General features: G+C 36.4%; 44 protein-coding genes, 3 pseudogenes and 2 other annotated features (1 of these 49 only partly in view). Of the genes and pseudogenes, 44 read left to right on the forward strand and 3 right to left on the reverse strand.

Translation table 11 applies throughout. The annotated features are described in order from the left end of the window. The 8 genes and pseudogenes from AT575_RS02510 to AT575_RS02545 all read left to right on the forward strand — a co-directional run. Positions 1-1,091: the 3' portion of an oligosaccharide flippase family protein gene (locus AT575_RS02510; protein ID WP_102777014.1), read on the forward strand. Its footprint begins 328 nt before the window's first position; the window shows 1,091 of its 1,419 coding nt (coding positions 329-1,419); its start codon lies beyond the left edge, outside the window; the stop codon is at positions 1,089-1,091. A gap of 1 nt (position 1,092) precedes the next feature. Then, positions 1,093-1,878 (forward strand): glycosyltransferase, encoded by a 786-nt coding sequence (locus AT575_RS02515; protein WP_245871425.1) that lies wholly within the window; start codon positions 1,093-1,095, stop codon positions 1,876-1,878. 38 nt (positions 1,879-1,916) lie between these two features. Then, positions 1,917-3,061, forward strand: a pseudogene (locus AT575_RS02520) (glycosyltransferase family 4 protein). Between the two features lie 12 nt (positions 3,062-3,073). Next, positions 3,074-3,958, forward strand: coding sequence for a hypothetical protein (locus AT575_RS02525; RefSeq protein WP_102777015.1), 885 nt, complete (start codon positions 3,074-3,076; stop codon positions 3,956-3,958). Further along, on the forward strand, positions 3,937-3,996 hold the full coding sequence (locus AT575_RS02530) for a hypothetical protein (RefSeq protein ID WP_245871428.1): 60 nt from the start codon (positions 3,937-3,939) through the stop codon (positions 3,994-3,996). Before AT575_RS02525 ends, AT575_RS02530 begins: the two co-directional genes overlap by 22 nt. A 92-nt stretch (positions 3,997-4,088) precedes the next feature. Further along, entirely contained in the window at positions 4,089-4,940 is an 852-nt protein-coding gene (locus AT575_RS02535) for an N-acetylmuramoyl-L-alanine amidase (protein ID WP_174683086.1), read from the forward strand. 86 nt (positions 4,941-5,026) lie between these two features. Then, entirely contained in the window at positions 5,027-6,250 is a 1,224-nt protein-coding gene (pepT, locus tag AT575_RS02540; RefSeq protein ID WP_102777017.1) for a peptidase T, read from the forward strand. Between the two features lie 32 nt (positions 6,251-6,282). Beyond that, positions 6,283-6,771: an EbsA family protein gene (locus AT575_RS02545; RefSeq protein WP_102777018.1), complete on the forward strand. Its 489-nt coding sequence runs from the start codon at positions 6,283-6,285 to the stop codon at positions 6,769-6,771. On the opposite strand, the gene AT575_RS02550 is transcribed toward AT575_RS02545, so the two are convergent. Beyond that, positions 6,758-6,955 carry a ferredoxin gene (locus AT575_RS02550; RefSeq protein ID WP_102777019.1) on the reverse strand — a complete coding sequence of 66 codons (198 nt, stop codon included), beginning with the start codon at positions 6,953-6,955 and terminating at the stop codon, positions 6,758-6,760. The genes AT575_RS02545 and AT575_RS02550 overlap by 14 nt on opposite strands. Positions 6,956-7,001: 46 nt before the next feature. Here AT575_RS02550 and AT575_RS02555 point away from each other — a divergent pair, with 46 nt between their 5' ends. The 5 genes from AT575_RS02555 to rplT all read left to right on the forward strand — a co-directional run bounded on the left by AT575_RS02555 (position 7,002) and on the right by rplT (position 9,556). Then, positions 7,002-7,505, forward strand: a complete 504-nt coding sequence (locus AT575_RS02555) for an SAG1386/EF1546 family surface-associated protein (RefSeq protein WP_102777020.1) — start codon at positions 7,002-7,004, stop codon at positions 7,503-7,505. Positions 7,506-7,525: 20 nt separating this feature from the next. Then, entirely contained in the window at positions 7,526-8,206 is a 681-nt protein-coding gene (gene cmk / locus AT575_RS02560; protein ID WP_102777021.1) for a (d)CMP kinase, read from the forward strand. 23 nt (positions 8,207-8,229) lie between these two features. Continuing rightward, positions 8,230-8,352 (forward strand) — a sequence feature (ribosomal protein L20 leader region). Between the two features lie 14 nt (positions 8,353-8,366). Then, positions 8,367-8,897 (forward strand): translation initiation factor IF-3, encoded by a 531-nt coding sequence (gene infC / locus AT575_RS02565; RefSeq protein ID WP_102777022.1) that lies wholly within the window; start codon positions 8,367-8,369, stop codon positions 8,895-8,897. A 41-nt stretch (positions 8,898-8,938) separates the two neighbouring features. Beyond that, on the forward strand, positions 8,939-9,139 hold the full coding sequence (gene rpmI / locus AT575_RS02570; RefSeq protein WP_003099936.1) for a 50S ribosomal protein L35: 201 nt from the start codon (positions 8,939-8,941) through the stop codon (positions 9,137-9,139). A 57-nt stretch (positions 9,140-9,196) separates the two neighbouring features. Beyond that, positions 9,197-9,556 carry a 50S ribosomal protein L20 gene (gene rplT / locus AT575_RS02575; RefSeq protein WP_071793320.1) on the forward strand — a complete coding sequence of 120 codons (360 nt, stop codon included), beginning with the start codon at positions 9,197-9,199 and terminating at the stop codon, positions 9,554-9,556. Positions 9,557-9,662: 106 nt separating this feature from the next. Here the strand turns inward: rplT and AT575_RS02580 are convergent, their stop codons facing one another. Continuing rightward, positions 9,663-11,870 (reverse strand): LTA synthase family protein, encoded by a 2,208-nt coding sequence (locus AT575_RS02580; protein WP_102777023.1) that lies wholly within the window; start codon positions 11,868-11,870, stop codon positions 9,663-9,665. Positions 11,871-11,984: 114 nt separating this feature from the next. On the opposite strand from AT575_RS02580, the gene AT575_RS02585 reads away from it, so the two are divergent. The 6 genes from AT575_RS02585 to gorA all read left to right on the forward strand — a co-directional run bounded on the left by AT575_RS02585 (position 11,985) and on the right by gorA (position 17,850). Then, positions 11,985-13,145, forward strand: coding sequence for a class I SAM-dependent rRNA methyltransferase (locus AT575_RS02585; RefSeq protein WP_102777024.1), 1,161 nt, complete (start codon positions 11,985-11,987; stop codon positions 13,143-13,145). After that, positions 13,142-13,819 (forward strand): type I 3-dehydroquinate dehydratase, encoded by a 678-nt coding sequence (gene aroD / locus AT575_RS02590; protein ID WP_102777025.1) that lies wholly within the window; start codon positions 13,142-13,144, stop codon positions 13,817-13,819. The genes AT575_RS02585 and aroD overlap by 4 nt, the downstream gene beginning before the upstream one ends. A gap of 72 nt (positions 13,820-13,891) precedes the next feature. Then, entirely contained in the window at positions 13,892-15,058 is a 1,167-nt protein-coding gene (gene aroC, locus AT575_RS02595) for a chorismate synthase (protein WP_102777026.1), read from the forward strand. A 60-nt stretch (positions 15,059-15,118) separates the two neighbouring features. After that, positions 15,119-15,457 (forward strand): YlbF/YmcA family competence regulator, encoded by a 339-nt coding sequence (locus AT575_RS02600; protein WP_102777027.1) that lies wholly within the window; start codon positions 15,119-15,121, stop codon positions 15,455-15,457. 30 nt (positions 15,458-15,487) lie between these two features. Continuing rightward, the gene (locus tag AT575_RS02605) at positions 15,488-16,402 is read left to right on the forward strand and encodes an L-lactate dehydrogenase (protein WP_102777028.1); all 915 of its coding nucleotides are present in this window, start codon (positions 15,488-15,490) and stop codon (positions 16,400-16,402) included. A gap of 98 nt (positions 16,403-16,500) precedes the next feature. Continuing rightward, positions 16,501-17,850, forward strand: coding sequence for a glutathione-disulfide reductase (gene gorA, locus AT575_RS02610; RefSeq protein WP_102777050.1), 1,350 nt, complete (start codon positions 16,501-16,503; stop codon positions 17,848-17,850). Positions 17,851-17,880: 30 nt separating this feature from the next. On the opposite strand, the gene AT575_RS02615 is transcribed toward gorA, so the two are convergent. Continuing rightward, on the reverse strand, positions 17,881-18,303 hold the full coding sequence (locus tag AT575_RS02615) for a DUF6556 family protein (RefSeq protein WP_102777029.1): 423 nt from the start codon (positions 18,301-18,303) through the stop codon (positions 17,881-17,883). Between the two features lie 236 nt (positions 18,304-18,539). On the opposite strand from AT575_RS02615, the gene AT575_RS02620 reads away from it, so the two are divergent. The 25 genes and pseudogenes from AT575_RS02620 to AT575_RS02735 all read left to right on the forward strand — a co-directional run bounded on the left by AT575_RS02620 (position 18,540) and on the right by AT575_RS02735 (position 40,755). After that, a complete protein-coding gene (locus AT575_RS02620) occupies positions 18,540-19,682 on the forward strand; it encodes a cysteine desulfurase family protein (protein WP_102777030.1) in 1,143 nt (380 codons plus the stop codon). 1 nt (position 19,683) lies between these two features. After that, positions 19,684-20,898, forward strand: coding sequence for a tRNA uracil 4-sulfurtransferase ThiI (thiI, locus tag AT575_RS02625; RefSeq protein ID WP_102777031.1), 1,215 nt, complete (start codon positions 19,684-19,686; stop codon positions 20,896-20,898). 80 nt (positions 20,899-20,978) lie between these two features. Then, positions 20,979-22,166: pseudogene (locus AT575_RS02630) on the forward strand (CapA family protein). 63 nt (positions 22,167-22,229) lie between these two features. Continuing rightward, positions 22,230-22,301 (forward strand) — a sequence feature (ribosomal protein L21 leader region). A 33-nt stretch (positions 22,302-22,334) separates the two neighbouring features. Beyond that, positions 22,335-22,649, forward strand: coding sequence for a 50S ribosomal protein L21 (rplU, locus tag AT575_RS02635; protein ID WP_071793309.1), 315 nt, complete (start codon positions 22,335-22,337; stop codon positions 22,647-22,649). 9 nt (positions 22,650-22,658) lie between these two features. Further along, complete coding sequence (locus AT575_RS02640; RefSeq protein ID WP_102777032.1) at positions 22,659-22,982, forward strand: ribosomal-processing cysteine protease Prp; 324 nt, start codon at positions 22,659-22,661, stop codon at positions 22,980-22,982. A gap of 27 nt (positions 22,983-23,009) precedes the next feature. Then, positions 23,010-23,303 (forward strand): 50S ribosomal protein L27, encoded by a 294-nt coding sequence (gene rpmA, locus AT575_RS02645; protein WP_003082817.1) that lies wholly within the window; start codon positions 23,010-23,012, stop codon positions 23,301-23,303. Between the two features lie 180 nt (positions 23,304-23,483). Beyond that, positions 23,484-24,401 (forward strand): LysR family transcriptional regulator, encoded by a 918-nt coding sequence (locus AT575_RS02650; RefSeq protein ID WP_102777033.1) that lies wholly within the window; start codon positions 23,484-23,486, stop codon positions 24,399-24,401. After that, complete coding sequence (gene lspA, locus AT575_RS02655; protein WP_102777034.1) at positions 24,398-24,844, forward strand: signal peptidase II; 447 nt, start codon at positions 24,398-24,400, stop codon at positions 24,842-24,844. Before AT575_RS02650 ends, lspA begins: the two co-directional genes overlap by 4 nt. A 2-nt stretch (positions 24,845-24,846) precedes the next feature. Beyond that, positions 24,847-25,746, forward strand: a complete 900-nt coding sequence (locus AT575_RS02660; RefSeq protein ID WP_102777035.1) for an RluA family pseudouridine synthase — start codon at positions 24,847-24,849, stop codon at positions 25,744-25,746. A 215-nt stretch (positions 25,747-25,961) separates the two neighbouring features. Next, on the forward strand, positions 25,962-26,483 hold the full coding sequence (pyrR, locus tag AT575_RS02665; RefSeq protein ID WP_102777036.1) for a bifunctional pyr operon transcriptional regulator/uracil phosphoribosyltransferase PyrR: 522 nt from the start codon (positions 25,962-25,964) through the stop codon (positions 26,481-26,483). A 14-nt stretch (positions 26,484-26,497) separates the two neighbouring features. Next, positions 26,498-27,759: pseudogene (locus AT575_RS02670) on the forward strand (uracil-xanthine permease family protein). A gap of 46 nt (positions 27,760-27,805) precedes the next feature. Continuing rightward, on the forward strand, positions 27,806-28,738 hold the full coding sequence (locus AT575_RS02675; protein WP_102777037.1) for an aspartate carbamoyltransferase catalytic subunit: 933 nt from the start codon (positions 27,806-27,808) through the stop codon (positions 28,736-28,738). Between the two features lie 26 nt (positions 28,739-28,764). Continuing rightward, a complete protein-coding gene (locus tag AT575_RS02680; protein WP_102777038.1) occupies positions 28,765-29,853 on the forward strand; it encodes a carbamoyl phosphate synthase small subunit in 1,089 nt (362 codons plus the stop codon). Between the two features lie 58 nt (positions 29,854-29,911). After that, positions 29,912-33,088: a carbamoyl-phosphate synthase large subunit gene (gene carB, locus AT575_RS02685; protein WP_102777051.1), complete on the forward strand. Its 3,177-nt coding sequence runs from the start codon at positions 29,912-29,914 to the stop codon at positions 33,086-33,088. Positions 33,089-33,367: 279 nt separating this feature from the next. Then, complete coding sequence (locus AT575_RS02690; protein WP_102777039.1) at positions 33,368-34,600, forward strand: efflux RND transporter periplasmic adaptor subunit; 1,233 nt, start codon at positions 33,368-33,370, stop codon at positions 34,598-34,600. A 23-nt stretch (positions 34,601-34,623) separates the two neighbouring features. Further along, positions 34,624-35,334, forward strand: coding sequence for an ABC transporter ATP-binding protein (locus AT575_RS02695; protein WP_102777040.1), 711 nt, complete (start codon positions 34,624-34,626; stop codon positions 35,332-35,334). A 10-nt stretch (positions 35,335-35,344) separates the two neighbouring features. After that, entirely contained in the window at positions 35,345-36,571 is a 1,227-nt protein-coding gene (locus AT575_RS02700) for an ABC transporter permease (RefSeq protein ID WP_102777041.1), read from the forward strand. Continuing rightward, positions 36,564-37,169: a TVP38/TMEM64 family protein gene (locus AT575_RS02705; protein ID WP_102777042.1), complete on the forward strand. Its 606-nt coding sequence runs from the start codon at positions 36,564-36,566 to the stop codon at positions 37,167-37,169. The genes AT575_RS02700 and AT575_RS02705 overlap by 8 nt, the downstream gene beginning before the upstream one ends. A gap of 138 nt (positions 37,170-37,307) precedes the next feature. Next, entirely contained in the window at positions 37,308-37,580 is a 273-nt protein-coding gene (gene rpsP, locus AT575_RS02710) for a 30S ribosomal protein S16 (protein ID WP_102777043.1), read from the forward strand. Between the two features lie 9 nt (positions 37,581-37,589). Next, positions 37,590-37,829, forward strand: coding sequence for a KH domain-containing protein (locus AT575_RS02715; RefSeq protein WP_003082623.1), 240 nt, complete (start codon positions 37,590-37,592; stop codon positions 37,827-37,829). A 117-nt stretch (positions 37,830-37,946) separates the two neighbouring features. After that, the gene (locus AT575_RS10590) at positions 37,947-38,105 is read left to right on the forward strand and encodes a hypothetical protein (protein WP_165778635.1); all 159 of its coding nucleotides are present in this window, start codon (positions 37,947-37,949) and stop codon (positions 38,103-38,105) included. Continuing rightward, a complete protein-coding gene (locus tag AT575_RS02720) occupies positions 38,096-38,872 on the forward strand; it encodes a hypothetical protein (RefSeq protein WP_102777044.1) in 777 nt (258 codons plus the stop codon). Before AT575_RS10590 ends, AT575_RS02720 begins: the two co-directional genes overlap by 10 nt. Next, the gene (locus AT575_RS02725) at positions 38,818-39,240 is read left to right on the forward strand and encodes a hypothetical protein (RefSeq protein WP_129587060.1); all 423 of its coding nucleotides are present in this window, start codon (positions 38,818-38,820) and stop codon (positions 39,238-39,240) included. Before AT575_RS02720 ends, AT575_RS02725 begins: the two co-directional genes overlap by 55 nt. Next, complete coding sequence (locus tag AT575_RS02730; protein ID WP_102777046.1) at positions 39,227-40,333, forward strand: glycosyltransferase family protein; 1,107 nt, start codon at positions 39,227-39,229, stop codon at positions 40,331-40,333. Before AT575_RS02725 ends, AT575_RS02730 begins: the two co-directional genes overlap by 14 nt. 8 nt (positions 40,334-40,341) lie before the next feature. Beyond that, entirely contained in the window at positions 40,342-40,755 is a 414-nt protein-coding gene (locus AT575_RS02735) for a glycosyltransferase (protein WP_165778636.1), read from the forward strand. The last annotated feature ends 38 nt before the right edge of the window (positions 40,756-40,793 follow it).

Genomic DNA, 40,793 nt, shown 5'->3' on the forward strand with positions numbered 1-40,793 from the left:
GTTTTTACCTTTTACAAGGGATTAATTTGCTAGCTACTGCAACTGATATTTCTTGGTATTATCTTGGAATAGAAGATTTTAAAAGAATAGTTGTACGAAATACAATTGTTAAACTAACAACAGTTACCTTAACCTTTATTTTAGTAAGAACTAAAAATGATTTGGGTCTGTATATCTTTTTAATCGCTTTTGCAGCCTTACTTGGGAATTTAACAGTATGGCAGCATCTAAAAGAAGAAGTTATCAGGATTCCTTTCAAAAGACTTTCAATTTTCAAGCACTTGAAACCAACTTTGATGCTCTTTTTACCACAAATTACGATGCAAATTTACCTCTCCTTAAATAAAAGTATGTTAGGAGCTATGGATAGCGTTGTTAGTGCAGGATATTTCGATCAATCAGATAAAATTATTCGTATTTTATTTACGATTGTATCAGCAATTGGTGGCGTTTTTCTACCCCGTCTATCTAGTCTCTTCTCTAATGGAAAAAAAGAAGAAGCTAAATCATTACTTATTAAATTAATTGATTTGAGTAATGCCATTTCAATGTTAATGATAGCTGGGATTGTAGGTGTTTCCTCTACATTTGCAACATTCTTTTTTGGAAAAGACTACGCTCAAGTAGGTGCCTTAATGGCAGTTCAATCCTTTATGATTATTTTTATTTCTTATGGTAATGCTTTAGGCACCCAATATTTGTTAGCTTCAAAACGTACCAAGGCTTATACCTATTCAGCAATCGTAGGCTTGATTATAAATGTTATCGGAAATATCATTTTGATTCCAATTCTTGGTGCAATGGGAGCCATAATCTCAACAGTTTTAACCGAATTTGCAGTATCTTTATATCAAATCATTTCATTGCGAGATGTCTTTAGTCTTAAAGAATTAACTCGTGGCTTATTGCGGTATTCTGTTGCAGCTCTCGTTACGGCGGCACTCATATTTTATATGGACAGTCATATGTCCATCTCATTTATCAACTATGGTCTCCAAACCATTGTAGGTGTGTCGACCTATGTTATTATTATTTATGTATTGAAAACACCAGTTATTGACTTATTTAAAAACTTTAAGAAGGGAATATAAAATGCCAATATTAGCAGGGATTGTGACATTCAATCCAGAAATGCAACGTTTAAAAGAAAATATTGAAGCCATTAAGCCTCAAGTAGATAAAGTGATAATTGTCGATAATGGATCACAAAATTGTGATAAGATTTGTCAGTGTTTTCCTGATTTGACCATCATTAAATTGAATGAAAACATAGGAATTGCAGCAGCACTTAATAGGATTGGAAATTATGCTATTGAGCATGCTTTTGATTGGTTCCTTACATTAGATCAAGATACAGTCGTTTTTAAAGATCTTATTGCCAATTATAAACCTTACATAAATTTGCCTAATGTTGGTATCTTAACTTGTTTGTTTAAGGATATTAATAAGACCAGTGATGAAAGTTACACATCTGAATATGAAGAGGTTACAAAGTGTATAACTTCGGCAGCTTTTATGAAAACAAGTGTTTTTGCCAAATCTGATAAATTCGATGAAAAAATGTTTATTGACCTAGTAGACTATGATTTAAACTATCATTATGAAAAATTAGGATACAAAACTTATCGCATCAATAAAATTGGATTTCTTCATGAAATAGGTAATGCAAGTCCAATCAAATTTTTAGGAAAAGATGCTTATACATCCAATCACAGTGCATTTAGAAAATATTACTTTGCTCGTAACACCATTTACCTCAGTAAAAAGTACGGATTTAATAAGGAAACTAAAAATAACTATATTGTTCTAAGAGATGAATTTATTAAAATTGTCTGCTTTGAAAAGAAAAAAATTGTCAAAAGTAACGGCAATCGGTAAAGGTATTATTGAAGGCATATTTATGAAAGTTGATAACAATGACAGATAAAAAAACTATTTTATTTTTCTCTGGATATTTTCTCCCTTTCTTAGGTGGCATTGAGCGTTATACGGATAAATTAACAAATGAACTCCTTAAATTGGGTTACGATATTATTATTGTAACGACTAATCATGATCAATTGCCAAATTTTGAGATTGATAACGGTCGCAAAATTTATCGTTTTCCGTCTAAAAATCAATTTAAACAGCGCTACCCAATCTTAGATAAAAATTCAGAATATCATGAATTATATCAAAAGCTTTTGGCAGAAAAAGCAGATTATGTCATCTGTAATACCCGCTTTCAATTGACAACCTTATTGGGTCTAAAGTATGCTAAAGCTAAAGGGCTTCCAAGTATTGTTCTTGATCATGGTAGTAGTCATTTTACCGTCAATAATAAAGTTTTAGACGTTTTTGGTGCTATCTATGAACATCTCTTGACTGGTCTGGTTAAATCTTATCATCCTAAATTCTTTGCAGTGTCAGAACGTAGTTCCAACTGGCTTAAACACTTTTCGATTAACTCTAGTGGTGTAATCTATAATTCTGTTCCGGATGATTTAGCCAACCAATTTAAGGGTGCAAGCTATTTATCAAAAAACGACCAGGAAATCTATATTACTTATGCTGGACGCATTCTAAAAGAGAAGGGTGTTGCCATGTTAGTTGAGGCATTTTCGGAAGCTAACTTTCCAAAAGACATTCATCTACAGATAGCTGGTGATGGTCCTTTACTTGAGGAATTGATTGCTGAGAATAAGAATGGAAATATCCACTTTTTAGGTAAGTTGAATTTTCAAGAAACCATGTCTTTAATGGCACAATCTGATATTTTTGTTTATCCGTCTATGTACCTGAGGGATTACCGACTTCAATTTTAGAAGCAGGATTGTTAGGGTCGGCAGTGATTGCAACCGATCGTGGTGGTACGACCGAAGTTATTATCAATGATCAATTGGGAATAATCATCGAAGAAAATAAGGACTCACTCAAAACTGCTTTACAAACGCTTGTTGAAGATAATACTAGAAGAGAAAATTTACAAAAATCAATTCAAAAACGGATTCAATCAACATTTGTTTGGTCAGTAACAGCAAAAAAACTTGTGTCGGTATTATTTGGTAATAAAAAGGAGTAATGGAGATAGAAAATGAAAAAATACTATAGCTCAAAAAAGTTATATTTACTAATGGGCTTTACTTTAGCTAATCTCTTGAATGCTGGAATAATCCATGCAAACGATGTTAGTGCACCACTAGCCACTGATAGTGTGGCTAGTTCTATGACGAGCAATCAGACTGGTATGCAGACTGCTATTAGTGAACAAGTAGTTTCAACAACTCCCGTTACAGAATCACAGACTACGAATCCAAATGTTATTGTGTCTACTCAAGAACTTCAAGTAGATTCAGTTATTAATCAAGGAAGTGATTCTGCTTCCTCTACAAAATCGATAACTCTAGTTAAAGAAGCTCAACAAACAGCGACTAAAACAGCAGTAGTACAAGATGCGGTTCTTTCTTATTCAGGACATGTGCAGGATATAGGTTGGCAGTCACCAGTAACTGATGGCTTAGTCAGTGGAACGACTGGTCAATCAAAACGACTCGAAGCTATCAAGATTAATGTATCAACTCCCTATACAGGTTCCATTACATATAATAGTTCAGTTATTAATTCTGGTTGGCAAACCGCAGTATCAACTGGTCAAATGAGTGGAACGACTGGTCAATCTAAGGCAATTGAAGCGATTCAAATTAATCTGACTGGTGATCTGGCCCTTCAGTATGATATCTATTATCGAACGCATATTGCATCATATGGATGGCTTGGATGGGCTAAAAATGGTGCTTTTGCGGGCAGTACAGGTTTATCCAAACAAATGGAAGCCTATGAAGTCTTTTTAATTGCTAAGGGTACCGAAGTAAACCTTGATATTAATAAGCCCTTTATTGAAATTGTAAAACCTAGTTTAACTTATAAAACTCATGTCCAGGATATAGGTTGGCAACATTGGTTTCTGAAGGTCAGCTAGCTGGGACCACAGGTCGATCAAAAAGAGTTGAAGCTTGATTGTTCATTTGTCATCCAAAGAATTTGGCAATCTTCAATATCGCAGTCACGTTCAAGGTATTGGTTGGCAAAATTATGTCCAAAGTGGTAGTATGACAGGAACAAGTGGCCAATCTAGACGAATTGAGGCTTTGCAATTGCAGTTAACAGGTGTATTAACACAAAAATATAGTGTTAAATATCGGGTTCATATTCAAGATATTGGATGGCAAAACTGGGTTTATGATAACGCTATTGCCGGTACAACTGGTCAGTCAAAAAGGGTAGAAGCAATTGAAATCGTATTAGTTGATAAAGTAAGTAAGCCTGTTGGTCTTTCTGCTTCTCAAGGTAATTATGCTATTGTTAATAAAGTCATCTATCTTGATGCTGGACATGGTGGCTATGATCCTGGTGCAGCTTATTTTAACCAATCCGAAAAAACCTTAAATTTGCAAATGCAAACGCGCCTCAAAACTAAACTTGAAGCAGCAGGCTATAAAGTTGTGACTACTAGGACCGATGATACCTATGTTGATTTGCTACCTCGCTCTCAAAGCGCAAATCTGTCTATTGCTGACCTCTTTATTTCAATCCATTTTAATGCCTCAACAAGCAGTTATGCGAATGGGATTGAAACCTATTATTATGAGTATTATCCAGAGTATCAACCAAAGATAAATGCAGATTGGCACTTAGATCCGGATCGTCTCAGTCGAAGTAATACCTTAGCTCAGGCTATTCAATCATCTACGGTTGGGAATACTGGCGCTAAAAATAATGGGGTACTAAGAGACACATTCTCTGTTTTAAGAGAAACAACAGCACCCGCTGTGCTATTAGAATTAGGGTATATGTCAAACCCGACTGAGTTCCAGAATATTAATTCTGCGACTTACCAAGAAAAACTGGCTAACGGTATTTTCAGTGGTATTTTATCTTATTACAAACAATATCAAGCCTAAAATTCTAGCTCAAAAATCTGTTTGTCCTAACGATTTTTGAGTTTTTTTGTGCTATAATGAAGGTATATTATATATTGAGGTGGATTATGTTAGACAACGCGCTATTAGAACGTTTTTTGAAGTACGTTAAAGTTAACACTCGCAGTGATGCTGCTAGTGAGACAACTCCAAGTACACAAAGTCAAGTTGATTTTGCATTAAACATTCTAAAACCTGAGATGGAAGCAATCGGCTTGCAAGATGTTCACTATATTTCCGAAAATGGTTATATCATTGGAACATTACCAGCTAACGCTAGTCATTTAACTCGAAGGATTGGCTTTATTTCCCATATTGATACAGCAGATTTTAATGCTGACAATGTTAATCCTCAAATCATTGAGAATTATCAAGGTGGCGAAATTATTTTAGGTACTTCTGGCTACTCTCTATTACCTGATGAGTTTCCTAACATGAATAAATATCTTGGTCAAACATTGATCACTACTGATGGAACAACTTTACTCGGTTCTGATGACAAATCTGGTATTGCTGAGATTATGACAGCAATTGAGTTTCTTGTGGCAAATCCAGATATTGAACATTGTGAAATCCGTGTTGCATTTGGTCCAGATGAAGAAATCGGTGTTGGTGCTGATAAATTTGATGTTGAGGACTTCAATGTTGATTTTGCTTACACTGTCGATGGTGGTCCTTTAGGTGAGTTACAATTTGAAACATTCAGCGCAGCTGGCTTAGATTTGAAATTCTTAGGACGTAACGTGCACCCTGGTACTGCCAAAGGGCAAATGGTTAACGCTTTGCAATTAGCCATAGACTTCCATAATCAATTACCTAAGGAAGAGCGCCCTGAGTACACTGATGGTTATGATGGTTTCTATATGCTTGATGAAATGTCAGGAAATGTTGAAGAAGCAACAAGTACTTACATTATTCGTGATTTCCAAGATGACTCTTTCCAAGCAAGAAAAGCAAAAGTACAAGAAATTGCTGATAAAATGAATGCTGAACTTGGTAATGAACGTGTACAAGTGCATTTATATGATCAATACTATAACATGCGCAAAATCATTGAAAAAGATATGACGCCAATTGAGTTAGCTAAAGAAGTGATGGAAGACTTAGACATCAAACCAATTATAGAACCAGTTCGTGGTGGTACTGATGGTTCTAAGATTTCCTTCATGGGTATTCCGACTCCTAATATTTTTGCTGGTGGTGAAAATATGCATGGTCGATATGAATTTGTTAGCCTTGAAACGATGGAAAAAGCAGTTCAAGTTATTCTTGGAATTGTTCAAAAACCATAATGATAAGTTTTTAAAAAAAGGGGCTATAACAAATGATTAAATTATTTGGAAAAATAAGATACCATTGGCAACCAGAATTATCTTGGTCTATTATCTATTGGTCAATTGCTATTGCTCCCATTTTTATTGGTTTGTCTTTACTATATGAAAATACAAATATTCCTAGACGCGTCTTTATCTTATTCTTCTTATTTATCGTATTAGTAGGAATTGGATTGCATCGTTACTTCTTAATTGAAGAAGGTGGTATTTTAAAAATAGTTTCTTTTAGACTTTTTGGACCTCGTAAGCTGGCAATTTCAAGCATTAACAAAGTTGAAGTGACTAAATCGAGTGTGACAATTTGTACTAACGATAAAAATTATCTCTTCTATATGCGCAAATGGCCTAAGAAATATTTCTTAGATGCCTTAGCAATAAATCCCTACTTTAAGGGAGAAGTTGTCCTAGTCGATAATTTAATCAATTTAGATTATTTTGAGCATTACAAGGATGAGAAAAAGACCCTTACTTTATTGTAAGAGCCTTTGTGGGACATGATTTGACTGCAAGAATAGCTTGTTGGTCATGTTGAGAAATCTCCTTTTCTAAGAGATTTGAGTCAGCAAATTTAACAATGCCGTCGTCTTGATAGTCAAAGAGTGATGAATAGGTCTGGCATAGACCACAAGCAATACATTTTTCTGGTATTATCGATACTTTCATAGTATCATTTTAATATGATTTCGGTTATTTAACAAGGGGGAAAATCATGGCTAATGAACCATGGGAAGAAAAGATTGTGAATGAAGACAAGGAGACAAGATCACGTAAGTCAAGAGGGCCACTACTTAGTACACCTTGGTTAACTGCTCTTTTAAGTGTTTTCTTCGTTATCATTGTTGGTATATTATTTATTTTCTTCTATACATCAAATAGTGGTGGTGATAAACAAACAGAGACTAGCGGCTTCTATGGAGCTTCTGTATCTAAATCAAAGGAAGCTTCTAAGGCATCAAAAGATGCAAAAGCTTCTACAAAAAAGGATAGTACAGAAGAGTCAAGTAGTGACAAAACAACTGATTCGTCAACTGAAACAAGTTCAAGTTCAGATGCAAAAACTGGAGAAACAATTGTCGTCCTTCAAGGTGAAGGGGTGGCAGCGATTGCAGCTAGAGCAGGAATAAGTGTTGAGCAACTTCAGGCCTTAAATCCTGATCATATGACTCAGGGATACTGGTATGCTAATCCTGGTGACGCTGTCATCATTAAATAATTAATATATAAGAGGACATAATGAAAGCTATTAGAATTGCTATCGACGGTCCAGCATCAAGTGGTAAAAGTACAGTGGCCAAGATTATCGCAAAAAATCTTGGCTTTACTTATTTGGACACAGGTGCTATGTATCGTTGTGCGACATATATTGCATTAAAACATAACTATACTGAAAATGATGTTGATGACATTTTAAATGAATTATCTAAAAACCCAATTTCATTTAAAAAGTCTGATGATGGAAGTCAACTCGTTTTTTTAGGTAACCGAGATGTTTCCTTAGCTATCCGTCAAAACGATGTGACTAATAATGTCTCATGGGTATCTGCTATCGCTGAGATTCGAGAAGAATTAGTGGCTCAACAAAGGCGAATTGCCAAAAATGGAGCGATTATCATGGATGGTCGTGATATTGGAACAGTCGTTTTACCGGATGCTGAATTAAAAATCTTTTTAATTGCTTCTGTAGATGAACGAGCTCAAAGACGTTATAAAGAAAATATTGAAAAAGGGATTTCAAGTGACTTAGAAACCCTAAAAGAAGAAATTGCTGCTAGAGACTTCAAAGATAGTAACCGCAAGGTATCACCCTTAAAAGCTGCGGACGATGCTATCATTTTTGATACAACTGGAATTGATATTGCTGGAGTTGTATCATTTATTCAAGAAAAAGCAGAAAAAATGATTGACATGGTCTAATGACTGTGGTAAGATAGTGACAATGAGAAAAGCAGAAGTGAGAGCTTCTCGCCTTGCGACTTAGGTTGTCTGGCCCAACATGATAAATTCCAATAGGATATTATGTGAGTGGGCTTGATTTATCAAGTCCGCTTTCGTTTTTCTCTAAAAAAATAAAGAGGTGAAGGTCATAGCTAAAAAGGATCTATTCATTAACGATGAAATTCGTGTTCGCGAAGTTCGTCTAGTCGGTCTAGAAGGTGAACAATTAGGTATTAAACCATTATCTGAAGCACAAGCGATTGCTGATTCTGCTAATGTTGATTTGGTTTTAATCCAGCCACAAGCTGTTCCTCCAGTTGCCAAAATCATGGACTATGGAAAGTTCAAATTTGAGTTTCAAAAGAAACAAAAAGAACAACGCAAAAAACAAAGTGTTGTTACTGTTAAGGAAGTACGTTTAAGTCCTGTTATTGATAAGGGTGACTTTGAAACAAAACTCCGTAACGGCCGTAAATTCCTTGAAAAAGGAAATAAGGTTAAAGTTTCGATTCGCTTCAAAGGGCGTATGATTACTCATAAAGAGATTGGTGCAAAGGTTCTAGCTGAATTTGCTGAAGCTACTCAAGATATCGCTATCATTGAGCAAAGAGCAAAAATGGATGGACGCCAAATGTTTATGCAACTTGCACCAATTTCCGACAAAAAATAATTGTCAAAAGATTTTAAGATTTACTAGAGGAGAATACAAAAATGCCAAAACAAAAAACACACCGCGCATCAGCTAAACGTTTTAAACGTACAGGTTCTGGTGGTTTGAAACGCTTCCGTGCTTTTACATCACACCGTTTCCACGGAAAAACTAAAAAACAACGTCGTCATCTTCGTAAAGCTACTATGGTAAGTAGCGGAGATTTCAAACGTATTAAAGCAATGCTTACTGGTCTTAAATAAGAGACCCTAAAGATAAGCATTTACTAGAATTATTAGAACTATTTGGAGGAATTATAAATGGCTCGTGTTAAAGGTGGAGTTGTTTCACGTAAACGTCGTAAACGTATTTTAAAATTAGCAAAAGGTTACTATGGAGCAAAACATATCTTGTTCCGTACTGCAAAAGAACAAGTAATGAATTCTTATTACTATGCATACCGTGACCGTCGTCAAAAGAAACGTGATTTCCGTAAATTATGGATCACACGTATCAATGCGGCAGCTCGTATGAATGGTTTATCATACTCACAATTAATGCACGGTTTAAAACTTGCTGAAATAGAAGTTAACCGTAAAATGCTTGCTGATTTAGCAGTAACTGATGCAGCTGGATTTACAGCTCTTGCTGATGCAGCAAAAGCAAAATTAGGTAAATAATAAAAAAACGCTAGTCCTCGTGATTAGCGTTTTTCGTACACTTATGGAAAATAATATGTCCAAAGAAAAGACGCTATCCTAAACGAGAGCGTCTTTTTCTAATCTGTTAATTTGTTTTCTTTTCTTGGCTTGAACTAGAACTAGAACTACTTGTCGAAGAAGAGCTGGTTTCATCTTCTTTTGGATTAAGTTCTAAATATGAAGGTGCTTTGAAAAGTTTTGTAGTGCCTTTATTCCCATTCTTACTATAGAGACTTGTCGATTTATCACCGAGTTTTTTCTCAATTGCCTTCATTTGTTTCAATTGATGGGTGTAATCATAAAGGGTTGCATCATTCTTTTTAAGACCGTTATCTGTATTGAAGCGAAGTAAATCACCAGTTTGAACAGCGTCACTAACGGCCAGTTGTCGAGTGATTTCATCTCGAATCAGTTTGTTTTTTTCAATAGTCATTTCATCAGGATTTGTTATCTCAATTCCTGACTTAGTATTGAAAAGACGGCCACCATAGTTTGTATATTCAGGAGTCATATAAGTTCCTGATGTTCTTTGTGCGACAATTTGCTTATTCTGAGGAGATAGCAAGTCTTGTCCTAGTTGGATATAGTTGGATGTGTCAACCCCTAATACGTGTAATAAGGTAGGTAAGGCGTCGATTTCACCACCAAAGGTCTCTTTGATGCCACCGCCATTAAAACCAGGCACATGAATCATATAAGGGACGCGTTGCAACATGGCGTTATCATACTCTGACCAGGTTTCGGGATCTTTTCCAAGAAGTTCAGCAAGACTTGTGTTTCTTGAATTAGAGATACCGTAGTGGTCGCCATACATAACGATAATGGAATTATCATATAAACCAGATGCTTTTAAATAGTCAAAGAATGACTTGATTGAGGCATCAAGGTAATTAGCCGTAGCGAAGTAACCATTGATGGTTTCATCATCCGTTTCGGCTAATGGGAACCCTTCTTCATCCTTTTCACCTTTCAAACTCGTGTAAGGGTAGTGGTTACTAACGGTAATAAATTTAGTATAGAATGGCTGTTGCATTCTTTCGAGATATTTGATGGAATCTTTGAACATGTATTTGTCGTTGAGACCATATTGAAATGAATTGGTATCAGTTTGTTTTTGGAAGTATGAGGAGTCAAAGAAATAATTGTACCCCCATTGTTTGTAAGCATTGTTACGGTTCCAGAAAGTTCCTACATTACCGTGGAAGACAGCACTTGAATAGTCTCCATTTTGTTTTAAGATTGTAGGTGTAGCAAACTGAGTGTTGTCACCACCATAGTTAACCATGAAAGAACCTGAATTGAGACCAAATAATGAATTTTCCATCATGGTTTCTGCATCAGATGTTTTTCCAGCCTTTACTTGGTGGAAAAAGTTTGAAAAGGCAATTGTTGAATTGGAGTGGTAAAGTGAGTTTAAGAACGGTGTAACTTCGTATTCTTTATCCTCAGATTTTAATTTATAATCAATAATAAATTGTTGGAAACTTTCTAAGTGAATAACGATTACGTTCTTTCCTTTAGCGATTCCAAAGTATTTAGGGTCAGGAGCAGCGTAATGACTTTTGACGTAATTTTTGACATCAACTAATTCTTCAGCTGTTGCCCCGTTCCGTTCTTTTTGAGCTTGATATGTTTGATTACCACTATACATGGTAAAAGCTGGTAATCCCAATGCCCTTACAATATAAGTATTTGAAAAACCACGTGTTAACAATTCTGGTCGGTCGATCTCTGCCAAGAAGAGGTTGGCCGACATCATTAAGAAGGAAAGGGCAGATACGGCAAAAGCTGCACGTTTATTAAATGGTCTTGAATCTGTTTTGAATTTTTTACTTACTTTTAAGGCAATAAAGACAATAAAGTCAAAAATAAAAATTATATCCCAAACTCTTACTAAATTTAGAGCTGAATCCCCTAAACCAGCAGAAACCTTACTTGAAGCTAACATGGCTGATACGGTAATAAAGTCAGAAAACTCTCTATAGTAAATAGCATTAGAGATAAGTAATAAGTTAAGCAAGATGTAAATAATCCAAGCCACTAAATAAAAAGTTTTAGTATTCTTTATATAAAGTGCAAGTCCCAATAGTAATAAAGCTAAAGGGACAGGATTAATAAGCGATAAAAAGACTTGATAGAGATTTCCTAAATCAAGTGAAAAATCCATTTGATATGCCCATATGGTTTTTATCCAGTAAGCAATAAGCAGCGTCAGGATAAAGCCTAGCCTGGTACTGGTAAATTTTGATATGATATTTTTAAATGTTGTCACTGAAGAAACTTCCTCATTCATTTTTTTCCTAAAGATAAAATCTCAAAGTAAATTATATCAAAAAAAAGATGGTTGTGCTCGCTATAAGTTTAAATTTAGTAGGAATTTTTAGGAGATTTTGATATAATAGAGTCTATGAATAAACTCTATATTAATTCTTTTGTTGAAAAAAAGATTGCTTCCGGGGTTCAATTATTAGAGGAAAATGATTTTAGAAATCTTAAAATCACTGATCAATTTGTAGAATTATATTCCAAATCTAATAAAAAAATCGGAACAGCATACCTTTCAAATCAACATAAAGGAATTGGCTGGTTTTTAGGGTCTAATATTATCGTTGATAGTGCCTATTTTAATCGATTATTTACCCAAGCCAAAGAAAAAAGATATTCTTATTTTCAGTCAGACACTACGTCAGCTTTTCGAATTTTTAATCAAGAGGGAGATTTCTTTGGTGGTTTAACCATTGATTTGTATAATGAATATGCCCTTTTTACATGGTACAATACTTTTGTTTATTCCATAAAAAATCAAATTATTGATGCCTTTAAGTCAGTTTATCCTGAAGTTAAAGGTGCCTATGAAAAAATTCGATTTAAAGGACATTCATTTGAGTCGGCACATTTATTTGGACTTGAAGCCCCAGAAACATTTATCGTTAAAGAGAATGGTGTCAATTATCAAGTTTTTCTGAACGATGGCTTGATGACAGGTATTTTTCTAGACCAACATGATGTCAGGAAGACTCTCGTTAATGGCTTAGCTAAAAATAAAACCCTATTAAATATGTTTTCTTATACAGCAGCCTTTTCTGTAGCAGCAGCAATTGGTGGTGCTAAAGAAACCAGATCAGTTGATTTAGCAAAAAGATCTCGAGAATTATCACAAGCTCATTTTATCGCAAATAATTTGGATTTAGATAATCATTATTTCCATGTAATGGATGTTTTTGAGTATTTTAAATATGCTAAACGAAAACAATTAAATTTTGATATAATAGTAATTGATCCACCAAGTTTTGCCCGCAATAAAAAGCAAACTTTTTCTGTTCAGAAGGATTATCATCGACTTATTTCTGATGCTTTAGCCATCTTGAATCCCGGCGGTACCATTATTTCCTCAACAAATGCGGCTAATATGACGGTGTCCCAATTCAAAACAGAAATTGAGAAAGGCTTTGAAGGACATAGTATTTTAGAAATGACCCTAAAACAGCTTCCCAAAGATTTTCTAACGAATAAAGCAGATGAAAGAAGTAATTATTTAAAAGTATTTACAATAAAGGTAAAAAAATGAAAATAGTAGCTCCAATAATGCCGACAAGTTTTGAAGAAGCACAGTCGATAGACGTCTCTAAATATGATGGGGTTGATATCATAGAATGGCGTGCCGATTTCCTTCCAAAGGATGAAGTGATTACAGTTGCACCTGCCATCTTTGAGAAGTTTGCTGGTAGAGAAATCATTTTTACACTAAGAACAAAACCTGAAGGTGGAAAAATTGATTTAAGTGACCAAGAGTATCTTGATCTCATTAATGAAATTAACACTATTTATAACCCTGATTTTATCGATTTTGAATATTTCACTCATAAGTCAGTTTTTGGACAAATGCTAGATTTTCCAAATTTAGTCTTGTCATATCATAACTTCGAAGAGACTCCTGAAAATCTGATGGAATCATTTTCTGAGTTGACAAAATTAGCACCAAGGGTTGTTAAGATTGCTGTTATGCCTAAAAGCGAACAAGATGTTTTAAATGTCATGAACTTCACTCGTGGCTTTAAAGCTTTAAATCCAGAGCAAACATATGCTACCATGTCAATGGGTAATCTAGGTCGAATTTCACGTATTGCTGGTGATATTATTGGCTCAGCTTGGACATTTGTTGCTGTTGATGATGCCTCAGCACCTGGCCAAGTTTCTTTGGCTGATATGAAAAAAATAATTTCAGTACTTGAAGCTGATTAATGATGAATTCAACATAACATTATTCTAAACTTATTAGGGTAATGTTTTTCTTTATCTGAAGGAGAAAGAGAAATGAGATTTTTAACTGCAGGTGAATCCCATGGACAAGAATTAACGGCAATCATAGAGGGATTTCCAGCCGGTGTTAGGATAAATCAGGACGACATTAATAAAGAACTGAAAAGACGGCAAGGTGGCTACGGTCGTGGTGGTCGCATGGCTATTGAGTCGGATAAGGTTATTATTACTTCTGGTATAAGGCATGGTCAAACAACTGGTGCACCAATTGCTTTCAAGATTATAAATATTGATCACCAAAAGTGGATTGATATTATGGCGACTGAAGAAGTTGATGAGGCACTTAAAAAGAAACGTCGAGTCCATCAACCTAGGCCTGGTCATGCCGATTTAGTTGGAGGCATTAAATATCATTACGCTGATTTACGAAATTCTTTAGAGCGGTCTTCTGCGCGTGAGACTGCAATTAGGGTAGCAATTGGTGCCTTTGCTAAAATCCTTTTGAAGGAAATTGGAGTTGTCTTTTGTAATCATGTCATCAATTTTGGTGGTCACTGGGTTAAGATTCCTGAGAATATAAGTATCGAAGAAATTACAAGTAAAGCACAATTATCAGAACTATCTATCGCAAATCCTCAACAAGAAGTTGAAATCAAAGCATATATTGATCAAATCAAAAAAGATGGTGATACTTTAGGTGGTATTGTTGAAACCATTGTTACTGGACTACCAGCTGGTATCGGTTCTTTTGTTCATTGGGACCGGAAATTAGATGGTAAATTAGCTCAAGCCGTTTTGTCTATCAATGCTTTTAAAGGTGTTGAATTTGGAATGGGATTTGACATGGCTAATCATAAAGGTTCAGAAGTAATGGATCCAATTGTTTGGAATGAAGAAGAGGGTTATCGGAGATCGAGTAATCATCTTGGAGGTTTTGAAGGTGGTGTTACAAATGGAGAACCCATCATCATTAAAGGGGTTATGAAACCCATTCCGACACTTTATAAGCCATTAATGTCAGTAGATGTCGATAATCATCGCCCCTTTAAAGCTACTGTCGAGCGGTCTGATCCGACGGCACTTCCGGCAGCAGGAGTTGTTATGGAAAATGTTGTTGCCACAATTATTGCACAAGAGATTCTTGATCAATTTCCAGCAGACCACCTATCTGACTTAAAAAGATCTTTTGAAGCATATATTGCTCATACAAAAAGTTATTAAAGGCAGAATTAATAGCATTGTGTTAAGATAGAAGTGATAAAAAATAAAGGAGAAAACTTAATGTCTCAAGAAATTTACGATTACGCTAACCAATTGGAAAGAGCTATTAGAAACCTTTCTGAATACAAAAAAGTTGAAGAGGCAAAAGTTGCCATCAAAGAAGATGAGCAAGCTAATCAATTATTTGATCAATTCGTAGCTATGCAAGAAAAACTTCAAGCTATGATGCAGAGTGGTCAAATGCCTTCTGCTGAGGAACAAACTGAAATTCAAGAATTGAGTCAAAAAATTGAAGGGGATTCCCTCTTAAAAGCCTATTTCGATGCCCAACAAGCACTTTCGATCTACGTTAGTGATATTGAGCGTATTGTCTTTGCACCTCTTAAAGATTTAATTTAATAGTAGTTAGACGAGTTTGAGGTGTTGCAGATGACAAGAAAAATTGGAATCATTGGCATGGGACATGTGGGTTCAACGGTTGCGCACGGTTTAATTGCACAAGGTCTTTTTGATGAATATGTTTTGATAGATACAAATGTTGAAAAAGTTGAAGCGGATGTTATTGATTTTCGTGATTCTATGGCTAATATCAATCAGCATGCTCTTATCAAGGTTAATGACTATCAAGCCTTAGCCGATGCGGAGATTATTATTTCAGCACTTGGAAATATTGCCCTTCAAGATAATCCTAACGCTGACCGCTTTGCAGAATTATCTTTTACTTCTAAAGAAGTGAAGAAAGTTTCTGAAAAGCTTAAAGATGTAGGTTTTTCAGGAATTATTATTGCTATTACAAATCCTGTTGATACGATCACTAGTCTTTATCAGTCTTATACAGGACTTCCAAAAGAGTCCGTAATCGGTACTGGTACCTTACTTGATACTGCTAGAATGAAAAGAGCAGTAGCTGAAAAGTTTGCTATTGATCCTAGAAGTGTATATGGTTATAATTTAGGTGAGCATGGCAATTCACAATTTACTGCTTGGAGTCAAGTGAAAATAAAAGGTAAACCAATCCATCAATTGGCTAGTGAAGAAGAATTGGCAGCCTTGACAGAGGAATCTATTAAGGGTGGTCATCGTGTTTTCTTCGGAAAGAAATATACAAGTTATGGAATAGCCAGCTCAGCAATCCGATTAGCTTTGGCTGTTGTTTCCGATAGTCATGAAGAACTAGCTGTGTCTCATTACAATTCTACATATGATACTTATTTATCGACTCCAGCAATCATTGGTCGTCAGGGAGTTATTGAAGCCATTCATTTATATTTAAATGAAGAAGAAGAATTTAAGTTAAAAAAATCCGCAGATTATATCAAAAGTAAGGTTAAAGATACCTTATAGTTTAAAACCATTTTCATTGAAAATGGTTTTTTGAAGCAATTCCTTGAGCGTCATTTTGAATTATGTTACATTTAGAACAAGAAATCGAGGTAAATAAAATGAATTCATACGATTATATTGTCATTGGTGGAGGGAGTGCTGGAATTGCATCTGCTAATCGTGCGGCTATCCATGGTGCCAGAGTTTTATTAATTGAAGCCGACTTAGTTGGTGGGACTTGCGTTAATTTAGGTTGTGTTCCCAAAAAGGTGATGTGGTACGGTGCTCAAGTAGCTGACACCTTAAACACTTATGCTCAAGATTATGGCTTTGATATTGAGCAAAAATCTTTTGATTTTGCTACCCTAAAGGCTAATCGTCAAGCATATATTGATCGCATTCATGCATCTTATCAGAGAGGCTTTCAAAATAATGGTGTTGAATTTTTGGAAGGTTACGCAACTTTTCTTGACAAGCATCATGTTCAAGTTGCTGACCAAGTCTATTCGGCAGAACATATCCTGATTGCTACTGGTGGACATCCAGTGATTCCTGACCTTCCTGGGGCTAATTATGGCATTACTTCGGATGGTTTCTTTGATTTAGACCAAGTTCCGGAGCGGACCGCCATTGTGGGAGCTGGTTATATTGCCGTTGAAATTGCTGGTGTTTTAAATGCTTTAGGTTCAGAAACGCATTTACTAGTTCGACATGATCGTCCATTACGTGAATTTGATAAAGATATCGTGGCTAGTTTAGTGGAAGAAATGGCTAATACTGGTCTTGATTTAATGACTGAGGCCCACGTCAAATCTGTTACTAAAAATTCTGATCAGTCTTTGACCATTCTCCTAAAAGACGGGAAAACTTTGGAAGTTGATCAACTGATTTGGGCTATTGGTCGCAAGCCAAATACAACAGGTTTTGGTCTTGAGAATTTGGGATTAGAAATGACTGAAGCAGGGTATATTAAAACGGATGCTTACGAGAATACGTCAGTATCTGGTATTTACGCTGTGGGTGATATAAATGGGAAATTAGCCTTGACTCCTGTTGCTGTGGCGGCTGGTCGTCGTCTGTCGGAGCGTCTTTTCAATGGTAAGACGCATGAAAAATTGGATTATGACAATGTTGCGACAGTTATTTTTAGTCATCCGGCCATTGGTTCAATTGGTCTAAGTGAGGAAGCTGCGATCTCCAAATATGGGGAGGATAAGGTGAAAACTTATCAATCAACTTTCACATCCATGTATACAGCTGTGACTAGTCACCGTCAAGTTTGCAAAATGAAGTTAGTAACAATGGGTCCAGAGGAAAAAATTGTCGGTCTCCATGGTATTGGTTATGGGGTTGACGAAATGATTCAAGGTTTCGCCGTTGCTATTAAAATGGGAGCGACTAAGGCTGATTTTGATAATACCGTTGCCATTCACCCAACTGGTGCTGAAGAATTTGTGACCATGAGATAAGAAAAAAAGTCTGAGATTTTTCTCAGGCTTTTATGGTGTCGTATTGGTTTGTGCATTGCTACTAGAATCTGTCGCTGGAGTTGTGCTGGTACTTGTATCAGTATTAGCTGCAGGATTTTCCGATGAAGAACTGTTTTGTGCATCGCTACTTTCTTGGGGAATAGCTGAGCTGGAACTTGAGCTCGTATCAGTATTACTATCTTGTTTTGAAGAATCCTTTTCGATAATTTTAACAATAGTAGAAGTAGAACTGTCAGAATTATCTTTTTTACTTTCAGTTTCAGGATGTAGCACTTTAGAAATAGTGATGGTAGCTACAATGATACTCAAGATTGAACCAACTAAAGCCAAGGTTTTTTGCAAAGCTGTTAAGCCAGTCTTGATATGTTTACCTGGTGACAAAGTGTTTTTACTTGCTGTTGATTTGTTTTTACGGGAATATTGTGAACTCATGATTTCTCCTTAATTCTGCTTAAACAGTTAGCATTTTTAAATTTTAAGTCGAATGCTAAAAAGTTTCACTTATTAGTATAAGCTTGATGATAAGGTAAGTCAATTATTTACCATAGCTCTGCCATCTCACGCCAACCGATGGATAGGGTTTTAAAAGCAAATACTAGAATTATCATTCTTTTTCATTTATAGTAATTTGTGTTAGAATAGAGTATTGAAAAAATTGAAGGTGAAAAATGATTTATTTTGATAACTCGGCTACTACAATTCCCTATCCAGAGGTTTTGCGTACCTATCAGGAAGTAGCTAGTAAAATTTATGGTAATCCCTCAAGCCTTCATCGCTTAGGGTCAAATGCTAGTCGGATACTAAAAGCGTCGCGTCAGCAAATTGCGCAGCTCTTAAACTGCCAAGAAAGTGAGATTTACTTTACTTCCGGCGGTACAGAAAGTGATAACTGGGCTTTAAAAGGGACTGCTTTTGAGAAGCGTGCTTTTGGCAAGCATATTATTGTGTCTGAAATTGAGCATCCTGCCATCAAAGAGACTGCCAAATGGTTGTCCAGTCAAGGATTTGATATTTCTTATGCGCCCGTTACTGATAAAGGATTCGTTGACCTTGAAAAACTTGGCGCTTTGATTCGTCAAGATACTATTTTAGTGTCAATTATGGCAGTAAACAATGAAATTGGTGCTATTCAACCAATCAAGGCCATTTCACAATTATTAGCTGATAAACCCGGTGTAACTTTCCATGTTGATGCTGTTCAAGCAATAGGAAAAGTGGCTTTAGAAGAGTTTATGACTGAGCGCGTGGATTTAGCCTCTTTTTCTGGGCATAAATTTCACTCGGTTAGAGGCGTTGGCATTCTTTATAAAAAATCTGGAAAACATATCACACCATTATTGCATGGTGGTGGCCAAGAAAGTGACCATAGATCAACAACAGAAAATCTTGCGGCTATCGCAAGTATGGCTAAGGCCTTAAGAATGACACGAGAAAAAGAAGAAGCGTCAAACCAACGGATTGCTAAGATGAAAGAACTCATTTATCAAGCTCTCCTAACTTATGATGATGTTCAAATCTTTTCTAGTCAAGAATCTTTTGCACCAAACATTTTAACATTTGGTATTAAAGGTGTTCGTGGAGAAGTCTTAGTCCATGCTTTTGAAGATCATGATATTTACATTTCAACGACAAGTGCCTGTTCATCAAAAGCAGGAAAACCAGCAGGGACACTCATTGCTATGGGAGTTCCAGTCAAAGATGCACAGACAGCTGTGAGAATCAGTCTTGATGATGACAATAACATGGCCGAAATTGAGCAATTTCTAACGATTTTTAAACTCATCTACCAAAAAACACAGAAAGTAAGATAAAATGCAATATTCAGAAATTATGGTTCGCCATGGTGAACTTTCAACTAAAGGCAAAAACCGTATGCGTTTCATTAATAAATTGAAAAGCAATATTCAAGATGTTTTGAGTCCTTTTCCACAAGTAACTGTTCGCTCAGACCGTGACCGGACACATGTCTACTTAAACGGTGCAGACTATCAACCAGTTGTAGAGGCTTTGAAATTAGTTTTTGGTATTCAAGCCTTATCACCGGTTTATAAGGTTGAAAAAAATGTCGAAGTACTTAAAAGCTCTGTTCAAGAAATCATGCAGTCCTTGTACAAAGAAGGTATGACCTTTAAAATTTCTAGTAAACGGAGTGACCACCAATTTGAATTAGATAGCCGTGATTTAAATTTAACTTTGGGAAATGCTGTTTTTGATGTTTTACCTCATATCAAAGCTCAAATGAAACAACCTGATGTCAATTTGCAAGTTGAAATTCGTGATGAGGCGGCCTATTTATCTTATGAAAATATTAAAGGTGCAGGTGGTTTACCAGTTGGAACATCAGGAAAAGGCATGCTCATGTTATCTGGGGGAATTGATTCACCAGTAGCAGGTTACTTGGCCTTAAAACGTGGTGTTGATATTGAAGCAGTTCATTTTGCTAGTCCTCCTTATACAAGTCCCGGAGCTTTGGAAAAAGCCAAGGATTTAACCAGACGGTTGACACGTTTTGGTGGTAACATTCAATTTATCGAAGTTCCTTTTACAGAGATTCAAGAAGAGATTAAAGAAAAAGCACCAGAAGCTTATTTAATGACCTTGACGCGACGGTTCATGATGCGAATTACAGATGCCATCCGTCAATCGCGAAATGGTTTAGTCATCATTAATGGTGAAAGCCTTGGTCAAGTTGCCAGTCAAACACTTGAGAGTATGCAAGCTATCAATGCTGTCACTTCCACACCTATAATTAGACCAGTGGTTACAATGGATAAATTAGAAATCATTGACATTGCCGAAAAAATCAATACCTTTGACATTTCCATTCAACCATTTGAAGATTGTTGTACCATATTTGCTCCAGATAGACCAAAAACAAATCCTAAAATTAAAAATGTTGAACAATATGAAAAACGTTTTGATATTGAGGGATTAGTTCAAAGAGCTGTCGCAGGTATTATCGTTTCTGAAATCACTCCTGTTGATGATAGTGATGCCATTGAAGAATTAATTGAAGATATTTTATAAAAAGATTTCCTAGGAAATCTTTTTTGTCTATAAGATATTTATTAAAAAATGGTATAATAATGAAAAGAGGAGGAGCTGTCATGACAATTAAACGGAACTATTTTAAACTGATAACCTCGATTATAAGTTTAATTCTTGCCATCTTAATTTTTGCCCTAATTTATGATTTTTTAGGTTTCCATAAACATGAAGCCCAAACGAAATCGAAAAGTGAAGTGACTCATACAGCCCGAGTCGTCGCTAATGGTGATATCTTGTTACATGATGTCCTTTACGAAAGTGCTGAAGTCAGTCCCAATAAATATGATTTTACTCCCTATTTTGAATATGTTAAAGACAGAATCAGTCAAGCAGATTTGGCTATTGGCGATTATGAAGGAACCATCAGTCCTGATTACCCACTTGCAGGATATCCTCTTTTCAATGCCCCAAAAGAAATTGCTCGAGACATTAAGGCAACTGGGTATGATGTGGTAGATATTGCACATAATCATATTTTGGATTCTGGTCTAGAAGGTGCATTAAATACTAAAGAAACTTTTAAAAAATTAGGCATTGATTCAATTGGGATTTATGAAAAAAATCGTAAAACGGAACCATTTTTAATAAAAGAAGTCAATGGCATTAAAATAGCAATCCTTGGCTATGTATATGGCTATAATGCATGGAAGCAATTTAAGTTCTGATCAATTTGAAAAACATATGTCAGATTTTGATCAAAAAAAAATGAAAGCCGAAATCAAAGAAGCTGAGAAAAAAGCTGATATTACAATCGTAATGCCTCAAATGGGTGTTGAATATGCCTTAAAGCCTAATGAAGAACAAAAGGAATTATACCGTTCTATGGTTGATTGGGGGGCAGATGTAGTTCTTGGTGGACATCCCCATGTTGTCGAACCTGCTGAGACATTAAAAAAGGTAATGAGAAAAAATTTATAATCTATTCTATGGGGAATTTCATTTCAAATCAACGCTTAGAGACTTTGGATGACATTTGGACAGAACGTGGACTCTTAATGGATTTGACTTTTGAGAAAAAAGGTAAAGTCACCAGAATAAAAACGGTTAAGGCACACCCTACTTTAGTACTAGCTAAACCCAAAGGGACAACTGGCAGAAGTGGTTTTGACTTATATAACTACCGTACCTTGGTTTTAGAAGATTTTATTAAGGGAGGAAAATACCGAGCTAAAATCGATGAAGAAACTCAGGGAAAAGTTGATACAGCCTATAAAGAAATGAATGAGCATGTCAATTTAAAATGGTAAAATAATAGAAATCACTTGCTTAATTCAAAAAGAGTGCTATAATAGTAATGTTGACTAAATGCACATCCTGTGCAACCGCGCGAAAATCGTTAAAGTAGAGTAATCTCACGATTCCAGGCGAGTCTTCACAGAGGGAAACCTCGTCAAAATATTTATAGGAGGTGCATCATGAGCACATACGCAATCATCAAAACTGGTGGAAAACAAGTTAAAGTTGAAGTAGGTCAAGCAATCTACGTTGAGAAAATTGACGCAGAAGCTGGAGCAGAAGTAACTTTTAACGAAGTTGTTCTTGTAGGTGGTGACAAAACTGTAGTTGGTACTCCAGTTGTTGAAGGAGCTACTGTTGTTGGAACTGTTGAAAAACAAGGAAAACAAAAGAAAGTTGTTACTTTCAAATACAAACCTAAAAAAGGTAGTCACCGTAAACAAGGTCATCGTCAACCTTACACTAAAGTTGTCATTGACGCAATCAACGCATAATTTAGTCGCATGATTAAAGCAATTTTTACTCGTCATCCAGATGGTTCTTTAAACAGTGTCACACTGACAGGGCATGCTGGAAGTGGTGAATATGGCTTTGATATTGTCTGCGCATCTGTGAGTACATTGGCTATTAACTTTATTAATTCGCTAGAAATACTAACAAATACTGATGCCGATTTACATGTCGATCAGGTTGAAGGTGGGTACATGAAGATTTCAGTCCCACATGACAATCAGGAGAAGGTTCAATTATTATTTGAATCATTTCTTCTAGGAATGACTAATTTGTCTGAAAATTCCTCAGAATTTGTCAAAACAAAGGTCATCTAAATTTAATTTAAGAGAGGAAACAACATTATGTTAAAAATGAATCTTGCTAACTTGCAACTTTTCGCCCACAAAAAAGGTGGAGGTTCTACATCAAACGGACGTGATTCACAAGCTAAACGTCTAGGCGCTAAAGCTGCTGACGGACAAACTGTATCAGGTGGTTCAATTCTTTTCCGTCAACGCGGAACTCATATCTATCCAGGCGTAAACGTTGGCCGTGGTGGAGATGACACACTTTTCGCTAAAGTTGAAGGTGTGGTACGTTTCGAACGTAAAGGTCGCGACAAACGTCAAGTATCTGTATACCCAGTTGCTAAATAATTTTGAAATAGAACTCTCTGCTCGTCAGAGAGTTTTTCTTTATGCTTTTGAGAATAGCAGAGCTGAGCTCATATGTGGTTATGGCACCTCAGCAAGTTTAACGCGCACTGTCCTTCCAAATAGGTGCGGTAAAATCGGTTTTTGTGGTATAATAACTCTTACAGGAAAAAGGATTGATTTATGAATATACAACAATTACGCTATGTCGTCGCCATAGCAAATAACGGAACATTTCGTGAAGCTGCAAGTAAATTATATGTCAGCCAACCAAGTTTGTCGGTGTCAATCAAAGACTTGGAAGAAGAATTAAATTTTAAAATTTTTAATCGGACAACTACAGGAACGGTCTTAACAACACAAGGTTTAGTCTTTTATGAAAAAGCCTTAGAAGTGGTTAAATGTTTTGATTCCTTTGAAAAACAATTTTCAGAATCTGAATTTGACCAAAATGAGTTTTCAGTTGCCAGTCAACATTATGATTTCTTAGCACCAATCATCACTGAATTTGCGGAAAAGAACAGTCAAAATAAGCGTCTTCGTTTATTTGAAACAACCACGATTCAAATTCTAGATGAAGTGGCACAAGGGAATAGTGAAATTGGTATTATCTATTTAAATCTGCAAAATCGTAAGGGTCTCTATCAAAGAATGGAAAAACTAGGCTTGGAATATCAGGAATTAGATAGCTTCCAAACCCATGTTTATTTAGGAGAGAACCATCCACTAGCTAAAAAAGAAAGTGTTAAGATAACTGAATTAGAAGGTTATCCAGTGGTCAAGTTTACTCAGGAAAAAGACGAGTATCTTTATTATTCAGAGAACTTCGTTAATACCAATGAAACAGACATTACTTACTATGTCACAGACCGGGCAACCTTAAATGGCATTCTTGAAAGAACGGAAGCTTTTGCGACAGGTTCGGGTTATATTGACCAAGAGTCAGTTAATGCCATTAAAGTCATACCCGTTGAAGACCATTTAGAAAATAAAATGGTCTATGTCAAACGCCAAGATCGCAATCTCACACCATCAGCCTTAACATTTATCACCTTACTGAAGGAATACTTGGAATCTTATTGTCAGAAAGAGAAAGCATGAAAGCATTAAAATTACTCTTTGTCTCAAGCCTCCTCATTATTCTGGATCAAGCCAGCAAATGGTGGATCGTCAAAGAAATCCCATTAGGGGAAGTTAGACCATTTATACCTGGACTTTTTAGTCTGACTTATTTGCAGAATCGCGGAGCTGCCTTTTCCATTTTACAAAACCAACAATGGTTTTTTACCCTGATGACAATTGCTATCATCGGCGCTGCTATTATATATTATTTTAAATCTAAAAGCATAACATTACTGAAAGAAATAGCCTTGCTATTGATTATTTCAGGTGGCATTGGTAATTTTATAGATCGTTTAAGATTATCATATGTGGTCGATATGGTCCATTTGGATTTTATGAACTTTGCCATTTTTAACGTGGCCGATTCCTACCTCTCAGTAGGTGTCTTATTATTAGTGATTGTCTTTTGGAAGGAAGAATAAGCATGGAATTTACAATAGAAGAAGCTGGCCTTCGATTAGACAAAGCTGTTGCGGATGCAACAGCACTTTCTCGAAGTCAAGCAAATGAGCAAATTAAAAAAGGGCTGGTCCAGGTCAATGGGCAGACAGCCAAAGCCAAATACAATGTTCAACAGGGTGATTTGATAACTTATCAAATGCCCGAAGAGGAAATCCTAGAATACCAAGCGGAAGATCTTCCTATTGAGATTATCTATGAAGATAGTGATCTTGCCATTATCAATAAGGCTCAAGGAATGGTGGTTCATCCATCAGCTGGTCATACCAGTGGAACCTTAGTCAATGCGCTCATGTATCATATCAAGGATTTATCTTCCATTAATGGTGTTGTACGACCTGGCATTGTCCACCGGATTGATAAAGATACCTCTGGTCTTTTAATGGTTGCTAAAAATGATAAGGCTCATCATATTTTAGCTGATGAACTCAAGGCTAAAAAATCTTTACGCAAATATTTAGCTATTGTTCACGGTAATTTACCAAATGATCGTGGCATGATTGAAGCACCAATTGGTCGTAGTGACAAAGACCGGAAAAAACAAGCCGTGAGTGTCAAAGGAAAAGATGCTGTTACACGTTTCAATGTCCTTGAACGCTTCGGTGATTATACATTGCTAGAATTAACATTAGAAACCGGCAGAACCCATCAAATTCGTGTTCACATGGCCTATATTGGTCATCCGGTTGCTGGTGACCCACTTTATGGGCCTCGCAAGACCTTAAAAGGGGCAGGTCAATTCTTACACGCTCAAACTCTTGGCCTGACTCACCCGACCTCGGGTGAATTAATGACCTTTACCGCAGAGCCTCCTGCCCTTTTCTTGAAAAATTTGGAACAGTTACGCAGTCAGGCATCAAACTAAAGGGTCACAATTTTCAAAAAAAGTTACAAAATATCTTGTATTTCAAAATGAATTTTGCTATACTATTAAAAATTTGATATTCCTTTAAAACAGTCCCGTGAGGCTGTCAAGGAGACCAGTCAAGACCGAAGTGTATGCTTTTTCAAGTGTGCCATCATTTTGTGGAATCTCCTTGTTTAAGGAGATTTTTTTTGTATCATTTTGAGGAGGTTAAAATGAAAACTAAAGAAATAGTCGATGATGTGACCATGAAAAGGGCCATCACACGGATAACGTATGAAATAATTGAACGCAATAAGAACTTAGACAATCTGGTTCTTGCAGGAATTAAGACTAGAGGGGTTCATCTGGCACGGCGCATTCAAGCAAGACTTAAAGAATTAGAAGGTATCGATTTACCAATAGGAGAACTTGATACCAAACCTTTTAGAGATGATATGAAAGTGGAAGAGGATACCACATCAATGGCAGTTGATATCACTGGAAAAGATGTTATATTAATTGATGATGTTCTCTACACTGGTCGAACCATCAGAGCGGCAATTGATAATTTGGTTAGTTTGGGAAGACCAGCCCGTGTCAGTTTGGCAGTCCTAGTTGATCGGGGCCACCGTGAACTTCCTATTAGAGCTGACTATGTTGGTAAAAATATTCCAACAAGTAGTGTTGAAGAAATTGTCGTTGAAGTAGTCGAAGTTGATGGTCAAGATCGTGTGACTATTGTCGATCCGTCTTAAGAAAAGGGGAAAAAATGAAAGACGTAATGTATGATGTAGAGGAAATGCCAAAAACAGGAATTCTCTTTGGGTTATCCTTCCAACACTTATTTGCCATGTTTGGAGCGACTGTTTTAGTACCAATCTTGGTTGGTATTGATCCTTCTGTAGCACTACTTTCAAGTGGTTTAGGAACTTTAGCTCACTTATCAGTCACTAAATTTAAAATCCCAGCTTATATGGGTTCAAGTTTTGCTTATATTGCAGCCATGCAAATGCTAATGAAAACTGATGGTATCGGAGCTGTTGCTCAGGGAGCAATAACAGGCGGTTTCGTTTATCTCATCGTAGCACTAGTTGTGAAAGCTATTGGGAATGACTGGATTGACAAAATTCTACCGCCAATCGTAGTTGGACCAATCGTCATGGTTATCGGACTAAGCTTAGCAACAACAGCAGTTAATAGTGTCATGTTAAAAGATGGCAAATACGACCTCATCTACTTATTGATTGGAATGGTAACTTTACTAGCTGTAATCTTCTTCAACGTATACGGTAAAGGTATGGTAGCCATTATCCCAATCCTACTTGGCTTACTCATTGGTTACGTCTTTGCTTTAATTGTCGGAATGGTAACTGGACAAGAAATCATTAACTTCACTCAAGTTGCTCAAGCTAAGTGGTTCAGTGTTCCAAGTGTCTCAATCCCATTCTTATCATACGGATTTAAATTATATCCTAGCGCAATCTTAACAATGGCACCAATCGCCTTTGTAACCATGACAGAACACTTTGGACACGTTATGGTTCTTAACAGCCTTACAAACCGTGACTATTTCAAGGATCCAGGCCTAGACAAAACCCTTACAGGTGATGGATTGGCACAAATTGTTGCTGGTTTCCTAGGTGCCCCCCTGTAACATCATATGGTGAAAACATTGGTGTTATGGCCTTGAACAAAATTTTCTCAGTCTATGTTATCGCTGGTGCCGCAGTCATTGCAGCCCTCCTAAGTTTTGTCGGAAAAATTTCAGCTCTCATCCAATCAATACCATCACCAGTTATTGGTGGTATCTCGGTAGCCCTCTTCGGCGTAATTGCTTCAAGTGGTCTCAAGATACTGATTGAATCAAAAGTAGATATGGATAGTAAGAAAAACCTCCTCATTTCCAGTGTCATTCTTGTATCTGGTATTGGGGGATTAATGTTGCAAGTAAAAGGATTACAAATCTCTGGTGTTGCCTTCTCAACGCTTTTGGGAATTATCCTTTACCAAATCTTACCTGAAAACAAATAACCGTTAACCAAATCTTCATAGATAACAAAGAAAAAGGGGAAATAATATGTCAGTCATCAATAATCAAGTCGTGGTTAGCAATTTAGTATCAATGGAAATGCTAAGCAATGAAGAAGTCTTAGCTTTAATCAAAAGAGGTTCGGAATTTAAAGCAGGTAAAGTTGAACTACCTGACTATTCATCGATTTTCACAACTAATCTCTTCTTTGAAAACTCAACACGGACACATAAATCCTTTGAAGTTGCCGAAAGAAGATTAGGGATGCATGTCATTGATTTTAATACGGATACTAGCTCCGTGAAAAAAGGTGAAACCTTATATGATACAGTCTTGACAATGAGTGCACTCGGAGTTGAAGTTTGTGTCATCCGCCACCCTGAAGTTGATTACTATAAAGAACTGATTGATAGCCCAACCATTACCGCCTCCATTGTCAATGGTGGTGATGGCTCTGGACAACACCCAAGTCAATGTCTGCTTGATTTGATGACTATTTATGAAGAATATGGCCATTTTGATGGCTTAAAAATCTGTATTGCAGGTGATTTAACACACTCTCGCGTTGCTAAATCAAATATGCAAATTTTGAAACGCTTAGGAGCAGAAATTTATTTCGCAGGTCCAGATGAATGGTATTCAGAAGAATTTGAGGCTTATGGACAATATAAAGCCATTGATGACATTATCGAAGACTTAGATGTACTCATGCTCTTACGTGTCCAACATGAACGCCATAATGGCTCAGCTGGTTTTTCAAAAGAAGACTATCACAGAACATTTGGCCTTACTGAAGAACGTTATAGCAAATTAAAAGATTCAGCAATTATCATGCACCCAGCCCCTGTTAACCGTGACGCTGAAATTGCGGACTCGCTTGTAGAAGCCCCTAAAGCAAGAATAGTTGCCCAAATGGAAAATGGCGTATACGTTAGAATGGCAATGTTAGAAGCCATCATGAATGGACGTCAAACGAAGTAAGTATAAACGACTGATAAAGGGGAGCTATGACAAAGAGACTATTAATATTAGAAGATGGAACTGTATTTGAAGGCAAAGCCTTTGGTGCAGATATTGATGTTACAGGCGAAATTGTTTTCAATACAGGAATGACAGGATATCAAGAGTCCATTACCGATCAATCCTATAATGGGCAAATTCTAATATTTACCTTTCCGTTGATTGGAAATTATGGAATTAACAGAGACGACTATGAGTCGATAAATCCGACTTGTAAAGGAGTTGTTGTTTCAGAAGTTAGTCGTCGTGCTAGTAATTGGCGTCAACAAATGACATTAGATCAGTTTCTGAAAAATAAGGGAATCCCTGGGATTTCAGGAATTGATACTAGAGCTTTAACTAAAATGATTAGACGATGCGGAACTATGAAAGCCACCATTGCTGATGATGGGGATAGTATAGAGCATCTACTAGACCAGTTAAAAGCTACTGTTTTGCCAATCAATAATATTGAAATGGTATCAACCAAGTCGGCTTACCCAGCACCCGGAATTGGCAAAAATATTGTACTCGTTGATTTCGGTCTCAAACATTCTATTTTAAGAGAATTTGCGAAACGTCAGTGTCATGTGACAGTAGTTCCTCATACGACAACAGCTGAAGAAATTTGTGAATTAAATCCAGATGGTGTCATGTTATCAAACGGGCCAGGTAATCCTGAAGATTTGCCAAAGGCTTTAACCATGATACAAGGCATTCAAGGTAAATTTCCAATTTTTGGAATTTGTATGGGTCACCAACTTTTTAGTTTAGCTAATGGAGCAAAAACATTTAAGATGTCATTTGGTCATAGAGGCTTTAATCACGCAGTAAGGGAGATTGCCACAGGAAAAATCGATTTCACAAGTCAAAATCATGGCTATGCTGTAGACCGTGAAAGTCTACCAAATTCCCTTTTGGTTACTCATGAAGAGATAAATGATAAGACGGTTGAAGGTTTGAGACATAAACATTATCCAGCTTTTTCTGTTCAGTTTCATCCAGACGCTGCACCAGGACCACACGATTCTTCATACCTTTTTGATGACTTTATCGAGATGATAGATGCATTTAAGATCAAGAAGAACAAGAATTAACTCTTAAGTATATTATAGTTGTAATAAGGAATTCTTTGTATGATAGAAAGGTAGCATGATGCCAAAAAGAACAGATATTTCAAAGATTATGGTCATTGGTTCGGGACCAATTATTATAGGGCAAGCCGCAGAATTTGACTATGCAGGAACACAGGCTTGTCTAGCCTTGAAAGAAGAAGGCTATGAAGTTATTTTAGTTAACTCCAATCCAGCTACAATTATGACAGACAAAGAAATTGCAGATAAGGTTTACATTGAACCCATCACTTTGGAATTTGTAAGTCATATTTTAAGAAAAGAACGCCCAGATGCTATTCTTCCAACTTTAGGTGGGCAAACAGGCTTAAATATGGCAATGCAATTGTCAAAATCGGGCATACTTTCAAGCTTGAACATTGAATTAATGGGAACATCATTGTCAGCTATTGATCAAGCGGAAGATAGAGATTTATTTAAGCAATTGATGGAAGAATTAAAACAACCAATTCCCGAATCTCAAATTGTAACAACCGTTGATGAGGCTCTTGATTTTGCTAAAACAATTGGTTATCCAATAATTGTTCGTCCAGCATTCACACTTGGTGGTACAGGTGGAGGCATGTGCGGAAATGAAAAAGAATTGAGAGAAACAGCAGCTAAAGGCTTAAAGTTATCTCCAGTTACTCAGTGTCTCATTGAGAGATCCATTGCAGGCTATAAAGAAATTGAATATGAAGTAATGCGTGATGCAGCAGATAATGCTTTAGTTGTTTGTAATATGGAAAATTTTGATCCAGTTGGCATTCATACAGGTGATTCAATTGTTTTTGCACCAACACAAACATTATCAGATATTGAAAATCAACATTTACGTGATGCCAGTTTGAGTATTATCAGAGCATTAAAGATCGAAGGTGGATGTAATGTTCAGTTAGCACTGGATCCAAACTCTTTTAATTACTATGTCATTGAAGTAAACCCTCGCGTTTCCCGGTCCTCTGCATTAGCATCAAAAGCAACCGGCTATCCTATTGCCAAGTTAGCTGCTAAAATTGCAGTAGGATTAACTTTAGACGAGATGGTTAACCCTGTAACTGGTACAACTTATGCCATGTTTGAGCCAGCACTTGACTATGTTGTGGCAAAGATTCCTCGTTTTCCTTTTGATAAATTTGAAAATGGCGACCGCAACCTAGGGACCCAAATGAAGGCAACAGGTGAAGTCATGGCAATTGGAAGGAATATTGAAGAGTCTCTTCTAAAAGCTTGTCGATCATTGGAAATAGGGGTCTGTCATAATGAAATGAAAGAATTGACATTGCTTTCTGATGATACGCTTTTAGAAAAAATTGTTCATGCTCAAGATGACCGACTTTTCTATCTATCGGAAGCTATACGTAGAGGTTTTTCGGTTGAAGAACTTAATAACCATACCAAAATTGATCTCTTCTTTCTTGACAAGTTACTACATATATCAGAATTAGAAAATTTACTAAAAGAGAGTAAAGGAAATCTAGATTTATTAAAAGAAGCCAAACGATATGGTTTTTCAGATCAAAAAATCGCTGATTTGTGGCAACTAAATGAAACTGATATCAGGATAATTCGTCGTGAAAACAATATTATTCCTGTTTATAAGATGGTCGATACCTGTGCAGCAGAGTTTACATCTGAGACACCTTATTTCTATTCAACTTATGAATGGGAAAATGAGTCCTTAATTTCTGAAAAAGAATCAATTCTGGTGATTGGTTCAGGTCCTATAAGGATAGGTCAAGGTGTGGAGTTTGACTATGCAACTGTTCACTCTGTAAAAGCGATTCAAGAAGCAGGATTCGAAGCCATCATCATGAATTCAAATCCAGAAACTGTTTCTACAGATTTCTCTGTTTCAGATAAACTTTATTTTGAACCACTAACTTTTGAAGATGTCATGAATGTTATTGAGTTAGAAAAACCAAAAGGAGTGGTACTTCAATTTGGTGGACAAACAGCCATTAATCTAGCTCAAGTCTTGTCCGATACCGGAGTAAGAATTCTAGGAACACAAGTTGATGACTTGGATAGGGCTGAGAATCGCGAACTTTTTGAAAAAGCATTACAAAGCTTGCACATTCCACAGCCACCTGGTCAAACTGCTACCAATGAAGCAGAGGCCTTGCAGGCAGCAACAAAAATTGGTTTTCCGGTATTAGTTCGTCCGTCATATGTGTTGGGGGGACGAGCAATGGAAATTGTTGAAAATAAGTCAGACTTGCAAGCATATATGCGAACAGCGGTAAAAGCGAGTCCGGATCATCCAGTTCTGATTGATTCATATATTCTTGGTAGAGAATGTGAAGTTGATGCCATTTCAGATGGTAAGGATGTCCTTATACCAGGAATTATGGAGCATATTGAACGGGCCGGTGTCCATTCTGGTGATTCGATGGCTGTCTATCCTCCGCAAAATCTTTCAGATGATGTCATCCATACCATAATCGATTATACAAAACGCTTAGCTATTGGATTGAATTGTATAGGCATGATGAATATTCAGTTTGTTATTAAAGATTCTGAAGTTTATGTGATTGAAGTAAACCCACGTGCGAGTAGGACAGTTCCATTTTTGTCAAAAGTTACAAAAATCCCAATGGCTCAGATAGCTACAAAAATCATTTTAGGACAGAACTTAAAAGACCTAGGATATCAAGACGGTCTATATCCTATAGATGATCAAGTTCATGTCAAAGCACCTGTCTTTTCATTTAATAAACTTTCCCAAGTAGATTCTCTGTTGGGACCAGAGATGAAGTCGACTGGTGAAGTTATGGGCTCTGATGTGACTTTAGAAAAGGCATTATATAAGGCTTTTGAAGCAAGTTATCAGCATTTCAATGAGTATGGAAATATTATTTTTACTATTGCTGATGAAGATAAGGAAGAGTCATTTTTATTGGCAAAACGATTTGAAAGCCTAGGTTATCGGATTTTTGCAACTGATGGAACTGCTCAATATTTCACTAATAATGGTTTGCAAGTTGATAAAGTTTCTAAAATTGGAGATAGCCATTTTGATATCCCAAGTTTAATTCGTAAAGATCAGGTTCAAGCTATTATTAACACTGTTGGTAAAAAACGTGTGGCAGACTTTGATGGTCACATTATTAGAAGTTCAGCGGTTGAGAAAGGAATTCCTTTATTTACAGCTTTGGATACAGCTGATGCAATGTTGAAAGTGTTAGAGAGTCGTAGTTTTACAACCCAAGCAATCTAAAAAATGACAGAAATTAGTTTGGATGTAATTTGAAATTAGATATCCAATAAGTAGATATTTATTATTATTATTTTTATTAGAGCCAGAACAAATCTCCGTTCTGGTTTTTTTATTACAAAAGTGTAAGGTCAGCCTTTCTCAAAAACAGTAAAATGAGAATATAGGACATTTTATTAAATTGATTGGAAAAAAATGGGAATTGACTTGACAGACATCCCAAAAGGCTATATACTTGTCTTATATAATTAATACAATACACAAAATGAATAGGAGACCACCATGGCGAGAAGAAAAAAAGGTCAAATGACTAAAAGAACAAAGATGATAATAGCAGGAGCAGTTGTTGCCTCCCTTGTATTAATTGGTGGGATTCTATATTTTCAGCAGCAAAACCAGTTAGCCAATAGTAAAGAGAAAGAATCTTATTCGGCTGTTAATGTTAAAGAAGGAAGTATTTCTTCAACTATTTTGCTTTCTGGCAATGTTAAAGCACTTTCTGAAGAATACATTTATTTTGATCAGGCTAAAGGTAGTGATGCTGAAGTTGTTGTCAAAGTCGGTGATAAAGTAACTGAAGGTCAACAATTGGTCCAATATAACACAACAAATGCTCAAGCGGCTTATGATACAGCAGTACGTCAAATGAATAAAGTCGGTCGTCAAATAAACTATTTACAAACCTACGGTAGCCCTATGTCGGGTCAAATTGCTGAGGCAAGCAGTCCTACAAATGGTCAAGAAGGAGGACAAGCGGTAGCTCAAGCTCCTGTTCAAGAAGCAAATGCTTCATACAGCCAACAGTTACAAGATTTGAACGATGCTTATGCTGATGCTCAAGCAGAAGTCAATAAAGCTCAGGAGGCTTTAAATCAAACGGTAGTTACAAGTAGTCATGATGGAACTGTTGTTGAGGTTAATAACGATGTAGACCCTTCTTCTAAGACGAGTCAGACGCTTGTTCATGTCGTTTCCGAAGGGCAATTACAAGTTAAAGGTAGTTTAACAGAATATGATTTAGCAACGATAAAAGTTGGCCAAGCGGTTAAAATTAAATCCAAAGTTTATACTGATAAGTCTTGGGATGGCAAAATTTCTTACATCTCTAATTATCCTAGTGATAAAAGTGGTTCAGCTGGTGAAGCCGGACAGTCAGCGTCTAGCTCAGCTGCCGCAAGTTATGACTATAAAGTCGATATTACCAGCCCATTAAATCAATTAAAACAGGGATTTACCGTAACTGTTGAAATCCTTAACCAGGATAAACATACTTTGGTTCCTGTCAATGCTAGCTTTAAGGAAAAAGGTAAAAACTATGTTTGGACCTATGATGATGCTAGCTCTAAGGTGACTAAAACAGAGGTAACTTTAGGGAACGCTGACGCTAAAAATCAAGAAATTTTAACTGGACTTAAAGTGGGGCAAATTGTCATTTCTAATCCAGATAAATCTATTAAAGACGGTAAAAAGCTTGAAAGTGTCATCTCTGAAGATACTAATAAAAAGTCTAAGTAAATAGAAACCTGAGGTGAATTTGGGTGACAAAAGAAAAGAAAGAGCTTATTAAATTAGTTAATATCAATAAGACTTATCAAAATGGAGACCAGGAATTAAGGGTTCTTAAGGATATTAATTTACAAGTGAAAGAAGGGGAGTTCCTGGCTATTATGGGGCCTTCTGGTTCAGGTAAATCAACCTTGATGAATATTATTGGCTTGCTTGATCGTCCGACCGAAGGTGACTATTGGTTGAATGGTAATGAAGTGGATCAATTAAGTGACCGTCATTTAGCAAGTGTCAGAAATGCCGAGATTGGCTTTGTTTTCCAACAGTTTTTCCTGCTTTCAAAATTGACTGCCTTACAGAATGTTGAGCTACCGCTTATCTACGCAGGTATTGGCGTCTCAAAAAGACGGAATCTGGCCATGCAATATTTGGAAAAAGTGGATTTGCAAAAGCGCATGAAGCACTTGCCTTCAGAATTATCAGGCGGTCAAAAGCAAAGGGTTGCCATAGCACGTGCTTTGGTCAATAATCCATCTATTATCTTAGCTGACGAACCAACAGGAGCCTTGGATACCAAGACTGGAGAGCAGATAATGGAACTTCTTACAAATCTTAATAAAGAAGGAAAAACAATTATTATGGTTACCCATGAGCCGGATATTGCTGATTTTGCCACTCGTAAAATCGTTATTCGTGATGGTCAAATTACGGCGGATACTACTGATAGTGTCCGGATAGATTAGGAGGAATTCTATGGAAAATTGGAAATTCGCCCTGAGTTCTATCTGGGGGCATAAAATGCGGTCGCTTTTGACCATGTTAGGGATTATCATTGGTGTTTCCGCGGTTGTTATTATCATGGGTCTTGGGAATGCGATGAAGGATAGTGTTACCGACTCTTTTTCAAATAATCAAAAAGAGGTACGCCTTTACTTTAAGTCCGATGATGAAAAATCGGATGATCCTTATGCAAGTTTTTATATCCAAGAGGATACCAATCAAGTCAAAAATGAATGGCTTGAACAAATCGTGAAGAATATTGATGGTATCGACTCTTATTATTTTACCAACAATACGACTGCTGAAATTTCCTTTGGCAAGAAAAAAATGAAAGATGTCAGTATTACTGGAGCAAGTAAGGACTATTTCAAAATCAAAAAGTATAATATTGTTGCCGGTCGTAAATTAACAGATGACGATTACAGTAATTTTTCTCGAATCATTGTTATCGATAATAATCTCTCCAATAAGCTATTTGGACAGAACAAATATCAAGAAGCCTTAAATAAAGTTGTAACGGTAAATAATAAGGATTATTTAGTTGTCGGTGTTTATAAAACGGATATGGCAGCTGTTTCTGTTGGTGGTATGGAAATGGGCGCTGCCGTAATGGCTAATACGCAAGTTGCTTCAGAGTTTCAAGTTGATGAAGTTGGTCAAATTTATGTTCATGTTGAAGATGTCAAACGCAGTACAGAGTTAGGGAACAAAGCTGCAAAAATGTTAACCAACATTTCCCATGTCAAAGGGGGACATTATACAATTCCTGATAATAGTGCTATTATTAATGATATAAACACTCAGTTTGGAATAATGACGACAGTTATTGGTTCTATTGCTGGGATATCCCTTCTTGTTGGTGGTATTGGTGTAATGAACATCATGTTGGTTTCTGTTACTGAACGGACTCGTGAAATAGGTTTACGGAAAGCTCTGGGAGCAACACGTGGAAAGATACTAACACAGTTCCTTATTGAATCTGTTGTTCTAACTATTCTGGGAGGTCTGATTGGTCTTTTATTTGCTTGGTCCATTGTCGGTGTTTTAGGCAATGCGTTGCAATTAAAGGGGGCATCGGTATCGATTGATGTGGCTATTATTGCTATTGTCTTCTCGGCAACCATCGGGATTATCTTTGGACTATTACCAGCTAACAAGGCAAGTAAATTAAACCCGATTGAGGCTTTACGTTATGAATAATTACGGTCCCAAACATGAACGTTTAAAGAAAGTATTTCGGATGATTGGACTTTTTTCCATCATTCTATCCGTTCTCTTGGTGTCCTATCTGATTGGAAAATTGGATATCTTCCATAATCCAACCATTCTATCGCAGATGATTAAAAATCATATTTTTTGGGGATCTTTAATCTTCTTTTGTTTTCAAATATTTCAAGTGGTTGTACCCATTGTACCAGGAGGTATTACGACTGTAGTTGGGTTTTTGACCTTTGGACCATTCTTGGGATTTTTCTTAAATACTTTGGGAATTTTTCTGGGATCGGCTATTCTATTCTTATTAGTTAGAAAATACGGTCGTCCTTTCGTTTCCTTATTTATCAATGATAGTCAAATGGAGAAGTATGAAAGAAAGTTAGCTTCAAAGACTTATGAACGCTTCTTTATATTAAATATGCTTTCACCTATTGCACCAGCTGATATCATGATTATGATTACAGGACTTAGTCGGATCAGTTTTCGGCGATTTATCTTAATTGTGGTTATCTGTCGTCCAATTTCTATTATTCTTTATTCATATTTTTGGATTTATGGGGGACATTTGCTTAGTCTTTTATAGCAAAAGCCAAAGCAAAAAAACTTTTAGTCTGTCAAGAAAAAAACTTGACAGACTAAAAGAGACGTAGTATACTAGGTAAAGTGAGAAATGACTATGTGCTTTCTCGATAATACTAAATAAGAAAAGAGACATTATAACATGGCAGTAAAAATTCGTTTAACTCGTATGGGTTCTAAGAAAAAACCTTTCTACCGTATCAACATTGCAGATTCACGTTCACCTCGTGATGGACGTTTCATCGAAACAGTTGGAACTTACAATCCATTAGTAGCTGAAAATCAAGTAACGCTTAAAGAAGATCGTATTCTTGATTGGTTAGCTAAAGGTGCACAACCTTCTGATACAGTTCGTAACCTTCTTTCAAAAGAAGGCGTTATGACTAAATTCCACGAACAAAAATTCTCTAAATAATAAAAGCCTATGGATACCATTGAAAATCTTATTATCGCCATTGTGAAACCCTTGATTTCACAACCTGACAATCTTACCATTAAAATTGAAGATACTCCAGATTTCCTAGAGTACCATCTTGACTTGGATGCTCAAGACATCGGTCGTGTTATCGGAAAAAAAGGTCGTACCATTACAGCGATAAGATCGATTGTTTATTCGGTTCCAACTCAAGGAAAAAAAGTCAGACTTGTCATTGATGAGAAGTAAGACTTATGAGACCCCCCTGAATGATAAATTCTGGTGGGTCTTTTTTTATCATGTCACTTAACGAAGAAGGGCAGAATATGTTATGATTATAGGTAGTATTAAAAAGAGGTTTTAAAAATGATTGAGAGAGAAAAGAGAGTTTTAGTTCTTGCAACTAATGAAGCTGAAATTGCTGAGATACAGCTCAAGCTTGCAGAATTAAATGACTTGGTTACCGTCTATGTGGGGTTAGACGATGACTTTTTTAGTGAACATGGGCATATGCCTTGCTTTTAGCCTTAGCTGGTTATCAGAAGGAAGATGAAGCTCAGCCCTTATATTATAATAATCTCGCATTACCAGATTACTGGGAAGTAAGAACAGAACCTGGAGAACGTGGACGCGTTCAATTTTGGGGTCAGAAAAAAGCGGTTATTGACTTTTGCCGACCAGTTAACAAGCGCTATGTTTCCAAAGTTTCTTGGTTAGACAAGTGTGAAAAGATTCAATGCATTGACGAATATAATAAATACGGAAAAAAAACAGCTAGTGTTTTTTATGATAATGATGTATTAAAAACAAAGATATATTATGATTGTAAAGGCCGTGAATTCGCACAGACGGTACCTAATAGTCAGGCTTTAATTGTCTATAACCGTGGTAGCTTAGATGGCTATTACCCCAATCGTTTAGCCTTATTTAAGGCTTTTGTGAGTGAAAAACACCTTTCTAGCTTTGCCATTGCGGCAGCTAATCCAAAACTCCTAAAAGGGATGGATGCTGAAACGATCTGGTTAAATTTTGAAGAGAATCAAGATTTTGAAAAAGTTATGAGTGATTTTGCTCAGACACCTTTGATTCTAGATTTCACGGATCAAAGCCAATCTCTTTCTTCGCATTACATTAAAGTTTTGAATAAGCAAAATGAAATGATCCTGTTGCCGTCTAAGTCGATTTTTATTTTAACGGCTAGTGACTATCTTTATCAGATCGATGAGCTCATTGAGCTATGCCTGACTTTACTTTCTATATCGGTGCTCGGACAACGGTTTCTGATAAATTAATGCAATTAGATGTCCATCCAAATGTGACAATTCTGCCCTTGCTTACTTTAGATGAGGTCAATCAATATTTGAAGCGGGCAAGTTTTTACCTGGATATCAATCGCAGTATTGAAGTTGATAATATTTTATCACGCGCAGCTTTGGAAAACTTGTGTATTCTTTCTTTCAAAGATTATTGTCATCAGCCCCAGATTCAAGAGCCGTCAACTCTTTTTGAAGTGCAACAAATTACGGAATTTGCTAAACTGATGCGAGACTTGGCTACTGATAGCTCTCACTTTAATGCGCTTTGCCATTTCCAAAGAGAACAGTTACCTTTTCAATTCATTGAGCTAAATGGAATAGGAGAAGAAGATGACAATATATAATTTCAATTTATTAGTTGGCTATGCTCCTTCAGGTGTTGACTATGCTCAAGGCTATCGTGCAAAACTGTTGAGGGAGCTTAAACAAGAGGCTAAATTTATTTTTACGGAAGTTCCGAAGTGGCCTTATGTTAAAATGTATACCCAAAATGCTGGTATTTTACCTGAAGAACTTGATTCGGTCCATTTTTCTTTTTTAGATGATGTTTCTTATTTACCCAGTTTAAATCTGAAAGAAGTTGAAGCCCACTACCCTCAAGTGGAAAAATTGGAGCGCATTCAGAGGACTGAGAAGGAAGTGCATTATATAGGGAATCATCAACTGCAGATGGCTGTCCTCTTTTCAGAGGCAGATAGTCATTGTGTTGATAGTGTTTCTTTTTTTGCTCAAGGGAAATTGCTGCGCAGGGATTATTTTACCCATCGCAAACTGTACAGTGAGTATTTCTATCCTGTTGGAGATGAGGGCTACGTCTATGCAAAGCTTTACAGACGGGTTTTCTACTCTAGCAAAGGAAAAATGGTCTATGAAGAATTAATTGGCCAAAATGGCTCAGAGTATGTTTTCAAAAATAATAGTGAACGTTTGAGTAAACATGAATTAATTGAGAAGTACTTAAAAGGGTTATCACTTTCATCAGAAGATTGGCTATTTATCGATCGCAGTACGGAATTTGATTTTGTCCAGCCGGTCTTCAAGAATAAGGGCCATGCTAAAATAGCAGCTTTTCTGCACTCGGATCACTATTTTGAACCAAATTATGATAGCCATTACCTCTATTTTAATTATGAGTACTATTACCTATTGCGACAGATGAAAGAAATTGATTGCTTCATCACATCAACACAATTGCAAAAAGAATCTTTACAAGCCTATATCCAAGCGAAATTTGATTATCAGGTGAGAGTAGAGGTCATCCCTGTCGGAAGTGCAAGCTTAAAAGATAATCCCGAAACAAGTCGTAAGCCTTATTCGCTTATGACTGCCTCACGCTTAGATGCACGCAAACGGATTAACTGGCTAATAAAAGCTGTCGTTCTCGCTAAGAAACAAGTTCCTCAATTGCAATTTGATATCTATGGGATGGGGGCCTGAGGGAGGAATTGTCAGAGCTGATAAAAGAGCTCAATGCTGATTCTTATATTCATATGCGTGGCCATCAGTTACTGGAGGAAATTTATCCTCAGTATCAAGTTTATTTATCAGCTTCTATCTGGGAGACTTTTGGCTTAACTCTACTGGAAGCAGCAAGTTATGGCTTGTCCTTAATCGGTTTGAATGTTCATTATGGTAATCAGCTTTTTATTGAAGATGGCAAAAATGGCTATTTAGTCGATTATGACCATAATGCTGATGAAGAAGTGGTTATTCATGCCATGGCAGAGAAAATCATAACTTATTATTCCTTAACATTTGAAGAAGAAGCTGCCTTCCACCAACATTCACGCCAATTATCTCACAGATTTACCGAAGAAAAATTGTTAGCAGAATGGCAAGAATTTTTAAAAAATTCATAAAGAAAATTCTCTTTCCAATTAGGATGCAAAAAAGTGTT

The organism is Streptococcus penaeicida, from assembly GCF_002887775.1.
Taxonomy (GTDB): Bacteria; Bacillota; Bacilli; order Lactobacillales; family Streptococcaceae; genus Streptococcus; species Streptococcus penaeicida.

Bases quoted from the DNA above. Each gene is read 5' to 3' on its own strand.
- AT575_RS02515 (WP_245871425.1), top strand. From the start codon at position 1,093: ATGCCAATATTAGCAGGGATTGTGACATTCAATCCAGAAATGCAACGT.
- AT575_RS02525 (WP_102777015.1), top strand. From the start codon at position 3,074: ATGAAAAAATACTATAGCTCAAAAAAGTTATATTTACTAATGGGCTTT.
- AT575_RS02535 (WP_174683086.1), top strand. From the start codon at position 4,089: ATGACAGGAACAAGTGGCCAATCTAGACGAATTGAGGCTTTGCAATTG.
- pepT (WP_102777017.1), top strand. From the start codon at position 5,027: ATGTTAGACAACGCGCTATTAGAACGTTTTTTGAAGTACGTTAAAGTT.
- AT575_RS02545 (WP_102777018.1), top strand. From the start codon at position 6,283: ATGATTAAATTATTTGGAAAAATAAGATACCATTGGCAACCAGAATTA.
- AT575_RS02550 (WP_102777019.1), bottom strand. From the start codon at position 6,955: ATGAAAGTATCGATAATACCAGAAAAATGTATTGCTTGTGGTCTATGC.
- AT575_RS02555 (WP_102777020.1), top strand. From the start codon at position 7,002: ATGGCTAATGAACCATGGGAAGAAAAGATTGTGAATGAAGACAAGGAG.
- cmk (WP_102777021.1), top strand. From the start codon at position 7,526: ATGAAAGCTATTAGAATTGCTATCGACGGTCCAGCATCAAGTGGTAAA.
- rpmI (WP_003099936.1), top strand. From the start codon at position 8,939: ATGCCAAAACAAAAAACACACCGCGCATCAGCTAAACGTTTTAAACGT.
- rplT (WP_071793320.1), top strand. From the start codon at position 9,197: ATGGCTCGTGTTAAAGGTGGAGTTGTTTCACGTAAACGTCGTAAACGT.
- AT575_RS02580 (WP_102777023.1), bottom strand. From the start codon at position 11,870: ATGAATGAGGAAGTTTCTTCAGTGACAACATTTAAAAATATCATATCA.
- AT575_RS02585 (WP_102777024.1), top strand. From the start codon at position 11,985: ATGAATAAACTCTATATTAATTCTTTTGTTGAAAAAAAGATTGCTTCC.
- aroD (WP_102777025.1), top strand. From the start codon at position 13,142: ATGAAAATAGTAGCTCCAATAATGCCGACAAGTTTTGAAGAAGCACAG.
- aroC (WP_102777026.1), top strand. From the start codon at position 13,892: ATGAGATTTTTAACTGCAGGTGAATCCCATGGACAAGAATTAACGGCA.
- AT575_RS02600 (WP_102777027.1), top strand. From the start codon at position 15,119: ATGTCTCAAGAAATTTACGATTACGCTAACCAATTGGAAAGAGCTATT.
- AT575_RS02605 (WP_102777028.1), top strand. From the start codon at position 15,488: ATGACAAGAAAAATTGGAATCATTGGCATGGGACATGTGGGTTCAACG.
- gorA (WP_102777050.1), top strand. From the start codon at position 16,501: ATGAATTCATACGATTATATTGTCATTGGTGGAGGGAGTGCTGGAATT.
- AT575_RS02615 (WP_102777029.1), bottom strand. From the start codon at position 18,303: ATGAGTTCACAATATTCCCGTAAAAACAAATCAACAGCAAGTAAAAAC.
- AT575_RS02620 (WP_102777030.1), top strand. From the start codon at position 18,540: ATGATTTATTTTGATAACTCGGCTACTACAATTCCCTATCCAGAGGTT.
- thiI (WP_102777031.1), top strand. From the start codon at position 19,684: ATGCAATATTCAGAAATTATGGTTCGCCATGGTGAACTTTCAACTAAA.
- rplU (WP_071793309.1), top strand. From the start codon at position 22,335: ATGAGCACATACGCAATCATCAAAACTGGTGGAAAACAAGTTAAAGTT.
- AT575_RS02640 (WP_102777032.1), top strand. From the start codon at position 22,659: ATGATTAAAGCAATTTTTACTCGTCATCCAGATGGTTCTTTAAACAGT.
- rpmA (WP_003082817.1), top strand. From the start codon at position 23,010: ATGTTAAAAATGAATCTTGCTAACTTGCAACTTTTCGCCCACAAAAAA.
- AT575_RS02650 (WP_102777033.1), top strand. From the start codon at position 23,484: ATGAATATACAACAATTACGCTATGTCGTCGCCATAGCAAATAACGGA.
- lspA (WP_102777034.1), top strand. From the start codon at position 24,398: ATGAAAGCATTAAAATTACTCTTTGTCTCAAGCCTCCTCATTATTCTG.
- AT575_RS02660 (WP_102777035.1), top strand. From the start codon at position 24,847: ATGGAATTTACAATAGAAGAAGCTGGCCTTCGATTAGACAAAGCTGTT.
- pyrR (WP_102777036.1), top strand. From the start codon at position 25,962: ATGAAAACTAAAGAAATAGTCGATGATGTGACCATGAAAAGGGCCATC.
- AT575_RS02675 (WP_102777037.1), top strand. From the start codon at position 27,806: ATGTCAGTCATCAATAATCAAGTCGTGGTTAGCAATTTAGTATCAATG.
- AT575_RS02680 (WP_102777038.1), top strand. From the start codon at position 28,765: ATGACAAAGAGACTATTAATATTAGAAGATGGAACTGTATTTGAAGGC.
- carB (WP_102777051.1), top strand. From the start codon at position 29,912: ATGCCAAAAAGAACAGATATTTCAAAGATTATGGTCATTGGTTCGGGA.
- AT575_RS02690 (WP_102777039.1), top strand. From the start codon at position 33,368: ATGGCGAGAAGAAAAAAAGGTCAAATGACTAAAAGAACAAAGATGATA.
- AT575_RS02700 (WP_102777041.1), top strand. From the start codon at position 35,345: ATGGAAAATTGGAAATTCGCCCTGAGTTCTATCTGGGGGCATAAAATG.
- AT575_RS02705 (WP_102777042.1), top strand. From the start codon at position 36,564: ATGAATAATTACGGTCCCAAACATGAACGTTTAAAGAAAGTATTTCGG.
- rpsP (WP_102777043.1), top strand. From the start codon at position 37,308: ATGGCAGTAAAAATTCGTTTAACTCGTATGGGTTCTAAGAAAAAACCT.
- AT575_RS02715 (WP_003082623.1), top strand. From the start codon at position 37,590: ATGGATACCATTGAAAATCTTATTATCGCCATTGTGAAACCCTTGATT.
- AT575_RS10590 (WP_165778635.1), top strand. From the start codon at position 37,947: ATGATTGAGAGAGAAAAGAGAGTTTTAGTTCTTGCAACTAATGAAGCT.
- AT575_RS02725 (WP_129587060.1), top strand. From the start codon at position 38,818: ATGCCTGACTTTACTTTCTATATCGGTGCTCGGACAACGGTTTCTGAT.
- AT575_RS02730 (WP_102777046.1), top strand. From the start codon at position 39,227: ATGACAATATATAATTTCAATTTATTAGTTGGCTATGCTCCTTCAGGT.